Genomic DNA, 57671 nt, shown 5'->3' with positions numbered 1-57671 from the left:
GCTCGTGATAGGAAGCGCCATCCCCTTCTCCTTTATCGGAGTGATCTTAGCATTTGTAAGCCACGGAGAATCTTTCGGATTCTTAGCGATGCTCGGAATTGTGGGACTTGCGGGAGTTGTGGTTAATGATTCCATCGTTCTTGTGGACTTTGCAAACACTCTTCGAAAAGAAAATCCGAATAAGGACATTAAGGAAATCCTAGTAGATACGGGTAATTTAAGACTAAGAGCAGTTACCTTAACTACTGTAACTACAGTTCTTGGACTTTTGCCTACCGCGTACGGAATCGGAGGTTACGATCCATTCCTAGTTCCAATGGCTTTGGCTTTCGGCTGGGGACTTGCTTTCGCAAGTATCATCACATTGATCATGGTTCCCGTCTTTTATCTTCACCTGTATAATTTCCAGAGTTGGTTTTCCAAAAGAATGGAAAATTTAAGAGCCTGGTTGGATCGGATTTTTGCAGGTAAAAAAAGTTCTCAACGGGGAACGGTATATTTCCCAAGCCCGGAATTTGCAAGCGAGCCTGAGAAGATCGTAACGAATACAAGAGGCAAAAGAAAGAAGTAAATTAAAAACGAAAAGTGGCGTTTTAATCCTGCTTTTCGTTCAATACTTCCGGAACGGTTACGAATTTATAACCCTTGTTTAACATCGCCTGGATAAAATCGGGAAGTATATAGATCAATTTTTCGGATTGTCTAGGCGAACCCAAGTGCATCAAAATGATCGCACCGTTCATTCCATTTTTGTCCGAAGTTTCCCAGCGATATAAAAAATCCAACATCTCCTCTTTGGTTTTATAATGAGGATTTTGTACTAGTTTTGTTTTTCCGGTAGCGGTATCTTTTTTAGTAATATATTTTTTATATACGAAGTCGGGAACATCCAAGGAACCTACCGTATTATTACTCCAGAAAATATGATTTTCGTAACCTTGGGTGGCGTATACATCCAAGATGATCTGATCAACCGCACCATACGGTAACCTGTAATACTTGGTAAGTGTAAGTCCGGTAATGGTCCTGAATTTATCCTCTACGGACGTAAGTTCTTCCAAAAGAAGGTTGAAATCAGGGATCTCGTCAGCCACATAGCTTAGTAGTGCTCTTTTTCTAAGAGAGGATTCTTTTAAACTTCTAGGTAAATTAAAATGGCTCCAGGTATGATTTCCGAAGACCACTCTTCCGTCTAAGGCTGCTAATTTTTTCAGATATACTATATTAGTTTTGGAGAATAAAGATCCTCCTTTTTTAGCGGGATTCTCGTTGGAAACGAATAAGGTCACCTTGATCGGGAACCTCATCATAAATTCATAAAGTATTTGCAGATCCTCGCCGGTACCCAAATCGAATGTAAGGGAAATTTCCTTAAAATTCGGATTTCCTCTGCTGATATTTTTTCCCGTCCCGGGTTTCGGAATGACTGCTTGTAAAGAATTCAGGTTTTTATTAACTTCTTCACTTAAATCCCCGTCAGGAACATCGTCCAGAATGGAGGACTTAAAACGAAGCACCTCTTCTTCCCTTTGTTGTTCTTCCAATCGTAAACTTGTAATATCTTCCGAGAGAACGGAGATAACTTCGTTTTGTTTTTGAACCGTGTTTTGGAGAGAATCCAACCTTCTTGCCAAAGCAAAAACGGTGGTGATACTTAAGGTTAGGAAGAAGAATACGGAGGAGCCGATCCGAATTTGACGAAACTTTTTTTCCAGGACTTCCGACTCTACTTCGTTGTCCTGGATCTCTTTGATCGTCTTGGAAAGTACTGTGGATTCTTCTTCGCTGAGCATGTTCTGATTTCGGTCAACTGACCAGACGGATGAATTTTCCTTTTTTGCCTTGGCGAATCAAGTATTCTGCGTTTTTGCTAACGGTAAATTTTTCATCCGAAAGTTTCTCTTCGTCGACATAAATCCCCCCGGACTTGATGAGCCGTCTCGCTTCCGAGGTTGATGGAACAAATCCTAGTTTGGCGAGGACCCAGATCAACTGTGGAGTCTCGGATTCTTGGAAAAATTCGGGACCAAGTTTTGTTTCCGGAATATTTTCCGGGATAGCTCTTGCTTTCGGATTATGGACCTTATTCCATTCTTCGATCGCTTCGGAATTTGCCTCCGGGGAAGAGAACTGGTCCATTATTAATTTTGCAAGTTCCGTTTTGACTTCTTTCGGGTGAAGTTCTCCGGATTGGATCCCTTTTTTACGTTCCGTAACGGATTCTAGAGGAAGATCCGTTAACAATTCGAAATAATTCCACATCAAATCGTCCGAAATGGACATGAGTTTTCCGAACATATCTATCGGTTCCTCAGTAATCCCAACGTAATTACCGAGAGACTTGGACATTTTTTTAACCCCGTCCAGACCGACAAGAAGCGGAAGAGTGATCACACATTGTGCTTCTTTTCCGTATTCTCTTTGTAATTCCCGACCAACAAGCAGATTGAATTTTTGGTCCGTCCCTCCCAATTCCACGTCGGCTTCCATTTCTACGGAGTCGTAACCTTGGACTAAAGGATATAGGAATTCGATAAGAGAGATAGGTTGTCCCCCCTTATACCTTTTGCTAAAATCGTCCCTTTCCAAAATCTGGGCAACGCTGTATTTTGAGGTCAGGACGAGAACATCTTCAAAATTCATCCCGGAACACCAACGGGAATTATAGACAATCTTGGTCTTCTCCTTATCCAAAACCTTAAAAACTTGGCTTTGGTAGGTTTCTGAATTTTTTTGGACTTCTTCTTTAGAGAGTCTTTTTCTGGTTTCGGATTTGCCTGTAGGATCTCCGATCATCGCGGTAAAATCCCCGAGTAGAAAATTCACCTCGTGACCCAGATCCTGGAAATGTTTTAATTTTCTAAGCAAAACGAAATGCCCCAAATGAAGGTCTGGGGCTGTCGGATCGAAACCGGCTTTGATTTTTAAGGACTTTTTTTTGGTAAGTTTGGAGGTAAGTTCCTCCTCGCTAATTAGGTCGACCGTCCCGCGTCGTATCAATTCGATTTGTTTTTTAGGTTCCATTTGGCTCTTTTATTGCAATTTCACCCGGCGAAATCAGCCTGTAAAGCAGGAAGACCTTGTAGATGCAAAAACACGATCGCAAAAGCCGCTTTGAAAAATTAAAGGAAGAACAATTTGACCTCCTGATTTTAGGGGGGGGAGCCACCGGAGCCGGGGCTGCGCTGGATGCAAGCCTTCGAGGACTGAAAGTAGCACTTTTAGAAAAATCGGATTTTTCCGCCGGGACATCTTCGCGTTCCACGAAACTCATTCACGGAGGTGTGCGGTATCTCGCACAATTCCATTTTAAATTGATACATGAGGCACTCACGGAAAGACAAAGACTTTTGGAAAATGCACCTCACCTAGTCAAACCTCTTCCGTTCATTCTTCCCACATACAAACTGTATGAAAAACCGTATTACAGTATCGGAATGACTATGTACGATATCCTGGCTTGGAAAGGAAATCTACCGTCTCACAAAAGAGTTTCGAAAGAAGAAGTAGAAAAAGATTTTCCGGCTCTCCAAACAAAGGGTTTAACCGGAGGGATCTTATACTACGACTCTCAGTTCAACGATGCGAGATTGAACGTAAATCTGGCACGCGCAGCTTCTAAAGAAGGCGCTCTGGTACTCAACCAAACGGAACTTCTATCCTTCCAGAAGAAGGACGGCAAAATTGTGGGAGGAAAAGTAAAAGATCTGATCGGCGGGGAAACCTATAACGTAAAAGCAAAAGTGGTGGTAAACGCAACAGGTCCTTGGGTGGATGATGTGCGCCTAAAGGACGATCCAAGAACCTATCGTGTGCTTTCTCCTAGCCAAGGTATCCATCTGGTTTTCAAAAAAGAAATCATCCCTTGTAATACAGCGCTCATCATTCCTAAAACGAAAGACGGGCGAGTCGTATTTATCATTCCTTGGGAAGACCATGTAATTTTGGGAACCACAGACACACCGATTCATGAAGTTAGCCAAGATCCTCTACCTTTGGAGTCTGAAGTGGAGTTCCTATTGCAGACAGGTTCCGAATATTTAGCCACACCCCTTCAAAGAAAAGATATTATCTCCGCCTTCTCAGGTATCCGACCTCTCATCTCTCCGGAAGGAAACCAAGACACAAAAAGTATTTCCAGAGAAGAAGTGATCCTTGTTTCTCCTTCCGGACTCATCACAATGGGAGGAGGAAAATGGTCTACGTATAGAAAGATGGCCGAGGATCTCATCGATCGAGTTTTGAAAGAAGCTTCCTTAGAAGAATTCGGCTCGAGCAGAACCGCAAAATACGCCTTCCCAGGAAAAGTTGGATATTCCGAAGATCTTTACAAAGAGATCCAAAAAATGTATAAGGTAAGTGAAGTATCCGCTAAACGTCTCCAAAATTTTTATGGCGGAGAAGTGTTCATCATACTCGGTAAAAAGCCGACTCCCCTTTTAAAAGGTGTGGAATATTTCCAAGAAGAAGTGGAGTGGTTCGTAAAAGAAGAATTTGCACTTACAGTGACGGACGTTCTTGCAAGAAGATTCAGAGTCCAGTTCTTAGATCTAAAATTTGCGGCAAAACTCGCAACACCTGTTTCCCAGATCTTGGCGAAACAACTTGGTTGGAAAGAAGCGCAGAGAAAAGAAAAAGAATCAGAGGCAATCGCACTCATTGAGTCTTTGAGATCTACCTACGACGGTAAAGGTAAGTAATAAAGTCTCACGCGAAGGCGCAAAGAAAAGAAGATATCATTTCGCACGGAGCCCACAAAGAACACTGAGTTTCAATTAAAACAAACCCTCAGTGAACTCCGTGCGAAACTATCTTAATCGATATAGTCTCTTAATTTTTTAGAACGAGATGGGTGACGTAGTCTTCGAAGAGCTTTTGCTTCGATCTGACGGATCCTTTCCCTGGTTACCTTGAACTGGTAACCGACCTCTTCCAAGGTTTGAGGATAACCGTCGTCCAGACCGAAACGCATACGGATCACTTTCTGTTCCCTTGCAGGAAGAGTATGAAGGACTTGTCGGATTTGTTCCGCTAAGATACTGGAAGCTGCGGAATTCACCGGAGATTCCACATCTTTGTCCTCGATAAAGTCTCCTAATTCCGAATCTTCTTCGGAACCGACCGGGATCTCGAGAGAGATAGGTTCTCTTGCTACGTTCTTAACCGCTTTTACTTTTTGGACAGGCCAGCCTAAACGTTCCGCAATTTCTTCATTGGACGGATCGCGACCGAATTCCTGCACGAACAAACGAGTCTCACGGATGACTTTATTCACTTGTTCGATCATGTGAACCGGAACACGGATCGTTCTCGCCTGGTCGGAAATCGCACGGGTGATTGCCTGACGGATCCACCAAGTAGCATACGTGGAAAATTTATATCCTTTCTTATACTCGAATTTGTCCACAGCTTTGATGAGACCGATATTTCCCTCTTGGATCAGGTCGAAAAAATGCATTCCTCGGTTTGCATAACGTTTTGCGATGGAAACCACAAGTCTAAGGTTTGCTTTAACGAGTTCTTTTTTGGCCTGAGCGATCTCTCTTTCACCTTTGATGATCTTTTCGCCCCAGTCCTTGATCTCTTGGACGGAAGAACCCGCTTCCTGTTCCATACGGCGAAGTTTACGCTCATTGTTTCGGATATCCTTAATGACCTCGCGAACCTCGTCGATAGAGACTCCCATCATCTTTTCGATATCTTCTAACTTTTCATTTTTCTCGATAAAACGGTTGAACGCTTTGATATCTTTAACGTCGTAACCGTATTGGGCTTTGATCTTTAAGAAATGACGATCTATCTCCTTGATTCGGAAGACCATGGATTTGATCTTTTGGGAAATTTTTTGAATCTCTTTTTGAGAAACTCCAAGTTCCCTAACAGCAGTGTCGATGATACCTTTCGAGATATCGATTTTCTCTTTGAACTCTTTATACTTTTTGGAGTTTTCGGAATATTTGCGGATCCTAGACTGAGCTTCTTGTAAAACTTTTTCCTGTTCTTGGATGACGGAGATGTTTTTGAAGAAAAGTTCTTCCAACTTCTTCGCTTCTTCCGCGTTCATCGCGTACATCTTGTCTACTCGAACAAGATCATATACTTTTGTCTTTTTACTACGGATCTTAGGAAGAAGTTTGATGAAGTTCGCTCTTAAAATAGAAGAACCTAAAATAGTTTCCTCTATGATCTTCTCGCCCTTTTCAATTTTTTTAGCGAGAAATACTTCCGTTTCTCCGGAGATCAAATTTACCTTTCCGATCTCTTTCAAATACAAACGGATCGGATCTTCCGAGCCGCCGGCTGAAGATGCCGTTTCTTTCTTTTTGCGGGCAGGTTTTACCGGAAGAGCTGGATCGTCTTTAGGCAGGATAGAAGAAGCCGGCTCCAAAGATTTTCTAGTATATTCTTCTACGATCTCTATTCCCATCTCGTGAAGAAGCGTGAATACATCGTCAATCTTCTCCGAGTTTAAGATCTTATCCGGAAGAATTTCGTTGATCTCGTCGTAGGAAATTTCGCTATTCGCCTTTCCTATCGCGATGATCTTCTGCACTTCCGGCATGCTTTGTAGATTTTCCATTCTGCGGTCCCCTATCTTACGCCCGAGTTTTCACTACGGATAAATTCCAATAATTTTGCTTTCTCGGTCTTATAATATGCCAGTTTTGTAAAATGTTCGGGATCATCCAAAGGTGAGCCCGAGTCCAACTCTTCCATTCTCTTATCGATCACGAAAAGTTTCTGTTGATTTAATAATCCTTTAAATACCTTCACGGAATCTTCCGGACTCATATCCGCTTCCGATATCAGGAACGGTGCTATAGATTCCTTAAATTCGTTCGGGATCTCGGAAGAAATCACGGAAGCGGGAGAAACTTCTTCTTCGCTTGCGTATCTCGTATATATAAAGTCCCATAAAAACGCACTTTTAGAGTCTAAGAATTCCAGTCCGGATAATTCTTCGGAAAAACGAAATAAATGATTCGCCTTCACAAGTAAGGCAATGATCTCTCTTTCGCATTTTTCGGCGGGGTTCGGGCCTGATACTCGTTTGGCGGATTTATCCTTATTATTATCGGACCCTGGAGAGGCAAACTTGGCTCCTCCACCCTTATAATCCCGTAAAACTGCATCCATGCTGATCCCGAGCCTTCTTGCCCCTAACCCTAAAAAAAACTCCCTATCGGAGTCCCGATTGAATCCTTTCAAAAATTGGTAAAGATTGTCCAATGCCCTTCTTTTCTTTTCCGGAAGAGCGCGGGAATCCGCCTTATCCAAAAGTTCTTCCACTACAAAAGAGGAAGCTGGGATCTGGTTTTCCAATAGTTTATGCAATTCTTGGCGATTCAATTCCTTGGAAATATCGAAAGGATCCTTTCCTTCCGGTAATAATATAACAAAACAATCCAGGCCTTCCTTGAGGCAAAGTTCCGCAGCATGTAACGCACCCTTTCTGCCTGCCGAATCCCCATCCAAAACGAGAAGGAATTTGTCGGAGAACTTTTTCATGGTCCGGATATGATTTTCAGTCACAGCGGTTCCCATACAAGCGACCGTATTTTCTAGCCCCTTATCAACGAGACCGATCACATCCAAATATCCCTCCACTAAAATCGAAGTCCTGGACTTTTGGATGGATTCTTTCGCTTGGTGAAGGTGATAAAACGTTCTTCCTTTATCGAATATGGAAGAAGCAGGACTGTTCACATATTTAGACTCTTTTCCTGGGCCTAAAATTCGTCCGGAAAATGCGATGACTCTCCCGGAAAGATCGAAAACAGGGAACATGATCCGATCTCTAAAAAAATCATAAGGTTCTTTTCCCTTTTCGGATTCGCGGATGAGGCCCACTTCCAAAGCTGCCTTGATCTCTTCTTTTGAATTAAAAACTTTTCCGGTTAAATGATTAAACCCGCCGGGAGCATAACCGAGTTGAAATGATTTTTGGATCTCTTCTCCGAGACCTCTGGAATTTAAATATTCTCTTGCTGCAAGACCTTGAGGTCCCCGCAGATTTTCTTGAAAAAAAAGTAGAGCCTTCTTATTTACTTTATAAAGGAGTTCGGTTCTTTCTACTTCTTCTTTCGCTTTTTCCTGGATCGGGATACCTGCATACTCGGAAAGGATTTCTTTCGCTCTTTGGAAATCCACTCTTTCGTAACTCATCACGAATTGGAATAGATCTCCGGAGGCCTTACATCCGAAACAATGATAGAATTGTTTATCTACGGAAACGTTAAAAGACGGAGATTTTTCTTGGTGGAATGGACAAAGACCCACCATGTTTCTCCCTCTTTTTTGTAAGGGTACAAATCGACTGATATAACTTTCGATGGGAACTTCCCTACGAATACGGTCGATAAATTCCCTTTGGAACTGCAAAGTATACCAGCTTAGGAAAGTTTAGATTTTACGATCGCAGAAACCTTTGATCCGTCTATGTTCGCGCCTTTAAACTCAGCCATTACTTTTCCCATAACCTTTCCTATGTCTTTGGGTCCGGATGCTCCGAGTTCTATAACAAATTTTTCTACGGCGGCGATGATTTGATCTTCGGGTACGTCTGGCGGAAGATATGATTTTAAGATTTCAGCTTCACCCTTTTCTTTTTCTGCAAGATCGGTACGATTCGCTTTTTCGTACATTTGGATTGCATCAGTACGTTTTGCATACCCACGTTTGATCAGGACGATGATCTGCTCATCGCTTAATTCCTGGGCTCCGTTTTTCGTAAGCTCGTATTGAATATCGGCCTTGAGTAGGCGTAAGGTGGAGAGAAGAGGCTCTTGTTTTGCTTTCATAGCCTCTTTCAGGTCGGTATTTATTTTTAATTGCAGGGACATGCCCGTTCCCCTATCTCTTAGGAACCTAAGACCGAGGATTAACCGCGGTCTTTGCGGGAGAAGAGACGTTTTTTCTTTTCTAATTTGCGTTTTGCGGATTCTAAAGCCTTTTTCTTTTTGATACTAGGCTTTTCGTAGAATTCACGTCTTTTGATCTCGCTCATGATTCCGGCGTTAGCACAATCTCTCTTAAAACGTTTGAGAGCGGATTCGATGGACTCGCCTTCCTTTACAATGATTCCTACCATTCGGTGGATTTCTCCTGTTTGGATTGTTTTAGGACCGGATAAACAATATCGCAAAAAAAACGATACCGACCCACTGCAAGAACAGAGGTCCGGAGTCTGAGGACAAAAGTCCCCGTATTTACTAATTTCTGTTGACTAGGTGGGAAGTCAAGGCCATTTGGCCGATTTTCAGGTCCGAAACTTAGAAATCCACGAAATGACCTTATATGGCCAAAATGGAGGTCCAACCGTATCCGTATAAACCAAGTATGACTCCAAGCCCAACTCCATAAATCAAATGGCCGAAAACGTGAGCTGCAGCTACACTGATCCCTGCTTCTCTAAATTGTTCTAATGGGTGATTTCTCGCGACTAATACCACCAAAAGAAATCCTACCAAATATCCATGGAAGAATCCCACTGCCCCTCCTGTTACAATAGAAGCGATTAAAATATGAGGGGCTAGATTGATCAAGAAAGCATAGGGAAATGCAAATATGATCCCGACGAGAATATGAGTCACTATCCCAGGGACTAAGGCCCTATTCATATCCTTTGTGAAAAAACTTCCTACGGCTCGGATCATATCCGCGTTGACGGAGCCTGCATAGTGAATGGACCACATCGAAAGAGACATACAAACGGTTCCGACAAAGCCGGCCAAGAAGATCAATCCTATCGCTTCCATAATTCCTCCCGCTCGAAGGGAAAAATTGTAGTCTATAAAATTAGGTCGGACAAGAACTAAAGAATGATTTACGCTGCAAAAAAATCCGCTTTTTGGATGGAAGAAATCTCGATTTCTGCTTCTATTCCGAAGTCGCCGTTTTTGATCACCACGTCACCGTTCATTTTTCTATTTTTATCCAGCTCGATCACGGTTCCGTCTTTTAGAGTGAGAATGATATCTATTCCGCGGTAGTTGATATAACGTTCCAAGGTATCCTTAAATCGTTTTGCCCTGTCTTTCATCTTCTCCTCCCATACGTTTTCATTTACGGTACAACCGTTCATTTTCTCGATAGAGTTTTTTTAGGAGAGATTTAATTTATTTTCGCATGGAGCCCACAGAGAGCACCGAGTTAGGTACACATTTGATACGTACAATTCTTCGTGAACTCAGTGTTCTCTGTGCGAAACGGTCCTTACGGAAATTTTAGAAATGGGCTTTGAGTAATTTTTCGTAAACAGGTTGGAAGGAATCCAAAGGTTCTGTGAATTCTAAAAATTTAATCTCATAGTCTATGATGAGATGATTCACTTGGAAGATAACTTCGTCGAATCTACTTTTTACGATATCCAATCTACAATCGGGACAAAAGGTTAAGAAAGACCTGGAATTCAGAACGTACAATTTATCATACGGCCGAAGATGGGCTTGGATCACAGATTTTAATTCTTCTAAAATTTCTCCCGATTTTTGTTCTCCCAATAGTTTGAAATACTGGGACAAGTCCTGGAAATAAAAATGGGTCAGCACCATTTCCGTGCTGAGTGAATTTTTAACGTCTCGTAAGAACTGATTCGTAAATTCTTCGAATACATCCGGGATCGGCGGCCTTTGATTCGTTGTTTCCATCTCTTTTAGAAATATCGACCGGATACCCTGCGAAAAACCGATTTTTTCAGGCTTGTCAACCTGCTTAGGAGCGATTTTATATCCGGTATAGCTAAAAAGCAAAAAGGAGAACCCATCGTGAGCGCCCACCCTACCCAATTAATGAGTCTTTCCCAATATTTAATCGAGGAACAACTCAAACTTCCCCAAGCAACAGGGGATTTTACGGCACTCATGAGCCATCTCGTATACGCCGCAAAAATTGTTTCTAGAGAAGTTCGAAAAGCCGGTCTTTTGGAAAATATTCTGGGCTCCACCGACCAAACCAATGTCCAGGGTGAAACAGTCATGAAACTGGACGAATACGCGGACAAGATCTTTACGCATACACTCACTCGTTGCGGGCATTTATGTGTGATGGGAAGCGAAGAACAGGAAGAGATCATCACTATCCCGACGGGATACAAGATCGGAAAATATACGATCGCAATCGATCCCTTGGATGGTTCTTCCAATATTGATGCAAACGTTTCCATTGGTACTATTTTTTCGGTTCATTTGAGAATTTCTCCCCAAGGAACTCCGGGAACTAAGGAAGATCTTTTACAAAAAGGATCTAAACAAAGAGCAGCAGGTTACATCGTTTACGGATCTTCTACCATGCTTGTACTTTGTGTCGGAAAAGGAGTCTCCGGATTTACATTAGATCCATCCTGTGGAGAATTTATTCTTTCTCATCCCGAAATGAAAATGCCCGAATCGGGAGGGATCTATTCCATCAATGAAGGGAACTACGACTACTGGTCGGATGAAGTGAAAAATTATATCCGAAACATCAAGTCCATCGAAGGGGGACGTAAACCTCAATCTTTACGTTATATAGGTTCGCTTGTAGCCGACTTCCATAGAAACTTATTGAAAGGTGGGATCTTCTTATACCCGAACGATACCAAATCTTCCAAATATCCGAAAGGAAAGCTTAGACTTTTATACGAAGTTGCACCCATGGCACTAATCGCCGAACAAGCGGGCGGAATGGCTGTGACAGTGGAAGGTAAAAGGATCCTTGATCTGGAACCGGAAGAACTTCACGAAAGGACAACATTCGTAGTAGGATCAAAAAAAGAAGTGGAACATTTTTTGACCTTTATAAAAAAATAATATATATCTGCGGATCTTCTTATTCTGTCTCCCGGATCGAAGGTCCGCAGCTTCCCGAATTCTTCTTTCCTTAACTCCTCTTTAATCGAATTTTTCATTCAAAAATCCCCCTAAAAATAAGCACTTAAATCCTACTTATATTTTAAACCTTCTCTTACTTTATATCAAGAAGACTTACATATCGTTCTTAATTCTTCTTATATATTATAATTTAATAATAAATAAAAATCTCATGATTTTATTTTAGCGCTTGCTACAAAAATTTGGGCAGATAAATCTGTGGGAGTTTGAAATAGAATACAAGGTATTTTGAAAGAATGAAGATAGTGAAAAATTGGATCAAACCTTCTGTAGCAGTGGCTTTAACTGCCGGTTACTTAGCGAGCTGTTCCCCGAATCAATCTAACTTAAGCGGTTTGTTTGGGTTTTTAGCGGGCTCGGGCTCTTCCAAACAAGTGGAAGAAACCGGTCCAGGAGCACTTAAGATCGCGGATGCAGGCGAATTGTATACGGAACCCTCCTATGGGCAGGCTCTTTCTTCTTCCAGTAGGGAAGCGATTACTCCTTTCCCTGCAGGGATTCCTGTTCCGGAATCAAAGACAGGCCATTACGCTTGCACCACCACAAAGTGGGGAGCCTCCGAGGTGAGAAGCCTTGTGGATCGGGCCATTCTAAATCAAGGCTCCGAAGTGATCTACCCTGGGGCCTTATTACAAGGTAAATTTTTAGAAGCGGGAGGTTATACTCCGGTTACCATCCCAAGATCCGGAGGTAAAATTTTCCTTACCGGTCTGAAACTTAGCCCGAACGCGATCTACTCTAAAGAATTAGCACAAGTAAGTGCTTCTAATATACAACAAGGGATCCAAGATATTCTATCCACGGATGTTGTCGGAACTGCGGCGGACGCTTCCTTCAGTGTAGAGCAGGTGTATAACGAAAATCATTTACTATTCAATCTCGGATTGGACGCACGTTTCTCCGATGTGGGCCTAAAAGTCAGCCTTGGGATCGACAATCTGGGTAAAAAGAATTATATACTGATGAAGTTTACCCAGAAGTTCTACGACGTAAACTTCGAAGATCCTACACTTTCTACTTCCGTATTTAAGGACGGAGCGAATTTCCAAGATCCGGAAGGACAGATCGCTGCAAATAATCCTCCATTATATGTTTCTAAAGTATCTTACGGAAGAGTGGTGTATTTCCTTTTGGAATCCGAATATACCGCACTCCAAGTCAAAACCGCATTGGAAGTCGCTTGGGATCCTGGGATTCTTTCCGCGGTTTCTCCCGTTCCTCCGATCGGTGGAGAAGTTTCCGTCACTCATGAACAGGTCTTAGACAGGACTAGGATCGCGTATTTCGTAAGAGGCGGGAATGCAGGTCTGGCCCTTGCCCCGATCAGCGCGGCTGATTCCGCTACTCCGGGAAGTATGTACCAAGCAATCCGTAATTTCTTAGCGAATCCGGAAGCGGCAAATTATTCCGCTGCAAACCCTGGAGTTCCTATCGCTTATACATTAAACTATCTGAAGGACAGATCTGTTGCTAAAATGAGTTATACAACCGTGTATGACCAACGGGATTGTGAAGCTACTTATTCCGAAAATCCTCAGGTATTCACTGCAAAACTCGGAAAAGTGGATGATAAGGTCCGTTTCCTAATGGATGGGCAGGAGTTCTTCTCCACAAATCCGGAGGCGGATATTTATACGGGACCTGAGATCAATCTGAATAATGCAATGAGTGTCGGTTCAGAACATGAGTTCACAGTGGAATTGTATAACTCGAATTGTTTTGGGACAGCGTTGGATTTCGATCTGAAATTGAATGGAACCGTATTAAGAACACGTAATCTAAATAGAAGTGTAAGCACCTGTGGAAAACAGTTAACTTACAAATATAAATTGAATAAGATTACGGGTGCGTGGTCCGTCATTGAAGAGAACGAAACGGCGGAATTTTAATCACTATTAACCGATCTTTCCGGCTTCTTCTCCCGACGGAGAAGAAGCCTTTTCTTTTTAATGAGAATGGTTTTTGTGAAATTCCCAGGCGCTCGAAACTATATCCTCTATCTTCGCGAATTTAGGATCCCAACCCAAAACCTTTTTAGCTTTCGTATTGTCTGCGATCAATTTTGCAGGATCCCCTTCTCTTCTTGGTCCGATCTTGTACGGGATCTGCATTCCCGAGATCTTTTCCACTGTTTTAATAATTTCCAAAATGGAAAACCCTTGCCCGGTCCCTAAATTGAAAAAGTCGGATAACCCGCCTTTTTTTAGATATTCCAAACCAAGATAATGTGCCTGGGCTAAATCCATTACATGGATATAATCTCGGACCGCCGTTCCGTCCTGTGTATCGTAATCATTTCCGTTCACAGTAAGAGAATCTCTTTTTCCTAATGCTTTTTCAATTACGATCGGAAGAAGATGAGTCTCCGGGTCATGTTCTTCTCCGATATCCAAGTCGGAGCCGGAAGCATTAAAATAGCGAAGAGCAACAAATTTCAGATCGTACGCGCGCGAATAGTCGGCCAAAATTTTTTCGATCATCAACTTGGATTGTCCGTATGGGTTGATCGGATCTTGGGGTGTGGTCTCCAAGATCGGAACTTCTGTCACGGCTCCGTACGTAGCGCATGTAGAAGAAAATATGAAGTATTTGACACCATATTTTTTCATTACTTCCAATAGTTGGAGAGTTCCCACAACATTATTGATATAATATTTTTGAGGATCGGTGACCGATTCTCCCACGTATGCAAGCGCGGCAAAATGAATGACCGCTTCAAACTCGTGTTCCGAAAATACTCGATCCAGGTCGGCCTTTTCTAATAGATCTCCCTTGAAAAACTTTCCCCATTTGACCGCTTTTTCATGACCGTTGGAAAGATTATCGAATACAACCGTGTCCACGCCTAGTTTGTGGAGATATTTATTCATGTGAGAGCCGATATATCCGGCTCCACCGGTGATCAGGATTTTTTTCATAAATCTTTTACATGTATTTCAGATGGATCGAAATTGTAAAAAGGAATTTATACCTGATAATTATCAGCTCTTAAGAACGGATCCGCATCCGTCCAATCATTGACAAGGATTTAAGAAAGTAAGAATATTTCTAGTCGAGATACGATCAATAGGTGTTCCATATGAAATTTATAAATTCAAACTTTTGGGATAGAGCTTTCAGAGTGGTATTGGGTACTTCCTTAATTACCTGGGCTTTTTATATAGAGGATCTGTACAAGCTTGCGATTTTCGCGGTGGGTTTCGTTATACTTGCAACGGGAATTGTCGGTTGGTGTCCAATTTATTCCCTGTTCGGCTGGAATACCAGGACCCATTCCAAAAGATCATAGACTTCTCGTTACTCCACTTTGCTAAGAAAGGTCTTGCCAAAGTGGAGTAGATTATAGCAATTTCTATTCTATGCCCCCAACCCAGGAGATTGTTTATCAAGGTTTAAGTTTTTCGGAAGCCTCCAAACTTCTCCAAAAGTTTGGACCAAATGAGTCCAAGTTAAAAAAAACCTCCTTTTGGAGGATCAGTCTTTCTATTCTTTCCGAACCGATGCTATCCTTACTACTGGCATGCGGTTTTATTTACGCCTTACTCGGGGACTTAGATGAAGCAGCCGCACTCTCTATCGGTGTGATTGCAGTTATTTCTCTAACCATCTACCAGAGGAATAAATCGGAACGGGCCTTGGAATCTCTTAGAAAACTTTCCCCTCAAAAGGCGAAGGTGATAAGAGAGGGGAAAAAAATTGAGATAGATTCGTCCCTAATCGTTCCCGGAGATCTTATATTTTTATCCGAAGGAGATAAAGTTCCGGCCGACGGGTATTTGGTAGATGGATTAAATCTGCATGCCGACGAATCTCTTTTGACCGGAGAATCTGTTCCGGTCTTAAAAGAAGAAACGGATTTCTACAGTCCCGGACCTTTTTCCGAATTCCAAAAATTGTTTTCGGGAACCAAGGTTGTCTCCGGAGAAGGTATCATTAAAGTATTATTTACGGGAGACTCCACATCTCTCGGCTCTATCGGAAAAGAAATGGGTGAAATTTCCGAATCGGAAAGCCCTCTCCAAAAGGAAGCCAAAAGATTTACTACATTCTTTTTTTTAGGAGCTTTGGTATTTTCCGTTTTTCTAATATATGGTCTCGGAATACGGAACGGAAATTGGATGCAGGCCTTTTTAGCGGCGCTTACGTTCTTAATGGCGGTAATGCCGGAAGAAATTCCAGTAGTACTAAGCATATTTTTTTCCTTAGGAGCTTGGAGAATTTCCAAAAGCGGAGTTTTGGCAAGGAACCTGAGCTCTATAGAATCACTTGGGGCGGCGACTGTACTGTGCGTGGATAAAACAGGGACCTTGACCGAAAACCAAATGAAGGTGAAAGGTTTAATTTCTTCCGCTGAAAATAGTTTATTTGAATTTAATACTCCGGAAGTCGAGGAAGAATTTCATCTTCTATTGGAATTCTCCATTCTTGCCTCCAAAAAAGATCCTTTCGACCCTATGGAGAAAGCGATCCAAGAATTAGGGATCAATCTTCTATACGATACCGAACATCTTCATGCAAATTGGACGTTAGAAAAGGAATATCCACTTTCCCCCAAATTACTTGCACTTAGTTACGCCTGGAATTCGGAAGATCCGGGCACATTCGTGATCGGTACGAAAGGAGCACCGGAAGCGATCTTTGATCTTTGCCATTTTTCTATGGAAAGAACAGAACACTGGGAGAAGGTCACGGAAACTTATTCCCTCCAAGGATATAGAGCGATCGGAGTGGCAAGATCGAAAATTTCAAATTCTTCTCTTCCTGAAAACCAACATGATCTGGAATTTGAATTTTTAGGTTTGATCTTACTCGAGGATCCGGTCCGAGAAACTGTCCCTGCTTCAGTCTCAGAATGTATTAAAGCAGGGATAAGGATCATTATTATTACGGGAGATCATGCGGGAACTGCTAAAGCCGTAGCTTCTAAAATTGGATTAGAAGGACATACTGAAAGTATAACCGGAGACGAACTGGAAAAACTCACTGAAGAAGAATTGGATTCTAAATTAGATACCGTTGGGATATTTTCGCGGATCAAACCTGCACAAAAATTAAAGATAGTCAGAGGATTTCAAAAAAAGGGAGAGATCGTCGCAATGACTGGAGATGGAGTAAATGACGCTCTTGCATTGCAAGCGGCTCATATTGGGGTCTCTATGGGAAAAAGGGGAACCGACGTAGCAAGAGAAGCTTCCGATCTGGTACTATTGGATGATAATTTTTCCTCTATTGTGAAATCCGTATTTTTAGGAAGAAGGATCTACGAGAATATACAAAAAAGTATCTCTTATATTCTTTCGGTTCACGTGCCTATCATAGGAATGTCTCTATTACCGGCTTTCACTGGAGATCCGCTTTTCTTTTTTCCGGCACATATTATGGTCTTGGAGTTGATAGTAGATCCAATTTGTTCCATCGTTTTTGAGTCGTTGGAGCTGGAAAAAGGGGATCGTTATTCCAGTCCAAGGAGAAAAAATTCGGATTTACTTACTATTTCCAAATTCTCCCTCTCCTTTTTGCAAGGGATAATGGTCCTAATTTTATTATTAACCTTATATTTCTGGATGAAACAAAAAGGTTATAACGAGAATGAGATCCGATCTTTCGGTTTTATTTTTCTTGTTGTATCTAATTTCAGTCTGATGCTTACGAATTTAACTCATAAAGGAGGATTCATCTCCATTTTGAGATCTTTACATTCTAGCGTATTCTGGGTTTTCTTTTTAGCGGCTTCCGCGTTGATCGCAAGTTTTCAGTTCGAATTTAGCCTTCGGTTATTCGGTTTTCAAAAAATATCTTCCGACTGGGTGCTTCTTTCCATCGTGTTGGGACTTGCCTCCGGATTAATTTGGGAAATTAGAAAGATCCGATTTTTTGCTTGAGAGTTTTCGATGTAGAAGAAGTATATTTGTGTGAATGTTGAGACATTTTTACCGAGTAAAAATTTACAACCGTATATCCGCCAGTACCTGATCATAGGAAGTGATACCGGAATGCGGAATAAAATTTTACCCGGGTCTTCCTTAGTGATCTCCTTCAGGCTTAAGGGTAAAATCAGTCACAAAGAAGGAGATCGAGAGAGTATTCTTCCTAATTCCGGAATTGCGGGACTAAGACGTAATCCTAGGTTGATCGAATATTCCAAAAACACGTCTACTCTACTTGTAATTTTTAAAGAAGGTGGAGCTGTCAATTTTCTCAAAGAACCACTTCACAATTTATTCGAATTGAATCTATCTTTGGATTATTTGATTTCTGCGAAGAAGGTACGGGAAACGGAACAGAGACTTTTTCACACAAAAACGAATCTTGAAAAAATCTCCATAATCGAAAAATTCCTAATTTCTGAATGGGTCGGGTCGAAAGAAGACAAACTAATTCTGGATTCTGTCCATAGGATCAGAAAATCGAATGGAAATCTAAAGATCGCAGATTTGCTAAAAGGAATGCCAATCAGTAGAGATTCGTATGAAAAAAGATTTAGAGAAGTGATCGGGACCAGTCCTAAACAATTATCAAACCTCGTAAGAATGCGAAATATTATAGATTCCTACTCTTCTAAGATCAATTTTACGGATCTCGCTCAGGAATCCGGATATTTTGACCAGGCCCATTTTATTAAGGATTTTAAAACTTTTACTGACGAGACTCCGAAACGGTTTTTTAAACTTTCGACTCCCTACTGGTAAAATTCTGAATTTTTACAATTTTAGATTTCCTGGATGGAGTATTCTTTTTCCAGAAGGAGAATAAGAATGCAAAAAGTCCTGATCGATACGTTTATCGTTCCTAAAAAAGCCGAGGAAGAATTTTTCAGAAGAGTCAAGGTGAATCGAAGCTTGATCAAAAATCTTCCCGGTTTTCTGCAAGATTCGGCTTACATCCGTGAAAAAAGCGCAGATGAGATCCAATTTGTGACTGTAGCCGTTTGGGAAAATGAAGATGCAATTTCCAACGCTAAAAAGGAAGTTTTAGCATCCTACCAAAAAGAAGGATTCGATATGCCGGGAATGCTAGAAAGACTTGGAATTTCTATCGAAAGAGGAATTTTCGAATCGGCGGAAAGTTAGGAACTCACTTGAATGATTACTTTACCGCCTGCATGGCCTTCTTCAACATAACGTACCGCTTCCGGAACTTCGTCCAACGTATATCGTCTATCGATGACGGATTTGATCTTTCCGGATTGCAGAAGTTCTGACAGAAAAATAAGGTCCTTTTGATTCGGCTGAGAAGAAGCAGTCACGATCTTACGATCACTAAAAAGTGAAAGAAACGGTCCCAGAAGTAAAGCTTGGAAGAGTTGAGCCGTCCCTCCTCCAGCCATAACGTATCGCCCTTTGGGAGTTAAACTATTTTTGTATTCGAAAATGGAATGAAACCCATTAACACCAAGTATTAGATCGTATTTTTTTCCGTTCCGAGTGAAATCTTCCTTCGTGTAGTCGATAACGTGATCTGCTCCTAAAGATACAGCGGTATCCTTTTTAGAAGTACTACAAACTGCCGTCACTTCGGCCCCGAAATATTTCGCGAGCTGTATCGCAAAAGTTCCTACTCCTCCGGAAGCACCGTTAATCAGAACTTTTTGTCCGGATTGGACCTTACCGAAATCTCGTATAGAGTGCAAGGCAGTCATTCCAGCCAAAGGTAAAGCCGCTACATCCTCGAAGGACAAGTTAGACGGTTTTAAAACGAACTCATCCTCTTTACTACATTTGTATTCTGCGAACGCGCCGAAGCCGCTTGCAGAAACATCTCCGAATACGTCGTCACCTGGGCGGAATTTCGTAATATTCCTGCCCACTGCCTCGACAGTCCCGGCAACATCTGCACCTAATATGGAGATTTTTTTAGGTTTAAAAAGCCCTGCATATAAGCGTACTAAAAAAGGATCAGCCCTCATCATTCGCCAATCAGCCGCATTTACGGAAGCAGTCCGAACCTTTATTAAGATCTCGTTTTCTTTAGGATTAGGCTTTTCTACTTCTTTAATTTGAAGAACATCCGGGGACCCATAATTTTCATATACGATTGCTTTCATTTTTATACCTAAACTACGTATCTATCTGTACAGTATAAGAAGTTGAAGGGAAAAAATTATCTCTTCTTTACCTCTCCCTTCAGTTCTTCCTTAACCGTGTCTCTGGTGGTATTGGATTTATTTTCCAATTTGATCGTATAGTGGATCTGGTATTTAGTTACCACCGGCTTTTCCTCCGAATGTTCCATAGACCAACGGGTCACATCATTCTGGATGATCTTGGCTAAATTGTTTATTCTCGGAACTCTTGTATTAAAACGGATCGTTTCGACGGCACCCGTGTTTCCGTTCAGGATCACTAATATAATCCCATCGTCGCTGAAATTGATCCTATTATATTTTACTAATTCTTCACTGATGAGTGCATCTCCTCCCTTATCCACTTTTCTGCGGATATATTTGGAACCTCTAATCTGGCGAACCTGGTAAGAGTCGCTTGTAATATACACTCGAAAATATTCCGCACTGTCTTTGGACTGGCTCTGGAAAGAAATAGGATCAGTGGAGGTGATCTTCACTTCTTTACCGTCTTCGTCTATGATCTCCTCGTTTTCTCCGGCTGGATTGGGGAGGATCTCTCCCTTAGGAGTTTCCGGAGTTTGGGTGCTTGGTCCTCCGGCGCTAATGCAGGAAATAAAGTATAAACAAAACAGAACCGCAAAACCGACTAAAAAAATTCGGAAAACCGAAACGCGAAACATTGGCCTCTCCTATACGAGGAAATCTATGATTTTATGCGAATATTCCAACTATACCAAATATTGCAAGAATAGTGTGGCAAGCCCCAAGAAACAAAAGAAGCCGAACACATCCGTGGTAGTTGTTACAAATATGGAAGATGCAATTGCAGGATCGATCCCGACTACTTTTAGTAACATAGGGATACAAGCTCCTACAATGGCTGCTACGATCAGATTTGCGAGCATCGCCAAAAAGATAACAATCGCCAAGGCAAGTTTTCCCGTATAAAAAAATACGGCAAGTCCTGTGATCGAACCGATCGTGAGACCGTTGATTAAACCTATGATCCCTTCTTTTCGAAAACCAACCGTCCAGTTGGATTGGCTCAAATCGCCCGTAGCGATATTTCGTACGACTACAGTAATGGATTGGGTGCCGGCATTTCCCCCCATCCCGGCTACGATCGGCATTAGGCTCGCAAGTAATACAAAGGATTGGATTGTGTCTTCGAAAAGAGCGACTGTAGACGCAGCTACCACGGCGGTTCCTAGATTGATCACAAGCCAGGTCAATCTCCTTCGAATGGAATCCCAGATGGAAGTATTCAACCGTTCTTCCTCTGAAACACCCCCCATCCGCAAAATGTCCTCGGACGCTTCTTCCTGAACGATATCCAAGATATCGTCTACCGTGATCCTGCCTATGATCCTATCCAGATCGTCAACCACTGCCGCGGAAACTAAGTCGTATTTCCTGAATATTCGGGCAACTTCTTCCTGGTCCGTATCATAATGTATGGAGAATACTTCCTCTTTTACAAGCCGACTCACTTTCTGGTTAAGAGGTGCAAGAAATAGGTCCTTGAGTCTGATAAAACCTTTTAAATGATTTTCCGCGTCGGTAACATAAAGAAGGTAGATATCGTCCGTCTCTTTGGCGACCCTTCTTAATTTGATGATCGCTTTTCTGACCGTGTCGGTCTCATACGCGGATGCAAATTCGGTCGTCATCAAACGACCGGCAGTATATTCCCTAAAATTCAGCTGTTTTCGGATCTGAGAAGAATCTTCCCGATCCAAAGAGTTCAGGATTTCCTCGGCTTTTGCCTTGGGGATCTCAGAGATCAGATTTGTAACGTCGTCCGGTTCCAGATTTTCGACGATAGGAGAGATCTCCTTCATATTCAGGCGGGAGATCAGATCTGCCTGCCTATCCTCGTCGAACTCGACTAAAATTTCGGACTGCTGTTCGGAATCACAAAGTTTAAATACGTAGAATGCTTCGTTAATATCCAGCTTTTCCAGGACCTCGGCTATATCCGCCGGGTGATTGGAAGAAGTGAAGTCGAGTAAGAACTTATTGTCCTTTTTTTCTATCTTTTCGAGGAAAAAATCCATCCAGTCTGCGGATTGCGGATTTGCCTTCAGGGAAGAAATTTCCTTCGTGCTATTTGTTTCGTCCATATAGGCAACCTCCCCCTATGACAGAATCCTGATAGAATTCATCGGTTCAATGAATTTCCTGCTTTTTGGTACAAGAGTTTTTCATTTGACTGGGGGCTTGCAGCCTTAGAATAGAACCTAGTTCCCCCTATCCGACTATGAAACCTTCTCTTTTACGACTTACTCCCGTTCTTCTATTCTTATTTTCTTTGCCGCTGTTTTCAGACGCATTTTATTTCCCTTGGGAATACAACAAACTCTTTAATGAGAACGCCACCTTGAGAATTGAGTTGGATTCTCTTAGACTTCGTTATAGAAACGAGACCGAAAACTCTAAAAAGGAAAAACTAAGCCTAGATGCCAGGATCCAAAATTTGGAAGAGCAGCTCGCAGGCGAAAAATCCTTCAGAGAAAGAGACAAAGAAATTTCAGCTGAGCAGATCCGTGCTTTGGAAAACCAGATCGCTCTTCTAAAAGCCAAAAGTGGAAATAAAGAAAAAGAACTGATAGAAGAGAACGAAAAGCAGTCCAAAAAATACCAGGAACTCCTCTCCGAATTAAAGTCCGAACTTGAAAAAGAAAGACTGGGTTGTATCCGGAAAATGGATGAACTCAAAAGAGAATATGAGTCCAAAATTGCAGGTCTGGAAGCAAGGATCAAAGAATTAGAAGATAATCTTTCCAAACTCAAAAATCTAAATGAAGATCAAAAAAGAGAATTAAATCGTTTAGCGGAACAAGCAACCGAACTAGAATCCAAACTATCCGGTGAGATTGCCAAGGGCCAGATCCGAGTAAAACGTTTTCATAATAGACTAGTCATCAATATAGACGATCAGATCTCTTTTGATTCAGGCTCAGCCGAATTGAAAAAACAGATCTTTCCAGCTTTGGACAAGATCAAAGAGATCCTGGTAAAATATCCGGGTAACCTGATCATTGTAGAAGGCCATACGGATAATATTCCGATACGTAATAAAAAATTTAACGATAACTGGCAGTTATCAACGGAAAGAGCGCTTTCCGTAGTTCGATTTTTATTAGAGAGTAAAAATTTAGACGCAAGGAACTTCTCCGTAGCAGGATATGGAGAACACCAACCGATCGTTTCCAATGATACTCCTGAAAACCGTTCCTTGAATAGAAGAGTGGATATCGTTCTAGAACCCCAGAGCGGAAAGAGTCACTAAAATAGGCTTCTATTTCTTGGAAAAAAACAATCCTTCATCTTCTAATTTCGAACCTTTTGGGAGGCAAGCAATCCTTCGTCCCAAAAGAAAGAATACATTACGTAGTTTAGTTTTTGCATTCTTACTTTCCATTGGGATCTTTTCCTGGGAAATATTCGGTTCCGCTCAAAGTAAAAGTCTGGCACTTCTAGCGGATGCTGGTCATGTGATCTCGGATTCATTCGCCTTTTTATTGAGTATATTTGCAGTTTTAGTCTCAGACAAAAAACCGAATGCAAAGATGAACTTCGGATTTTTCAGAGTGGAAGTATTTGCAGCATTTCTAAATTCCATTTTGATCTCAGGAATTTCTATTTTTATCATATACGAAGCTATCCAAAGATTCCGTCATCAGGAAGAAATTGGCACCGAATCCATGCTGATTTTCAGTTTAGGAACCATCGGCCTTAATCTGATCTCTGTTTGGCTATTAAAAAGGATATCCGCAGATAATATCAATTTAAGGACGGCTTACCTTCATGTTTTGAATGATCTATTCGGAACGATTGCTGTTTTAGTAGGAGCAATTTTGATCCGACTCTTTGATTGGACATGGATCGATCCACTGCTCAGTTTGGCGCTTTCTATCTTTATCTTAAGGGCTGCCATTGTCATCTTGAAGGAAAGTCTTTTGATCCTTTTGGAATCTTCTCCCACCTTTGATGAATGGGATCATTTGAAAAAGGATCTGTTGCATATCAAAGGAGTGGATTCTATTCTTTCTGCTCACACCTGGACGTTAACAAAAGGGATCCATGCTTGTGCATTTAGAATACAAATTATAAACGGATCCGATCATAAAAAGATCCTAAAGGAAGCCTACGAACTATTGAGAAGCGAATGGAAGTTCGAACAGATCTATTTGCAATTGGAAGACCCGACTACCACTCATACAATTGATGGGATCATTGCAAAAACCTTACATGATATTAATTCGGAAGAATGGGGACATCACCACCATACTCATGACCATCCGGCTCATCATCATTAAAGATTCCCGAATTTTCTCCAACTTTTAGACTGCTTGAGCCTGTTCTTAATATAAACCGGGCTTCTGGCAGGGTGGATAGTGCAAAAAAGACCCAGGTCAGGATATTCTTTTTTATGATCGAAGTTAGGGATGGATTCCAAAATGGAAATACATTCATCCAAAATCGCTTCGTACCCGTACGGATGATCTTCTTCTATTTTATAATTCGGGTCCTTGTCCTTCTTGTCGGAAATTTCTAGGCATTTTCCGTAGAGAAGTCCGCTTAGGTCCCAGAGTTTCCCTAAAACTGAAAATCTTTCTCTGGATTCGCTTCCCTGACTTAAATCGGAAACAATTTTACGAATCGCACCACAGAATAGAACGGCAGCGGACAACATTTCGGAAAGATGGATATCGGCCCCTAATTTGGTATAATCCTCTATAAAATGATAATGAGACGGTAGTTTGAAATTTTCGCCCGTGATCTTACAATGAGTGGCTTCTCGTGCGACATCTAGATACACTTCCTCGATGTTTAAACCGGGAAAATCTCTGGGGATAAAAAATACTCCGAACCGATTTTTCTCCTCTTCCTTGGCAACGACCAAGTAACCTTCTGCGTCGGCTCCGTTAGTCACGAAACCTTTATGAAAATTTAATTCAATTTCGCCGTTAGGCAGTATTTTTGCCGAAGATTTAAGATTGGTGAGTTTTCCCATCCAGCCTGGTTCGCTCACTCCAAGCCCTATGATCCCAAGACCGTTTACTAATCGATCCTGAAGTTCTAAGGCTAAATTTCTGGCTTTTTCATTGATAGAAGCTCCCTCTTCGGAACCGAGTACGAGTTTCAAGATCTTTCCGGCCACATTGGTTTGGGCCATGAGCCCTACCCCCACCCCGATCCCGTGAGGGAAAGAAGGAAGAAATATTAACTTTTCGTGAAATGCTCTGAATCCGCCGTCTTTTAAGGCATTGAGTAATCCTGCCTTCGCAATAATAGGCAAAACGGATTTATAAACGGATCTAAATTCTCCCGGAGGAAAGGAAGAAAGTTTCTCTCTTAGTTCTTTCATCTTAGGAAAATTTAACCAGCCTTCTTTCCAGAATTTCCTAAAACTTTTTTCAGATATTGTCCGGTGAATGATTCTTTGATCTTTGCGACCTCTGCGGGAGTTCCTTCTGCGATAATTTTGCCGCCTCCATCCCCTCCTTCGGGCCCCAAATCTATGATCCAATCCGCCTGTTTGATCACATCCAGATTATGTTCGATCACGATCATCGAATTTCCGCGATCCACAAGCGTATGTAAAACACTCATCAAATGCCGAACATCTTCGAAATGAAGTCCGGTCGTGGGTTCGTCCAAAATATATAATGTTTTTCCGGTAGGTCTTTTGGATAATTCGGAAGCCAATTTGATCCTTTGTGCTTCACCGCCGGAGAATGTAGTGGCCGGCTGTCCTAGTTTGATATAACCTAATCCAACTTCGTCCAAGGTTTCCAGTTTTCGTTTTAATGCAGGAATATTTTCGAAGAATGGGATCGAATCCTCGACAGTCATCTCCAAGATCTCATAGATATTTTTGCCTTTATAACGAACTTCTAAAGTTTCTTGGTTGTACCGTTTCCCCTTACAAACATCGCAGGTAACGTACACATCCGGAAGGAAATGCATCTCTATTTTTAGGATACCGTCTCCCTCGCAAGTCTCGCATCTTCCCCCGCTCACATTAAAGCTGAATCTTCCCGGAGAATAGCCTCGGAGTTTGGATTCTTCTAACTGAGCAAACATGTCGCGAACCACGGTAAAAAGTCCCGTATAAGTAGCCGGGTTAGATCTAGGAGTTCGTCCGATCGGTGATTGGTCAATATTGATGATCTTATCTATTTCTTCCAATCCAGTGATCTTCTCATGTTTTCCCCAAACGGTTCTCACCTTCATTACTTTATGAGCCGCTGCGTTATATAAGATATCGTTGATCAGAGTGGACTTTCCTGAACCGGATACACCGGTCACCACGATCAATTTTCCAAGAGGGATCTCGACACTTACGTTTTTCAGATTATTTTCTTTTGCGTTTACGATCTTGAGCTTTTTCCCATTCCCCGGTCTCACAGTCTTAGGGATCGGGATAAATTCTTTGCCGGATAAAAACTTACCCGTAAGCGAATTTTTGTTTTTGGCAACTTCTTCCGGAGTTCCGGAACAAACGATTGTTCCACCATGAACCCCCGCGCCAGGTCCCATGTCGATCAACCAGTCCGCCTCTTCCATTGTTTCCTGATCGTGCTCAACGACTAAAACTGTGTTTCCAAGATCTCTCAGTTCTTTGAGAGTATTGACCAATTTTGTATTATCTCTTTGGTGAAGACCGATCGAAGGTTCATCTAAAATATATAATACACCTTGTAGTCTAGATCCGATCTGAGTAGCAAGCCTGATCCTTTGCGCCTCTCCGCCGGAAAGAGTTCCAGCAGCACGTTCCAAACTTAAGTACCCGACCCCCACATCGTTCAAAAAGGTAAGTCTTTGTTGGATTTCCTTCAAGATCGGTCTTGCGATAACTTCTTCGCTTCCCTTAGGCTTCATGGATTTTACGAATTCTAATCCCTTTTCCACACTGAAAGCGGAGAACTTGTCGATGGTCAGACCGTTTACTTCCACATGAAGGCTAACGGGTTTCAAACGTTTTCCTTCACAGGCAGGACAATGATGATTTGTCATATATCCTTCCAACTGCTGGCGTCTTGCTTCCGAACCTTCTTTATATCTTCTTTTTAAGTTCGGGATCACACCTTCGAATTCTCTACTGAATTCGTAATGCGATTTTTCATTTCTAAAATCGTAATCTATTTTGAGATTTTTGTCTCCATACAGAATGGTGTCTCTCACCTTTTTAGGAAGATCCTTCCATGCGGTATTATAATCGAATTTTAATTTTTTAGCCAAAGAATGTACGGTTGTTAAAAACCAGTAACTATTACTTTTTGCTCCTGCCCAGGCTTCTATACAACCTTCTACGAGAGAAAGTTCAGAATCCGTAATTAAAAGATCCTCGTCGAATTCCAAAAGGCTCCCAAGTCCGTCGCAGGTTTCGCAGGCGCCGAACGGTGAGTTGAAGGAAAATAATCTAGGAGAGAGTTCCGGCAAAGATTCTTCCGGGTGATTCGGACAGGAAAGTTTCTGGGAGAATGTATGATCCTTCTTTCCGTCGTCCATGAGAAGGATCCCTTCCGATTGTTTGAGAGCGGTCTCCACCGAATCGGTCAAACGAGAACGGATTCCGTCCTTGATCACAAGACGATCCACTACGATCTCAATCGTTGCCTTAAAACTTTTTTTCAGAACGATCTCTTCGTCCAAAGTTTTGATCTCACCGTTTAATCGTATTCTGTTAAATCCGTCCTTTCTAATCTTCTCCAGAACATCCTTATGCTCCCCCTTCTTGCCGGAAACGATAGGAGCTAAAATCTGGATCTTAGTTCCTTCCGGAAAATTGAGGATCCTTTCGGTGATTTGATCAATGGAGAGAGATTGGATGGGGGTTCCACAAATCGGACAATGGGGTTTTCCTACCCTCGCGTAAAGAAGACGCAGGTAATCGTAGATCTCCGTTACAGTTCCTACAGTGGATCTAGGGTTTCGATGAGTGGTCTTTTGCTCAATAGAAATCGCAGGAGAAAGGCCTTCGATCAGGTCCAGATCCGGTTTTTCCATCTGGCCCAAAAATTGTCTGGCATACGCGGAGAGACTTTCGACATATCTTCTCTGTCCTTCCGCATAGATCGTATCGAATGCAAGAGAAGATTTACCGGAACCGGAAAGTCCGGTGATAACCACGAGTTTGTCCCGCGGAATATCCACATTGATATTTTTAAGATTATGCTCCCGAGCTCCTCGGATGCGGATATGATCCAAACGATTAACCCTCTCTTAGGTTTCAGATAATTTCCGGAAAGCCAGGCTGAAAAGCGGTTTTCCTTCCGTAATTTTACGTTTTCCGGAATAAATGTCCGTTTTACTTTGGTCGCCAAAAGGATTTCCCAATGTTTAGAATTCTATTCTCTCTTGTTTTTTTACCGATCCGGATTTTGTTCCAAGGAATTAGGATCTTATCCTGGACCATTCGCAAGGGAGATCATTTCTATATGGAAATTCCCCCTTCTTTCTCCTTTGATAAAAAATCTTTTTTCGTAAAACTGTTGGTCTCGAAAGAAGAAGCTCCCTTCTTAGTGGATTTTTTATTAGGACTGAAGGCTTTAACTAAGGTCCCGGGTTTAAAAAAAGTTTCTTTCCATATTTCTAATCCCGAATACGGATTTGGAGAAGTTTGGAATATCTGTAAGTCGATCCAAACATTAAACGAAAAAGGAATTGAGACTTCCGGTTTCTGTTTAGGTGGAGGAACAAAAGCATTACTTTTACTCTCTCAATGTAAATACAGATATTCTTCTTCCGCATCCGAATTCTTTCCTATACTTCCTTCCGCAGAACCCTACTTTTTCGGCGGGTCAGCTAAAAAGTTCGGTGTGGCTGTCGAAACGTATGCAAGCGGAGCATTCAAATCATTCGGAGAAACTTTCCAAAGGACATCCTTCTCCGCTCCTGCACGAAAAAATTTAGAAGCTTTACTCGGAGATTATAAAGACCTACTTTCGCAGGAGTTTAAGAAGTCCTCCAATTTAGATCTAAAAGTTTTAGAAGAGCCGATTTTAAGCGCTGAAAAACTTAAAAAAATCGGATTTCTCACTGAATTCGTAGAAGAAGACGATTTTGAAGAAAACTATTTATTCGAGGACTATAAAAAAGAGAAGGAAACGGATAAACCTAAATACAAAAAACTAAGCCCCAAAGGTTTCAGAGTTTACCATAAAAAATCCAATTTCACTTTGATCTCTAAACCGGTTCCGATCGTTGCCGTTCTTCCTGTCCAAGGAAATATTCTACCGGATTTAGGAAGAGAAGAAGATTTCAGTTCCAGGCAAGTCTCCTTCCGATACTATCAGGAAATTATTAAGGACTTAAAGGAAGATCCGAAGATAGCTGCTGTTGTCCTGGAAATGAACTCTCCAGGGGGTAGCGCGCTTGTCTCTGAACTATTATATAGAGAGATCAAAAAACTTTCCGAGAAAAAGCCGGTCATCACATACGTATTGAATGTTGCCGCTTCCGGCGGATATTATCTCTCCTGTGCGACTAAAAAAATCCATGGAACACCTTATTCGATAGTTGGCTCCATAGGTGCAGTGATGATGAGATTCGAATTGAAAAAACTCTACGAAAAATTCGGTGTCCAAAAAGAAAGGATCGGTTTTTACCCTCACAGAGATATTCTATCCGAATACGGCAAACTTTCCCCTAAGTCGGAGCAGTTCTTAAAAAAAGAAGTTTTGAGATCCAGGGATCTATTTTATAACCGAGTGATTGAATCCCGCAAAACAAGCTTTCAGGATTTGGAACAAAAATATGGAGAAGGGAGGATTTTCTCCGGAGAAACTTTCCGTAAGTCCGGTTTCTTAGACTCTTGCGATTCCTTTTTAGATACATTACAAAATCTGAAAGAAGAATTGAAATCCAAAAAGATAGATGTGCGTTATCTGCCGGGAACTTATAACTGGAAGGATTTAGTCCAAGATCTAAAACCGGGAATGCAGCTTTCCAAGTTCTCTTTCTTTTCCAGACTGAACACGGAGAAGAAGCAAAACCCGCTGGAAGTCCTACATCTATCCGAAATCGCTCAACAATTATCTAATATTTAATTTGTTTCGCACGGAGAACACGAAGATCACAGAGTTGCAACCTTTATAAAATTCTCCGTGAACTTAGTGGGCTCTGTGTGAACCTGCGCTACTCTTGTGCCTTCAGAATTCTGTTTAAGAGTGCTTCTTTACCGGAAGAATTTGCAGGCGGAAAACAGTAAATTTTAGAAACTCCAAGACGATCACAATCTCGAAAAAACGAATATAAATTTTTCATATATTCCGAGTTGTTTCGCAGATCCAAAGCGAATTTCCAACCTCTGGTTAATCCGATCCCGATGGCCGCAGATTCTCTGTCAGGAGTTTGATTGTGCGTAAAGATTACCTTGGCTTTGGGTGCATAATGTTTGTATTTTAGTCCGGGACTAGAAGGAGATTCCCCTTCCTTTAACTCGCTGTAGTTTTCTAGATCCGGAACATATTTATGTAATTCTTCCCAGCCAAAATATCCCGGTCGAAGGAGTTTCGGCGGAGAAACGGAAAAATCCACAACTGTCGATTCTAAACCTATTTCGGGTTCCGTACCTTTTAAGATCAGATCTACCTTTCCGTCAAACTCGGAGATCGCATCATCCAATCTTGTGATAGAAGGTTGTCCCGAAAGATTTGCGGAAGGAGCGGACACCGGTCCTCCAAAATAAGAAAGCATTTCCAAAACTTTTGGGTGAGAAGGAACTCTAACCGCAATCGTAGTCAGTCCGGTAGAAAAAACGGACTTATCCTTCTTCTTTAATACCAAACTTAAAGGTCCGGGCATACATTGCCTGATGAGGATTTTTGCAGTTTCCGGAACTTCTCCAATATCGGGAATGAGAGCCGGATTTCCTAAATGAACGATGAGAGGATTATCCGCAGGGCGGTTTTTTATTTTATAAATTTCTAAACAAGCAGGAAGATTTCTTGAGTCTGCACCAAGACCGTATACAGTCTCTGTGGGGAATAAAACGATCCCTCCCTCTTTTAATACTTTTGCGGCAAGGGAAGGATCATCCGTGATGATTGTCGGTTTATTTTTTGACAAGATCCTCTGTATTTTTGGCCTCTTCCTGACTTTCCTCCGGAGGAGTTTGTTTTACGTCAGGATTCGGAACCACAGGTTGTTTCGCCTTTGGAACGGGAGGAAGTTTATTTGTCACAAGTAACTCTAGATAATCATTGATACCCGGATCGTTATCGGACAATAATTGCCAGAAAGAAAATCCGCCTATATCATAAGATCGTAATAAGGTCATTTTCTCTTCGAAAGCTTTTCTGTTCATGAAGAATGCTACTCGGTCACAACCTTCGGATTTGTACCAAATACTTGGATCCTCGTAAGTTTTACCTTCGTGAACCCAGCTAAACTTGGAAAGATTCGTCCAAGAACCGGAGTTTTTATTATCCGCTAAAACTTGGCTGATATTCGTAGGCTGTTTTGTCACACCTAATTGTTGGCGCTTTAAAGCATCCGACCAATAGACGGACTTGATCTTTGCATTACAATTCAGAGCCCAATCGTATCCGTACGTTGGGATTGCCATATACAATTTTTTGGCAGGAACTCTTTCTTTTGCATAAGTGATGATATTTCTGATCCAAACATTCGGAGCTTGAGGTCCAGGTCCCGGGTTTCTATACTTACGAGGATGAAGTTCGTAAGCCATCACCTTTACACGGTCCGCGTGTTTTGCCAAAAAAGCGTAATCGTGGGTCATCGGACCTCTCCAATTCTCGGCAAAGTCCATATTAATTTTTTCTTTTAAACCCTTACATACTTTTAGGCCAGACTTTTTAGCGGCAGTTTTAGGATGAACTGCAACGGAAAGAAGTTTACCACGTTTGTGGATCTCTTTGGAAAGAAGAACGATGAACTCCTCAAACTTCTCTTTTTTTTCGCAGCTCATTCCTTCGTAATCGATATCGATACCGTCGAAACCGTACGTGTCTACTTCGTACAGTATGTTCTGGATATGTTTGTCTCTGATATCGTTACGTCCGTTTAGGCCTATATTCTCGGAGATCTTCTCGTTCTTATTTTCCCAACGGAAGATCGTAGGGATGATCTTAACTTTTGGATTTAGAGATTTGAGTTCCGCAACACGCGCATGTTTTTGAGCGGATCCCCAAAGAGAATATAGATCTCCGTTATTCGTCTCTCTTCCTTTGAATCCATAAATAAACGGATGGATCTCATTGTACAGATGAACAGTACGTTTCATCGCTTCATAGTCGGAAAACCAAGTAGAAGCCCTAAAAGCAGGATCGTCTTCGGATTCAGGCTCAGAAATACTGACTGGGTTAGAAGTTCCATCCGACTCGGAAGAAGGATTGTCGGAGTTCCACCATTTCTTCCAAGATTCCCAGACCCCCTCCGAAGGGGCCAGGTCCGATTTTAGTGTAGTATTTTGGAATGCCACCTGTTCCGTCCCGGATTGGACCGATACAGGTTTAGGATCCGCCTTTAAAGCCTGGAGTCCTAGATAAAAAGAAATTCCGGAAAGTACAAACCAGGTCAGGCTCACTAGGCTTGTTTGCCAGAGAGGTTGTTTTTTAGGTTGGTATGGCACAGGACGGATTAGGTCCTCTGGGGTGTAAGGTTCATCGTTTGGATTCATTTGATCTCTATATATTTATCGAATCGCGGGGGCTAAAAGTAAAGCACCGACTGTCTTCCAATGATTTATAATGAATCAGTCTGTCAAACGTTTGTGGGAATCCCTCCTGTTCTTTGATTGACAGACACCGAAATCGCAAGATTTTTCCACAGATGCAGTTTCACCGACCCTTCAAACTATTTTTCGTTTTAGGTTCCATCTTCATTACCTTCCTTTTGATGGCGGAGGTGACTGGTTCCAAATGGTTTCAAGTTTTGATCGGGAACAAGGCGTTGACCATGACTTTGGGTGTGATTCCCTTCCCCATTACGTTTATCGTAACGGACCTTTTGAATGAGTATTATGGAAGAAGAGGTGTTAGATACCTAACTTTAGTCGGAATGGTAATGATCGTTTTAGCTTTTTTTCTTCTTCAATTAGACATGGCCATTCCGGCAGCAGGGAATTCCCCCGTGGACGACCATTCCTTTCAGGTAGTATTCTTTAATACCGGGCAAGTGATCACAGGTTCGATCGTGGCCTACTTGATCGGCCAGCTTGTAGACATCCAAGTTTTTCATTTGATCCGTAAGAGGACTAAAAACAAATTTCTTTGGCTGAGAGCGACCGGTTCTACCATCTTCTCCCAGCTTTTGGATTCTTATGTCGTGATCTTTGTGGCGTATTGGGGAACGTACGATTTCCAAACTCTAAATTCCATCTCTTATACCAACTTCGGATACAAGATCTTCATAGCGATAGGGATCACACCTTTGATCTACCTCGCCCATTACCTGATCGAAAGGTATTTAGGAGAAGATGCCCATAAAATGGCAGAAGCGGCTCTCAAAGAAGGTAAAGAAGAAGTCCAGCCGTATCCGGGTTGAGTTTTGTTTCACCCCTCAGTGAACTCTGTGTCCTCTGTGCGAAAAACCTTCTTAATATTTTTAGGGTGCACACGGAGATCACCGAGGACACGGAGATTAGCTCATTCGCTTTAGTAATACAACCAGATTCGATTTTCCCAAGGGTCCAAGTAAGATGAGTATTTCTCGGATGTAGATTCCTTCTGAAATCCAGAGTCCAGAAGTTTGGTTTCGAAAGCAGGAACCTTCTCTATTGCAATTTTCCAGACTAGGGTTCCGGGAGAAACAGGACATTCTTCTGTTTCCCTACTAAAGATCACTCTTTGGTTTTCGTTAAAAAGTAGTTCGGAATGACCAGGATTGGACGCCTGGACTTCCCCGCCAAAAAGATCCAAGTAAAGCCTTGCTGCTTCCGCACAATCATCCGCTTGTAAGCTAGCCCCATAGAAACTGAGAAAGTTTTGAGACATGATCTTGAGTCTAATCTCCGAAAGCCAAAAACCGTTTATTATTCGGTTTACGGCCTAATTCAGACTATAATTTTGGAGTTAGGGAAGTTTTCCAAGCATATGAACTCAAATTTGGATTTTGTTCGGATTTTCGATACCACTCTCCGGGACGGAGAACAATGCCCAGGTGCGGCAATGAGCGAGAATGAGAAGATAGAGATCGCACTCCAACTCGCCAAAATGAATGTGGACGTGATCGAAGCAGGCTTCCCGGTTTCTTCCCCGGTCCAATTCCAGGCAGTCCAAAGAATTTCCAGAGAGGTAGAAGGTCCGATTATCGCGGCACTAGCAAGAGCCGTTCGTCCCGACTTAGAGGCAGCTGCCAAAGCAATCATTCCCGCCAAAAAAAGAAGAATTCATACTTTTATCGCATCTTCTCCCATTCACATGAAATTCAAGCTGGGAAAAGATCCTTCCGAGGTTTTGAAAATGGCTGTGGAAGCGGTCAAGATTTGCAGAGATCATGTGGACGATGTGGAATTTTCCCCCGAAGACGCGACTCGTTCCGAGCCTGCGTTTTTAAGAGAACTCTGCGAGGCAGTGATAGAAGCCGGTGCGACTACGATCAATATTCCGGATACCGTAGGATATACAACACCGTATGAATACGGAGAATTATTCAAATTCCTGATCCAAAATGTGAAAGGAAGTGAGAAAGCGATCTTCTCTGCACATTGCCATAACGATTTAGGACTTGCCACTTCCAATAGTCTCGCTGCGATCCAGAATGGAGCAAGGCAAGTAGAATGTACCGTAAACGGGATCGGAGAAAGAGCCGGCAATACCGCTATGGAAGAAGTCGTAATGGCTCTTCGTACGCGGAAGGACAAATTCGGGATCCAAACTAGGATTCAAACAGAAGAGATCGCTAAGGCTTCTTATTTGGTCAAAACGATCACCGGGATGGTGGTTCAGCCGAATAAAGCGATTGTAGGAGCGAACGCATTTGCCCATGAGTCCGGGATCCACCAAGACGGTGTTTTGAAAAATAGAGAAACCTATGAGATCATGACGCCGGAAAGTGTGGGGATCCATTCTAATAGAATGGTACTCGGCAGACATAGTGGAAGAGCCGGTTTCAAAGACAGGATCGTTCGTTTAGGATTTAGTCCTCATCCGGAAGAATTGGAAGCGGCTTACCAAAGATTTTTAGAGATCGCGGACCGCAAAAAGGAAATTTTCGACGAGGATATCCGTGCGTTATTCGCGGACGAATCCAGAAAGTCCTCCAACGACAAATATGTATTAGAAAGTTTTCATGTAACTACGGGAACGAAAAGTACACCTACCGCAAGTATCCGACTGTCTATTGAAGGAAATATAAAAGAAGAATCGGCAACGGGTGATGGTCCTGTGGATTCTATCTTTAAAGCGATCCAGAAGGCAACTATCTCCGATGTGGAACTCATTAAACTCGTGATCTCTCCGGTAACGGAAGGTCAAGACGCTTTGGCAGAAGCTTCCGTTACTTTAGAAAAACATGGAGAAAGAGTCGTAGGAAAAGCAAGCTCTACCGATATTATTGAGGCTTGTTCTCAAGCGTATATCTCCGCGTTAAATCGTTTTTCCATAAATTGAAATCGATTTGCCGAATCATGTTCGGTATCTATTTTCAAATTTCCTAGAAAAACCGTTGCCATTTCCAAATTCAGTTAAAAATCTTTCTTAGTAGAACGACTGTTCTACTCAAATAAAAAGAAAGGCGGACTGTGAATGTCTTCTTTGGATATTTCTCCAATCTTTCGCCCGATCTCCATCGGAGCCGAAACTATACCGAATCGTATTATCATGGGATCCATGCACTTGGGTTTAGAGGGGATGCCCCAAACCGCAGATAGAATGGCTGCCTTCTATGGCAAAAGGTTCGAAGGCGGAGTAGGACTGATCACCACCGGAGGAATTTCGGTGAATGCGGAAGGCAAAGGCTCCAATATATTTTTCGATTTCCAGAAGGAAGAAGATTGTGTAGAGCTTGAAAAAGTCGCTTCCGTTCTAAAACCGATGGGAATTTTCTGCGCTCAGTTATTCCACGCGGGAAGGTACGCTTATCACAGAGAACTCGTGGCTCCTTCTGCGTTACGCGCCCCTATCAATCGTTTCATACCAAAAGAACTTTCTACGGACGATGCATGGAGAACCATCCGCGATTTCGGATCGTCTGCATTACGCGCAAAACAAGTTGGTTTTAGAGCGGTGGAAGTGATGGCTTCCGAAGGATATCTGGTAAACCAATTCTTCTCCGAAGTAACCAACAAAAGAACCGACGAGTTCGGTGGTTCGTCTGAAAACCGCAGAAAATTTGCGATCGAAACAATGAAGGAAGTCCGTAAACAAGTAGGTCCCGGCTATCCGGTCATCGTAAGAATGTCAGGCATCGATCTCATCCCAGGCAATCCTAGTTTTGAAGAAGTGATCGCACTTGCCGCCGAGTTAAAAGAAGCAGGAGCGGACGCGCTCAATATCGGGATCGGTTGGCATGAGTCTCGTATTCCTACCATCTCTCAGCTTGTTCCAAGAGGTGCTTGGGCAAAGATCGCCGGAAAAATAAAAAATGCAGTTCCAGGAATTCCGATCATCGCTTCCAACAGGATCAATATGCCGGAGACGATCATCCAAGTATTGAATGCAGGTGAAGCGGATATTGTGAGTATGGCAAGACCATTCTTAGCGGATGCAGATATCGTAAATAAGATCAAAGAAAACCAAACAGAAAGAGTGAATACTTGTGTTGCTTGTAACCAAGCTTGTTTGGATCATACGTTCAAAGAAGAAATGGTTTCTTGCTTAGTAAACCCTTCTGCAAATAGGGAGCTGGAATGGAAATCTCTTCCTCAGGCAAAAAGACAAAGAGTGGTAGTTGTCGGTTCCGGTCCAGGTGGAATGGAATCCGCAAGAGTGGCGGCATTACGTGGTCATGAGGTCATTCTTTTAGAAGCTTCCGAAAAACTAGGAGGTCAGCTCAATCTTGCGGCTTCGATTCCGGGTAAATTCGAATTTTATGAAACTATCCGCTATTTCAAAAACGAACTTCCTCGTTTAAAAGTGGATATCCGTCTGAGTACAAAAGCGGATCTTAAATTATTGGATGAGTTAAAACCGGATGCGGTAATCTTTGCAACCGGTGTTCTTCCAAGGAATTTAAATCTTCCCGGTTTGGAAAAAAAACCGCATGCAAGTTATGTGGAGTTCTTAAACGGAACATTCAAACCCGGTTCCAAGGTTGCCATCATTGGTGGCGGTGGGATCGGTGTAGACGTAGCTCATAAACTTACCGAAGAGAAGGATCCGGATATTTCCACCTACTTTGATAAGTACAATGTGAACTCTTATACACAGGCTGCGATCCAACCGGAAACCGCTCGCAGAAAAGTTTCCATCTTAAGAAGGAATGGCAAAGTGGGAGCAGGCCTTGGAGCAACTACTTCATGGGCTCTTCTACAGGAATTACAATCCAAGGGAGTGGATTTCCTTTCCTCGCTCACCTATAAGGAAGTAACCGAAAAAGGTCTTGTGATCGAGACCAAAAAAGAAGGAGCCAAAACTTTAGAATGTGATTCCATCATTCTTTGCGCCGGACAAACAAGTGACGCTTCTTTATACGAAACGTTCAGAAAGGAAAGAAATAATATTCCTTCGTACCTGATCGGTGGTGCAAAAGACGCTTCCGGAATAGACGCCAAAAGAGCCATGTTAGAAGGTTATTTAGCGGCCACCAGGATCGGAACGGAACAAAACTAAAAAAGTACGATCAGTACAATCGATTTCATACCGGTCTTCTTGGAGGCAGGTATGAAATCAAAATTAGGCATCTGCGTATTTTCCGTTCTGATCAGTATCGGAACAAACCTATTATTTCATTCTTTGGAATACGGAGAATGGATCCATTCAAGTCTATTCCCATCAAATAAAGGAACGGATCCATGTAAATCTTCCGTTTTTTTGGAATCCGGTTGGCAAGTTGCAGATCTTTCCGGCAAGAAGATCGGTACCTTTTTTTTGCCCGGTAATTTTTCCGGTTTAGGATATTCCGTTCTTCACATTTCCAAAACGATCCATTTCTCCGAAATTCCTAGCTGCGATATCGCTCTACTTCTTGGAAAAACTTCCGAAGGTACAAAAGTTTTTTGGAATGGAATCCTTCTTACCGAAAGAAGCGAGGAAAACAAGCAGTTTAATTTTAGTTATGATAAGAAGAAAATTTACAAGATCCACCAAGCTAAAACGGAAAACAGACTAGAAATTTTAGTTTCGGAATATTTTGAGAACGAACTCGGAATTTTAGAAGTAGTCCCAAATATTGGAAATCTAAAGGTGGTCCTCCGGAAACATTATACATTTCAGATCTACTATCTAATTCTCATCTCTACATTTCTAATACTCGGGATCTATTTGGTATTTCTCTCCATACAGGAAAAAAAACTAGGAACCCATTTCAACTTCGGGATATTTCTGATCCTTTTCTTTCAGTTTTCCTTTTTCGGGTCGGAATGGAAATACGAATTAGATTGGGACTTTCTCGTATGTAAAAAAGTGGAATATATTTCTTTAAGCTTTTTATTTCCTTTTTTTACGTTCTTCTTTTCTGACTTTTGCCGGGGTCGCCATTATCCATTCGAATTTCCATTGGCTTTATGGAGTGTATTTTTATCCTTTTTATTCGGATATTGCTCCAGTCCATTGGAATTAGACCAACTAAATCGTTCCCTCCTCCAACCCTCTTGGATCCTATACATCTGGATCATTTTTAAAAACTTAAGAGCAAGATCCGTACATCAAGATGGTGCCGGATTTTGGGGAGCCGTCTGTATTTTAGTCGTTTCTATTCTTTTGGATATTGCTTCCGCTCGGGCCTGGATCACATTTCCCAGAAGTTCGGAATATTCTATTCTGGGATTTTTATTATTCTGCTCTTTTCGGATTTCCAATAGATTTGTGGAAATGAAAAAGGAACTTCAAAGTTGGAACGTAAAATTACAGGAAGAAGTGAAAGTAAAAACAAAAGAATTACTCGAAAGCCTTACTTATGTGAGTAGCTTGAAGGAAAAACAAGACGGGGACTATTTCCTAATGAGTAGTATCCTACAATCTTGTTTTAAAAGTAAGATCGAGATCTTTGGAGACTTTAAAATCGAAACCTTGGTCTCTCAATTCAAAACATTCGAATTCAAATCTAAACCGGGAGAAATTGGCGGGGACATAGTGTGTCTAGAAGAGATCCGAATCGGAACGAGAACATTCTTAGCTATTCTAAATGCAGATGCTATGGGAAAATCGCTACAAGGAGCAACGGGCGCACTACTCGCCTACTCCATGTTTAAATCTCATATCGAGGTCTCATCATCCGGATATTATACTCCTGAAACTTGGATCGTCTCCTTATATGAAAAGATCCACCGGTTATTTCAAATTTTTGATGGAAACCTATTTGCAACCGGTATCCTGGCACTTTTAGATTCGGAAAATTCGTGTATCTTCTTTCTGAACGCCCAACATCCGCCTTCTATTCTTCTAAGGAACAATATTTCAGGATGTATAGAAAAAGAGACCTCTTACAAAATGGGGATCCCATTCGTAAAAGAGATCCCAAAAGTATATTGTATTTCTTTAAAGGAGAACGATTCTCTCATTTTCGGCTCAGATGGAAGAGAAGATCTGAGACTAAAAACAGGAACAAAAGAAATACGTTCTTTTTCAGAACCGTTCCTACTGGAAGTATCAAAAACAAAAGCGGATCTTTCCCTTTTAAAGACCAAAATGAATGTGTACGGTGATTATATGGATGATCTAAGTTTAGTCCGTATTATTAGAAAAGAAGATCCTAATAAAAAATCCAGAGATATATGGAAAGAGACTTCCAAGAGGAAAAAACTCCAAAAAGGGATCCTTTTATGGAAAAAAGGAGACAAGAAAATCGCTTGTGGTTTATTCGCCGAACTAAGTATAGACGATCCTACCGATACCGATCTGGCTTATATAACGGCTTGGGCGTTTTGGAAAACGGGAAAATTGGAGAAAGCTAAAACATATTCCGAAAAGCTTTTATATAGAGATCCTGAAAACCATCAGAATCTTGTACTATTAGCAAAAATTTATTTTCGACTAGGGATTTCGGATGTTATAATTTTGGACTTACTGGAGAGCTACGGATTGGACGTGCAAAGAATGTTCCGTCCAACAGATAATTCCAGAAAGGTTTCGTAAAACATTCTCTAAATGTTACGAAACATCCGATTTGTTTGTGGCGAAGAAATGCCAAAACTATTCTTTCCCGTTGACTTTTTGTGGGTATGTTTATAAATGGAAACCAAGTTTTCCTCTGGTTTTGGACGAGGAGTTGCCTAAAATGAAAGTATACTCAGCCGACAGAGTTCCAAACTCATCAGATTATAATCTATATGTAACGGAAGGCAATGCCAAAACCAGGCTTAGTTTATTCGAGCCTGATATTCCTGGGTATTTCGAATTAGCTGCAAATGATAAAGTACTAAAGTCTTTGGCATATACAGTTCTTCTAAATTATACTCAGGACAGGGAATTTGCTCTTAGGAATACCAATCGATTTTTGAATTTTCTAAGTGATATCGTTCACCGGGATTCGTGGTTCTTTTTAGCAAATCGTGTAGAACAGTTTATTAAGGATGTGGAGAATTTCGGAGTCGAAATTTCCTACGACTTTTAACCGATCCTCAAAAATCTGATTGTCCTGGGATCTTCCAAGAATATACTAACTTAAATCACGTGCCGGAACTTTCCTCCCTTACCCGTCAAGGGCTTAACCCCGGTTGGAGCAATAAATGAACCCAAGAGTAGTGACTTTTCACTATAAATTAACAGATAAAGAAGGAAACGAGATCGATTCTTCCCAAGGAAGCCATCCTCTTTCTTATCTGGAAGGAACCGGACAGATCATTTCCGGCTTAGAAGATGAAATCAAAAGTATGAATGCAGGAGACAAAAAAGTAATTTCTGTTTCCGCTGATAATGCTTACGGGCAAAAAAATCCGGAATTAGTTTTCGACGTACCGAAAAGTCAATTCCCGGAAGGCGAAGAATTGAGTATTGGAATGATGTTCCAAACCGACGAACCGGATACGGTTTATACGATTACAGATATCAAGGGAGAATCGGTGATTGTGGATGGAAACCATCCTTTAGCCGGCGTGGATCTGATCTTTGATGTTCAGATCATTAATATCAGGACTGCAACCGACGAGGAAGTGAGTCATGGACATGTTCATGGTGAGGGGGGACATCACCACCACTGATCTTCGATGGCTGCCTCCTTAGAGTCACTTAACGAAAAACAAAAGGAAGCTATCGAGACCCTTAACGGCCCGGTTTTAGTAATAGCCGGAGCCGGAACGGGTAAAACAAAAACAATCGTTCACAGACTCTCCCAATTGGTCGAATCCGGCATTCCAGCCGAAAATATCTTACTTCTCACATTCACTCGAAAAGCGGCAAAAGAAATGCTCTCCAGAGCGGTTTCTCTCTTAGACAAACGTTGTGCTAGAGTTCACGGGGGAACCTTCCATTCTTTCGGAAGTCATATCCTCAGAAAATATGCGCCTGTGCTTGGATTTTCCTCTCAGTTTTCCGTTCTGGATGAGTCGGATGTTTCTGATATTTTCCAACTTTTGAGAACGGAAGGAGAATATACAAAACAGAAGTCCAGATTCCCATCGAACGATACTTTAATCTCACTCCATTCTGCCATTATCAATCGCGGAAAAGTTTTGGAAGAACTATTAGAAGCGGAATATCCTAAATTTTTAGACCAAGAATCCGCTATTCGCAAAATTTTCCAGGAGTTCTCAGCCTATAAAAAGCAAAGATCCTTATTCGATTATGATGATCTTTTAATCTACACAAGGGACCTGTTGAATAAAAACGAAACGGTTCGCAAAAAAGTTTCGGAACAATACAAATACATTATGGTGGATGAGTTCCAAGATACGAACCAGATCCAAGCCCATATCGCTTGCCTACTCGCGTTGGATCACGAAAACATTTTGGTAGTAGGAGACGATGCACAAAGTGTATACTCTTTTCGGGGAGCGGATGTTAACGGAATATTCAATTTTCCGAAACTATTCCCAAAGACCAAAACGATCTATCTAGAAAGAAATTATAGAAGCACCCCATCCATTTTAAATCTGGCAAACGTGGTGTTGTCTAATTTTAGGGAAAAATACGAGAAATATCTATATACCAAAAACGAAGACTTTCTAAAGCCCATGCTAGTCGGATTTTCGGACGAATTGGATGAAGCGGAAGGAATTGCCGATCTCATTTTGGAAAGAAGAGAAGATGGGATCCCGCTAAAAGACATGGCGGTTCTTTTTAGATCCGGGTGGAATTCGAACCAATTGGAGTTAGTCTTATCTCAAAGAAATATCCCGTTCTTAAAATTCGGCGGGAAGAAGTTCGTAGAAAGCGCACATGCAAAGGATTATCTTTCTCTTCTAAAAATTAGGGAGAATAAGACGGATTCGGTTTCTTGGCTAAGAGTTTTACTTCTTTTGCCCGGGATCGGCGCCGCAAAAGCCAGATCCATTCTGACGGACCTGGAAAAATCGGGTGGAAATCTGGACCGGATCGTTTCCGAATCGAAAGGCTCCAATGCATCATATCTAAAAGAATTATACAATTTAATCAATGAATCCGAAAAAGATCTAAAAAAACTCTTAGGGAAATTCATAGATTATTATTCTCCTTTACTCGAAAAAAAATATGATGATTTCAAAAGAAGATTAGAAGACCTGAATGCATTTTTAACTCTTTCTCAAAAATATGAGACTCTCCACGAGTTTTTGGTGGATATGAGTTTAGAAGGTCCTAGTCGAAGTCTGGATAAAATTTCTCCGGAAGAAGAGGACGAACGATTGGTATTATCCACAGTCCATTCTTCCAAAGGATTAGAATTCGATACGGTCGTATTATTAAATGTCTCCGAAGGTTCCTTTCCTTCCGGACGAGGAGAAAAAAACTTAGAGGAAGAAAGAAGATTATTTTACGTGGGGATAACCAGAGCCAAGAAAAAATTAGTCCTCACCTACCCTCAGGTCTCTCAACAGAAAAATTCACAATATTTCAATCGGGTTTCCAGATTTATAGAAGAGATCAAGGAACCTGAGAACGTATTAGATAAAAGTTTTATCAGTAAAAAAGAGGAAACGAGCGGCCCTTCTTCCTCTAAAAACGACCAAAAACCAAATGATTCCGATGCCAGAAAAAGAATTAGAGAGTTTTTCGGTTCCTAATCTTATTCCCGACAGGAACTGGGATGAACTTTTGATTTCCAGTTGGGATTCTTTGAAAGTAAGGTCCAGACGTTTCAAAGACAGCAATATCCGATCCGTAGAACTTAAATTTTATCCGTACAAAAACGGAAATCACTCCGTATCCTATCGTAATGGGATCTTAAACGCCAAATTTCATACTTCCTTAATGGATGCCGGAGAAAAAACGATTTTCTCTTTTGTACATTTACTCATTTCCAAATTATTGGGACTCAAACCAAAACAGATCTGGAAGGAAGAAGTTGCGGATTTCTTAAATTCAATCCCCGAATCCGGACCTGGAAAATTCAAAAAATTGAGGGAAAACGGAGTTGTTTACGATCTAAAGATAATTTTGGAGGAAATTTCTTCTTCTTACTTTCCTAAAATGGATACAAAGCTACTTTCAATAGGCTGGGCGGATCGTTTAGGCAAAAGGAGACTGGGTAGTTACGAAAAACGAAATATGAATATAAGGATCAGTCCCATTCTGGACCATAAGGAAGTCCCGATCTTTGTTCTGGAGCATGTAGTACATCACGAAATCCTACATCATATTCTCCCCACTCGGATCAAAAACGGGCAGAACTCCATTCATAGTCCCGAATTTAAACGTAAGGAAAAAGAATACGTTAGATACAGAGAGGCAATAAATTGGTTGAAAACAGAATATCCCAAGTTTCTAATGAAATACCAGAAAGAGATCGGCTTTAGGCTTAAATCAGAATTTTACGGATAAACTTTATGCATCCGAACCATTTCGAAACTGTATATATTCGCAAAAACGTAATAGAAGAAGAACTTTCCAAACTTCTAAAAGAATTTTCAGGGTTAACATACAAGTCCCTTTCCGACTATGATAAGGGAGTTTTTGACGGATATACGCAGGCTGTAACGGAAGTATTAAAAAAAGTCCAAAGTAAAAGATAGTTCGAAGCGCCTAAGTTTTGCGAGGAACTATAGGAAAGATCCGCATTCTCAAAATCCGGGAACAAACGACCTTCTTTTGGATCTTTTTTTATTCCTCAATATAATTGATTCATTCCTTTATATTTTTCTTTCAAATTAATGATTTTCTTTTCTGAAATCTGCCTTAAGACTCGGGTAGAATATTGCGGATTTTCATATTTCTATCGCAGGTTTATTTTTAGGAGCAATCTACATGCCTAATCTATTTCTTTTTTTAGTTTTATTTTTCTTAAGTGTTTCTTCCGTGTTTTCGGAAGAATTAAAACTACAGGAATCCCAGATCAATTTTATAGCAATCCATCCGTTTAAAACCGTTTATGGAAAATGTTCGGGGACTACGATACGTCCTACAACTTTGACCCAAGGGCCTAGTGGTTTACAAATCCCTAAACTTATAAAAATCGAGATACCGCTAAAGGAGATCAAATCCGGAGACTCGGACCGTGACGAGCATATTATCGAATCTTTAGGATATCCGACTATCACAAATATTAGTTTTACAAGCACCTCTATCACTGCGAAAGAAAACGAATGGACGATCACCGGAAACTTGACCGTCAAAGGAAAAACCAAAACCGTTAAATCAGTGGCAACAATTCAAAAAGAAGGACAAGAGACGATTTTTTCCGGAACATTCCAGGTCTTGATGAGCGATTTTGATGTGGAAAGACCCAGTCTATTATTTGCAACCGCAAAGGACGAGGTTACTATTGAATATAAGTTTAAAGTCCGACCTTAATCATTAAAAGTAATAGATGTCGGGCTACAGGAGCAAAGCGACTATAGTCCGACCTTAAAGATAGACTGATTATAAATAACCGAGTCGGGCTACAGGAGCAAAGCGACTATAGTCCGACCTTAAAGATAGACTCATTAATAATAATAGATGTCGGGCTTCAGGAGCAAAGCGACTATAGTCCGACTTTAAAAAATAGACTCATTAATAATAACCGATGTCGGGCTACAGGAGCATAGCGACTATTCAAAACTTTAATTATCTTTTTCCGAGAAGTTCTCGGATCCCTTCTTCTAGTCCGTCTACGCTTAGAAAGAACATGGGGAAAATTTTTTTCAGTTCATAAATTGTTGGTGCATCCCAGTATCGTTTCGGCTCGGGATTCATCCAGATCGTGTTGCTAAAATGCGATTTTATCCTTTTAAAACTGTCTAGTCCCGATTCGGGATGTTCAGGAAGTCTGGTTTCTTGTCTAAATCTGGAATGATAAAAGCCGTAAGCCGGATCCAAGAGTTCGTAGGGAGCCATGTATGCATCTCCCACTATGATGAGCTTTGTATCATCCTTATGTTTTTTAAAAAGATTTTTCAGAGGAATCGGATATCTCAAATCTCCCTTCGGATACACGGAATCGTAAACGGAATTATGAAAATAATAATGTCCGAATTCCTTAAAATGATTCATTTGGTGGGCTGCCGAAAAAAGTTTACTCACTCGTTCCGCATAAGGAGTCATACTCCCGCCTGTATCCATTAAAAGTAGTACTTTGATCCCGTTCTTTCTAGTACGATCGAATACAAGTTCTGGATCTCCCGCATTCTTACAGGTAGCATCCACGGTTTTAGGGAGATGAAATTCAGGAATTCCTTCCTTTCTTAAATTCCGGAGTTTTTTAAGTGCGATCTTGATCTGTCGAACATCCAACTGCTCGTCCGTTCTGTAGTCCTTGTATTTTCTTTCCATCGCCTGGAAAATCGCGGATTTACCCCCACCTTCTCCGCCAATGCGGACCCCGCCAGGGTTTACACCGGAATGACCGAAAGGAGAACTTCCTCCTGTGCCGATCCATTTATTTCCGCCATGATGTTCCCCTTTTTGGTTCCGGAGCCTATCCAAAAACTCTTTCCAGAGTTCTTCCGGAGAGATCATGCCTGGTGGAAGTTTATTCGGATTTTCGAATATATTAGATAGCCAATCCATCATTTCCTTACGGAAAGATTCTTTTAGAACTCCTCTTTCTCCGAAGAGTTCGGTGAATACAAGATCGAACGCGTCGTAGTATTTAACGTCTTTTACGAGACAAAGTCTGGAAACTCTATAGAATTCGTTTAAAGAGAGAAATGTTTTGTTTCGGGTAAGTGCCTCAGTCGCTTTGAGAAAATCCAGGAGTTCCACAGTGGAGATCGGGACTCCTGAAGATTTCAGTCTGTAGAAAAACGGGAAAAACAAAACATTTATCTGAACAATTTCAGATCCTCTTCATTCTTTACAAGAGCGCCTATATAAGGTATCCTTCCGTCTTCCGGAGGTTTTGCACCCATGTGAATTAGAATTTGGATCCAATCCAGTAGTTCGCTTGTGCCAGGCTTTTTTTTCATATCATCCATGGTTCGGATCACATAGAAGGATTCGAGCGCCCTTTTCAAAAGGGAGGATTCGATCTTCGGAAAATGAGACGATACAATATCCGCCATAAAAGCAGGTTCCGGAAAATCGATATAATGAAAGATACATCTTCGCAAGAATGCCGCCGGAAGTTCTTTTTCATTATTGGAAGTGATGAGCGTTAAAGGTCTATGGACCGCTTTGATCTTACGACCCGTTTCTTGGATTACAAACTCCATTCTGTCCAATTCTAAAAGTAGATCGTTCGGGAATTCTATATCCGCCTTATCTATCTCATCGATTAATACTACGGAAGGTTCGTTCGCGGAAAATGCCTCGCCTAAGGCCCCCAATCTTATATAATTTTCGATATTGCGGACCTTCTCCTTGTCTTCCGTAAATCTGGAATCGTTCAACCGAGAAACGGCATCATAAAAATATAAACCTTCTTTGGCAAGCGAGGTGGATTTTACATGCCAAGAATATAATTTTTTTTTGGTTTTGAACGAAAGATAATCCGCTAAAAGGGATTTTCCAGTTCCGGGTTCCCCTTTTAATAATAGGGGTCTTGCTGTGATCTCGGCAACTTGGACCGCTTCCTCTAATTCTCTGGAAAGTAAGTATGTTTCGGGTTTATTTCTTTCTTCCGACATGATTAACCTGCTATGTGAATTTCCGAGATCAAAATATCAGGGATCTTGATAGAAGAGTAACTGTCAGAATATTCGTTTGATATCCCTTGGATCTTATGAAGTAAATCGAAATAATTCGTATTCATCGTGATACGGTCCACTGCATGTTCCGGCTTTCCGTTTTTATAATAGATCCCTTGGATCCCGATGGAAATTTCTCCGGAAACCGCGCTGCAACCTGCTCCACCTTCCAACTTAGTCACTAAAATACAATGAGAATCGGATGCTAATAATTCTTCCCTTGTCTTATTTCCCAAAGGAACGATCATATTGGAAAAAGAAGTGCCAGCTCTTCCTGAATAAGAACGAACACCATGACCCGTAGGAGACACATTGTCCTTTTTGGCGGATTCTAAATTATATAGATACGATTTGAGTACCCCATTTTCCAAAACCTTTGTGCGTGCGGATGTGGGAATTCCTTCCGCATCCACCAAACGGGAACCCGGATAATCGGGAGTATGAGCTTCACAATAAAGACTTAATATAGGAGAAGCAACTTCGCTACCCAGTTTTCCGACCAAACGAGAGGAACCTTTTTGGACCGCGTCCGCAAAATAAGGAGAGGAGAACATCCCGAATATCTGGGGACTGATACGATTTCCTAAAAGGATAGTATACACACCGCTGGAAAGAGGTTTTGCCCCTAAGAGTTCCGTCCCTCTATTTGCTGCTTCCTTTGCGATGTACGATGGATCGAACTTAGAAATATCTCTGCCGGAGCGATAATAACTTCCCATCTTCTTGATATCACCTTCCGCAACTACAAGCCCGGTCCCACAATAGGCCACATTCGATTCTTTTTTAACGAATACACCGTTCGAATTTGCAATCAAACTTTGGGTGGAACTTTTTCCGACACCTACATGCGGAACATTCTCCACTCTTTTATCGGACTCCCAAGAGGCGTGGTCCAAAGCCTGGCCTAATTCTCTCATCCAGGAAAAATCCAATTTTTCTAATTCGGAATTATAATGTTTTAGATCCACTTCCGCCAAAGGTTTTGGTCCCGGCAATTCCATGTCCAGAGGATCCGTGATCTCTGTCTGGTCCATGGCATCTCTTATCATCCGGGAAAGAGCTTCTTTACTAAAACGTTCACTGTAAGAATATCCCGGGCGAGAATTATTGAGAACCCGAATACCTACTCCTCGAGAGCGAGAGGTTTCCGTGGAAACAATCCTTCCTTTGAAAACTTCGATCCCGATATCTTCCGAGTCTGTGGCAATCAGATCGAAGGAATCGATTCCGTATCTTTTTCCTTCCTCCAATACGAATCCGGCTGCTTGTTCCAAATCCATTATCTTCCCCCCACTAGGATCTCATCCACTTTGAGTGAAGGTTGTCCAACGGTAACAGGAATTGATCCGGAAGAAGCACCACAGGTCCCCGCGGCCAATTCCAAGTCTTTTCCTACCATGGAAATTTTAGGAAGAATTTCATGACCTTTTCCGATCAGGGTGGCTCCTCTTACAGGCTCGGAGATCTTTCCATTTCGGATCACATAACCTTCTTCCACCGCAAAATTGAATTCTCCTGTGGCCGGGTTTACGGAACCTCCGCCCATTCTTTTTGCATAAAGTCCGAAATCCACGGAGGCAAACATTTCCTCCAAGGAATCATTTCCTGCTTCGATATACGTGTTTCTCATTCTGGAAACAGGTGCATACTGGTATGATTCTCTTCTACCGCTTGCGGTTCTTGGCGAACCTGTTTCCATGGATCCGATCTTATCTGCTAGATAAGCCTTTAAAATTCCGTTTTCGATCAGAAGTGTTTTTTGTGTAGGCATTCCCTCGTCGTCTACTTTCAAGGAACCATACTGTTCTTCTAACGTACCATCGTCATACGCAGTCAGACAGGATCCTGCGATTTGTTCTCCCAGTTTTCCAACGAAGGGAGAAGATTTTTTCCGTATTGCTTCCGTCTCCAAAGGATGACCGCATGCTTCGTGGAAGATTACTCCACCAAAACCGTTGCCCATTACAACAGGCATTTTTTTACCTTCTATATAACCGGCATCCAACATAAAGAGAGCTCTTTCTCCCGCTTTCCTAGCTAGATCTTCTACAGGTAATCCTTCGAAAAATTCGAATCCCTTAAGAGCCCCCGGAGATTCGCTTGCTACGAATCTTTCTCCCTTATTTTCGGCCGTGACAGAGAGAAAAAATCTACTTCTGACTCTTAGGTCTTCTACCCAAAGCCCTTCCGAGTTAGCAATCAGAACATTCGTAACTATATCGGAAGCGCTCACCCCTACTTGTATGATCTTAGAGGAAACTTTTCTTGCGACTGAATCCGCAGTTTGTAGAAGTTCCAACCTTCTGAAAGGAGGAACCTTTCTTGGATCATGAATATTCTTAGAAAAAGAATATTTGGAAATATCTCCCGGAAGTGTAAATACTCCCGAGCCATCGGTTACTTCTCCGCGAGAATCCGCGAGCAAGTGTATTAAAGAAAGTAAATGTTGTTGGTCATCATTGCTTGTATATGCATACAATACGTCTGTTCCGTACACCAATCGGATCCCGATCCCATAATCGGTTGCGGCAAGTGATTGTTCTATTTTTTGGTCTCTGAGTGCTATGGAAGAATTTCTGGATTCTTCTTCATAAATTTCGACAAAGTCCGCTTTTCTTTTTTTACCGGCGTCGATCAGAGTTTCTATATTGGATTGATTCATAACCTTTTACTTTAGACAGAAATTTTTTGATAATGACGGAAGGAAAAAGGCTCATTCGAATGTAGGGAATGGTATCCCGACCGGAGCCGAAGCCAAACCTTCCAACGCTAATCGGATATACTCCGGTCCTTTGATATCTTCATATCTCGGAACAAGATGAAAATGCATATGTGCCACTTTTTCCGCGATCAAGACGGTATAAATTTTGGGAGGAGAATATTTCTTTTGGATCCAATCGGTCGCAAAAGAAAATGTTTCTCCTAAGTCCTGGAACTCTTTAGAGTCCCAGTCCGAATATTTTTCTCTATGGGAAATCGGTTCGATGTATAGATAGCCCGGGATTTTTTTATCTTCAGGAGCATGTCGGATGATAAAGGAAGAATTTTGGTGAATGAAACCTGGGATCTTTGTCCCACGCAATACGGAACAAATAGGACAATCCGGAGAAACGACCAATGTCCTATGGGCCATTATACCCCACTGCCTTGAGAAAGATAAGATTTGTATTTTTCGTACACTCTAAGGATATAATCCTTATCCGAACAAAAACGAATGATACAACGATAGAAATGATATCTTTCCAAATCCTTTCTTTCCCCATTCTCATCCACCTTATATTCTTTCAATAAGGACTTTAACATTCCCAAAAACATGGACCTTTCCTTTTGATTGTATCCATCTTGGGAATAACGCACACCTTCTAAAATATTCACGAATTTTTCAGCAGATGCTTGGAGCGCATTCGGAGAAGAAAGAAATTCGGATCTTTCCTCCGGAGAAAAAGTGGAAAGATAATCATGGAATAATGTGAGTTGAATCGCCTCTACTAAGGATTGGGTTTTCGCCTTTGTTTCGGTATAAAACGGAGTATGAATGCTGTATTCCACAAAATCCTGCCAGGAAGATTTAGTGGTTTGGATTTTGTGTAGTTCTTGGAGGCTCATATTTTTAAAGCTTTTCAGCTCAGGGTTTTCGATTATGGTTTGAGTATTACAGGATAAAAGCCATCCATGTCAAAGGTTTTCCGATTCTTCTTTTTGCTTTTCTTTCTTCCCTATCCCTTAAGCCTTAGTGCTTCCGAAAAATCCACGGATGAGTTTTGGAATTCATTCTTAATATGGGCCGGACATCCAATTTTAGCCGAAGAAAGGATCATTCGCAATCTAAGTGCCGAATATATAGCCGAATTGAAAAAAGACTCCGAGCAAAGTTTGGATTTGTTTCTCAAAACCGATCTAAAACCGGACAAAAAACAAAAACTTGGATTGGAAAAACTAAAAAAAGATCTAGAAAGCCTAGACAGATTCGAAGGAGTTCAAATCCGATTCCCCGGAAAAGAATGGGAGACCCTATTTTACGATAAGGGAAATTTCCCGGATTCTTATTTTGAATTCGAGACAGGCCAGGTCTCAATTAGATATATTTTCCGAAGTTTACCCTATCGCCCTTTACCTAAATGGGGAGAGTTAAAACTACAAGGAAGCTTTCTACTCTATTCCGAATCGGGGGCACTTTTATTATACAAAACGATCCCTGATTTTCCCATCAAGGATTTGGATATCGGAGAGATGCATACATATTTCGAAGAAGACAAAAAACGCGGTGGAAATGTAAAAAACTTTTCCGAAAACAAAACGGAACTCTTCTATTTCCCCAATCATAATCTTTCAGCATTCTATATATTACTTCTCTCTAAAATACTCCTAGTATTGGCTTCTTTTATTATATTTATATTATATGCCAGAAGGTTCTGGAAATTCCTTTTAGAGCAAACGAGAAGAAGCCATAAGGCGGAAATCACGTTTTTGACCGATAAGGAGAAGAGCGAGAAGGGATTTTTGTCCGATTAAGCCTAGATTTTTCGGGCTAATTTCACTACAACTCCATTTGCTATACATATATTTGTATTTTTTTCACGCCTGACCGAATTTTTTGGGTGACATAAGAGAGATTTTAACGGAAACTTTTCCCAGGGAATCGGAAGGTTTTTTAGATCTGACCTGGAATTTGTCCGGGACTAAGAGTATCCTTCCTATTAGAAAAGATTGGATTCCCATAAAAAAAGTACACGCAGTTTTATCTGAGGGGGAACCGGGTCTTGGCAAGAGAAGGAGCTAAAGAATCCATGAAAAAGCAAAAAGAAGAAGCACAGGGTTTGGACGATTCCAAACGCCAGGCAATTGATCAGGCAATGACCCAAATCGAAAAACAATTCGGTAAGGGCTCTATTATGCGTTTAGGAGCCGCATCCGCAAGCATAGTTGCCCCTGTGATCCCTACCGGGTCCTTAGATTTGGATATCGCCCTAGGTGTGGGTGGATATCCATTAGGAAGGATCGTTGAAATCTATGGTCCAGAGTCTTCCGGTAAAACTACCCTAACCCTTTCTGCAATTGCCGAATGCCAAAAAAGAGGCGGCGTCGCCGCATTTATAGACGCAGAACATGCCCTAGACCCTGCTTATGCAAAAAAACTAGGAGTGAATCTCGAAGAGTTACTTGTTTCTCAACCGGATAACGGAGAAGAAGCATTAGAAATCTGTGAGTCGTTAGTTCGAAGTAACGCGATCGATATCGTGGTACTGGATTCGGTTGCAGCATTGGTTCCAAAGGCAGAGATCGAAGGCGATATGGGAGATTCCCATATGGGTCTGCAAGCAAGACTTATGTCTCAAGCGCTTCGTAAACTGACCGGAACCATTTCTAAGTCCAAAACGGTTGTGGTATTCATCAACCAGATCCGTATGAAGATCGGAGTTATGTTCGGTTCTCCTGAAACTACCACCGGTGGAAACGCATTAAAGTTTTATAGTACGATCCGTTTGGATATTCGTAAGATTGAAACCTTAAAAGAGAAGGAAGAAGCCACAGGAAACAGGGTACGTGTAAAAGTTGTAAAAAACAAAATGGCACCTCCTTTCCGTCAGGCGGAATTCGACATAATCTTTAACACCGGAATTAGTCGAGAAAGTTCTCTCGTTGACTTGGGCGTAAAACACGACATTATTAGCAAATCCGGGGCCTGGTATTCCTATAATACGGAAAAGATAGGCCAAGGAAAAGAAGCTGCTAAAGAATATCTAAAATCGAATCCTGAAATCGCCTTCCAAATAGAAAATATGGTAAGAGATCTGAACGGATTACCTCCTTTAGCACCTGACGGAAAATTACCACCTGCTCAACCGTCAGAAGAAGTCCAAAAAGCAGCAGGCTAATTACTACTGGCTTTCTTTTTAGAAACCATTGACCGCCGGATGAAACCTCATCCGGCGTTTTTTTATTCCAAGCCTAGTCCCGATTTTTAGGATTGTTTCAAACGTTAGTCAAAAGGAAAACTCATGTCAGAGATCAGCATCATCGGAGCAGGCGGATTTACGGGAAAAGAATTATTAGGACTACTCGCCTGCCATCCAAAATACAAAGCGGTGCATGTGACTAGTGATAAACTTGCAGGCAAATCTCTTTCAGAAGTTTTTCCGGATCTAATTGCTCCAAAAGATCTCATTTTTAAAAAACATGAGGATGAGGTTCCGAAAGGTTCGCTAGTAGTTCTTGCAGTTCCTAACGATGCTTCCTTAGAGCTTACTCCCAAATTCCTGGACAAAGGCCATAAAGTAATCGATCTTTCCGGAGTATACCGGCTTCATAACCAAGAAAAATTCGAAACGAACTATAAGTTAAAACATACGAGTTTTTCTCTCACTGCCAAAGCGGTTTTCGGAATTCCGGAGATATTTAGAGAGAGACTAAAAGGTGCGGACTTCGTTTCCAATCCTGGCTGTTTCTCCACTTCCGTAATCTTAGCATTGTATTTTTTGGGTAAGCTTAGAAAAGAGCTCAAACCGAGGATTGTCGCTGATTGTAAATCGGGGATCAGCGGCGCCGGAGGAAGAGTAGAAGACGGAGGATTTTCCTTCAATGGTGTATACGAAAACTTCAGGGCTTACAAAATTTTAACCCACCAGCATGAACCGGAAATCCAAGAGTATTGTTTTACCGGATCCGGACTCTTAGAACCCGAAATTTTATTCGTGCCTCATTTACTTCCTGTGTATCGAGGAATTCTATCCACGATCTATCTAGAGGCTAATTCGGAAAATCTGCCTTTTTTAGAGACTCTTGCGGAAAATTCTAAATCGGAGCCTTTTATCCGGATCAGAAAAACTCCGGAAGAGATTGATCTCGCAAAAGTGCAACATACCAATTTCCTGGATATAAGCCTGAGGCAAAGAGGAAAGAATGTCACAATCGTTTCGGCCTTAGACAACCTAATGAAGGGAGCGGCGAGCCAAGCGTTACAAAATATAAATTTAATGTTGAACGAGCCGGAAGCTCTGGGTTTACTTCCCTAATTCTCAATGGAAAAAAGAAGTATCTATCATCTTGTCAGAGACTCTTGTATCCATTACAAGGATAGACCCTTCCAATGGATCTGGGATGAAAAAGTAAAAAGTTTCTCCGGAATCTCTTATTCGGAATGGTTTTTGAATCTAGAAAATCTTTCGGGGTTTTTCAGACAAAAAAATCTAGGCAAAGGGGATAAGGTAGGCTTATTTTGCGATAACCGAACAGAATGGGCATTATGCTCCTTCTCCGTAATGTGTTCCGGCGGCGCGGATGTCCCCAGAGGATGTGACGCAAGCGAGGAAGAGATATTTTACATCCTCGATCATACCGAATCTAAGATCACGTTCATAGAAAAAGAACAAACCTTAGTTAAACTTGGAAAAATCCTAAACAGATTAAAACATCTTGAAACCGTAATTCTTATCGAAACCGAGGAAAATTTTGCTTCATTGCCAAAATTGAAATCAGCCTATCCTAAAATCGAATTTATAGATTTGGAAACGGCGATCGCTCAGGGAAGAACCTGGGTCGAAAAAAAAGGAAAGTCACTTCTTCATTCAATCGGGGAATCCTTAAGCGAGAACGATATTGCCACGATTATCTATACTTCCGGAACCACAGGAGTTCCAAAGGGTGTGGTCTTAAAACACAGGTCTTTTACCTGGACGATTGACCAGCTGCAACAATTCGTGCCTGCAAATTATTCGGATCGAGTGGTAGTGTTCCTTCCACCATGGCATATCGCGGAAAGAATATTAGAAACCGCACTTCTTTCTTGGGGGGCCTCCCTCGCCTGCTCTAATGTTTCTCAACTAACCAGAGATTTCGAGATCATCAAACCTACGGTTCTTGTTTCAGTTCCTAGAGTCTGGGAGGCTTTATACCGGAGGATCTGGGACAAGGTTTCCAAATCCTCTCCTATAAAACTAACCATTTTTAAACTAGCAGTTCGGATCGCTGAGACCTATAATTCTCTTTTGGATACTATCACCGGTAATTATTCGGAAACGGAAGAGGAGAATAAAGAAGAGAAGTTAACCGACACATTGGTTGCTACCCTCCTTCTTCCTATCTTTTATTCCCTGAATCTTGTAGCTCAAAAAGTTCTCGCACCGGTCCGAGCCCTATTCGGCGGACAATTGAGATACGCATTCTGCGGAGCCGGAGCAATGCCTCCTAAGATCCAATTTTTCTTTCGCTCCATGGGAATTCCGATTATAGAAACTTATGGGATGACTGAGACTACCGGTATGGGAGCCTTAGGAAGTTTCCCAATCCCAAAAACCGGCTCGATTGGACCCGTATTTCCAGGTGCACATATCAAATTAGTCAATGAACAAAACGTAGTGGTTTCCACACCGGGAGACAAAGGGATCGCTTGGCATAAGGGTCCTCATGTGACCGCAGGCTACTACAAAAATATGGAACTGACCCAATCCAATTTTTCGGATGGATGGTTTAACTCGGGTGACTTATTTGTTTGGACCAAAACCGGCGAATTAAAATTTGCTGGGAGAGCAAAAGACACAATCGTTCTTTCGTCAGGAGAGAATGTGGAACCGGAACCTATCGAAGGAAAAATTTTAGAAACCGGTTGGGCCCTGACTGCAGTTGTTCTTGGCCAAGACCAAAAGTTTTTGGCGGTTTTACTTGTGCCTGATTTTTCTAAACTCAGGGATCATTTTTCCGACCAAGGAATCCTTCTGCCGAATGATAATTCGACACTCGTGAAAGACCAGAGGGTGATTAAGTTTTACAAGGAACTGATCAAAAAGACGATCTCCGAAAAGAACGGATTTAAAAATTTCGAAAAAATAGTCGAGTTTCGCCTTTTAGACAAGGAGTTCGAAAAAGGAAAAGAACTGACCGAAACCATGAAAGTGAAAAGAAATAAGGTTGCAGAACTCTATGCAGATCTGATAAAAACGATCTTTCTTTAACCAGATGAGCGACCTTAAAATCCAGGACATCCTTTTCTGCGCGGCTTTCGCAGGAGAAATAGACAAATTAAAATCGGATCCTCGGATCCACACCTTCGAGGCAGGCATTGGAGAATTGGAAGCCGCCATTAATCTCCAGAAATATCTCTCGGATCCTTCTAACTGGAAACCTAAAGCGATTTTCGGGATAGGATCCGCAGGAGTTTATACCTGGATCCCACGAAAAGATTGGGAAGGTAAATTCGGAATTTCAAAAGTATTCGCAAACTATCAGATCGCCTTCCTTGATAAAAAGATCAGACTTCCTGAAAGTATGACTTTTAAATACGAGTTCCCCGACCTAAAATTCCCGTTCGATGGTAACGATTTTGTAGAATCCGCTACCAACGGAACCGGTTCCGTTACTTTGGAAGATTTGAGTCCTCGCGCTATGGAGAGGATCAAGGTAGAAGGTTTAGGTTTCGAGAATATGGAAGCTTTCGGTCTGGCAAAAGTTTGCAATCTTTTTAATATTCCTTTCGGGACCGTATTTGCACTTACGAATAAAGTTGGCCCAAAAGGAAGCGAAGAATGGAAACTTTCCTGGAGAAAACATTCCGATAAGCTCCAGGAAAAGATACTTAGCTATCTCTGACTATTTTTCTGAAGGGAAGAATAGTTTACGAATATCCCCGATTGCTGCTTCCGTTTCCAATTCCCCCTTCTTTATAATTTCCTTGTATTTTCCGAAATCTGTAAAAGCGAATTCTTCTATATGTAAATTGATAAAAAGATCCATCTTTTCCTTTCTCAATTTAGTGATCTCTCTTCCTTCTAGTGTGATGGCTCTGGCCATGATCTTCAGGATCGGAGGATACGTAATATCTTCCCAAAGATTTTTGAAGAAGGATTTTCCGGTTACCTTTCTATCCTCCAAAAGTCGAACAATGCCCTCGTCTCTAAGTGGGGAAACATTCACGGATAGGATGACATCGGCTCCTTTTTTTCGGATCAGGTTTTCGGGAACATTATTAATCACGCCTCCGTCTATCAAAAGATGATCTCCTTTGAATACAGGAGGAAACATCCCGGGCAAACTCATTGCAGCCGCAAGCGCTTCCCAGATGGGTCCTTGGTCCATAACATATTCTTGTCCGCTATGAAGATCCACTGCGGAGGTCGCAAACGGGATCTTTAGATCTTCTATCAATTGGGTTCCGAATGCATCCTTTAACATTCGAAGCATTCTTTTTCCTTTAAAGAATGAGATAAGCGGTATAGTAGGATCGAAAGGTTTTTCTATTCCGCCGAAAAACTTCCCGATCATTTTGAAGATGGAGTCGGTGCTTTCTCCCCTCGCATAAAGCGCTCCGATCACAGCACCGAAAGAAGAACCGCTCACAAAATCGAAACGGATCCCCTCTCTCTCCAAAACTTTCAAAAGACCTACATGAGCAAGGGCTCTCGCACCTCCTCCGCCCAATGCAAGCCCGCGG

52 protein-coding genes (2 of these 52 only partly in view) are annotated in these 57671 nt (G+C 41.7%); 26 read left to right on the top strand and 26 right to left on the bottom strand.

Annotated features, from left to right (window positions below):
- A protein-coding gene (locus AB3N61_RS08600; RefSeq protein WP_367897344.1) for an efflux RND transporter permease subunit crosses the window boundary here: on the top strand, positions 1-571 show its 3' end. 2807 nt of this gene lie to the left of the window's left edge; only the last 571 of its 3378 coding nucleotides appear in the window; its start codon lies beyond the left edge, outside the window; its stop codon occupies positions 569-571.
- 22 nt (positions 572-593) lie between these two features.
- Here the strand turns inward: AB3N61_RS08600 and AB3N61_RS08595 are convergent, their stop codons facing one another.
- Both AB3N61_RS08595 and tyrS read right to left on the bottom strand, forming a co-directional pair.
- Positions 594-1793: a polysaccharide deacetylase family protein gene (locus tag AB3N61_RS08595; RefSeq protein WP_020768028.1), complete on the bottom strand. Its 1200-nt coding sequence runs from the start codon at positions 1791-1793 to the stop codon at positions 594-596.
- A 13-nt stretch (positions 1794-1806) separates the two neighbouring features.
- Positions 1807-3024, bottom strand: a complete 1218-nt coding sequence (tyrS, locus tag AB3N61_RS08590) for a tyrosine--tRNA ligase (protein ID WP_367897343.1) — start codon at positions 3022-3024, stop codon at positions 1807-1809.
- A 62-nt stretch (positions 3025-3086) separates the two neighbouring features.
- On the opposite strand from tyrS, the gene AB3N61_RS08585 reads away from it, so the two are divergent.
- A complete protein-coding gene (locus tag AB3N61_RS08585; RefSeq protein WP_367897342.1) occupies positions 3087-4700 on the top strand; it encodes a glycerol-3-phosphate dehydrogenase/oxidase in 1614 nt (537 codons plus the stop codon).
- Positions 4701-4813: 113 nt separating this feature from the next.
- Here AB3N61_RS08585 and rpoD read toward each other — a convergent pair whose 3' ends face one another.
- The 7 genes from rpoD to AB3N61_RS08550 all read right to left on the bottom strand — a co-directional run bounded on the left by rpoD (position 4814) and on the right by AB3N61_RS08550 (position 10649).
- Positions 4814-6580, bottom strand: coding sequence for an RNA polymerase sigma factor RpoD (rpoD, locus tag AB3N61_RS08580; protein ID WP_257588038.1), 1767 nt, complete (start codon positions 6578-6580; stop codon positions 4814-4816).
- 11 nt (positions 6581-6591) lie between these two features.
- On the bottom strand, positions 6592-8382 hold the full coding sequence (gene dnaG / locus AB3N61_RS08575) for a DNA primase (RefSeq protein ID WP_367897341.1): 1791 nt from the start codon (positions 8380-8382) through the stop codon (positions 6592-6594).
- 11 nt (positions 8383-8393) lie between these two features.
- Complete coding sequence (locus tag AB3N61_RS08570; RefSeq protein WP_367897340.1) at positions 8394-8843, bottom strand: GatB/YqeY domain-containing protein; 450 nt, start codon at positions 8841-8843, stop codon at positions 8394-8396.
- 38 nt (positions 8844-8881) lie between these two features.
- Positions 8882-9091 (bottom strand): 30S ribosomal protein S21, encoded by a 210-nt coding sequence (rpsU, locus tag AB3N61_RS08565; protein ID WP_008591132.1) that lies wholly within the window; start codon positions 9089-9091, stop codon positions 8882-8884.
- A 202-nt stretch (positions 9092-9293) separates the two neighbouring features.
- On the bottom strand, positions 9294-9758 hold the full coding sequence (locus AB3N61_RS08560; RefSeq protein ID WP_367897339.1) for a hypothetical protein: 465 nt from the start codon (positions 9756-9758) through the stop codon (positions 9294-9296).
- A gap of 68 nt (positions 9759-9826) precedes the next feature.
- Positions 9827-10084: a hypothetical protein gene (locus tag AB3N61_RS08555; protein WP_020768026.1), complete on the bottom strand. Its 258-nt coding sequence runs from the start codon at positions 10082-10084 to the stop codon at positions 9827-9829.
- A gap of 142 nt (positions 10085-10226) precedes the next feature.
- On the bottom strand, positions 10227-10649 hold the full coding sequence (locus tag AB3N61_RS08550; RefSeq protein WP_036088840.1) for a hypothetical protein: 423 nt from the start codon (positions 10647-10649) through the stop codon (positions 10227-10229).
- A 117-nt stretch (positions 10650-10766) separates the two neighbouring features.
- Between AB3N61_RS08550 and fbp the strand changes: the two genes are divergently transcribed.
- Positions 10767-11789, top strand: a complete 1023-nt coding sequence (fbp, locus tag AB3N61_RS08545; RefSeq protein ID WP_367897338.1) for a class 1 fructose-bisphosphatase — start codon at positions 10767-10769, stop codon at positions 11787-11789.
- Between the two features lie 317 nt (positions 11790-12106).
- Positions 12107-13759, top strand: a complete 1653-nt coding sequence (locus tag AB3N61_RS08540) for a thiol-activated cytolysin family protein (RefSeq protein ID WP_367897337.1) — start codon at positions 12107-12109, stop codon at positions 13757-13759.
- 57 nt (positions 13760-13816) lie between these two features.
- Here the strand turns inward: AB3N61_RS08540 and galE are convergent, their stop codons facing one another.
- The gene (galE, locus tag AB3N61_RS08535; RefSeq protein WP_367897336.1) at positions 13817-14788 is read right to left on the bottom strand and encodes a UDP-glucose 4-epimerase GalE; all 972 of its coding nucleotides are present in this window, start codon (positions 14786-14788) and stop codon (positions 13817-13819) included.
- 161 nt (positions 14789-14949) lie between these two features.
- Between galE and AB3N61_RS08530 the strand changes: the two genes are divergently transcribed.
- The 4 genes from AB3N61_RS08530 (at position 14950) to AB3N61_RS08515 (ending at position 18940) form a co-directional block, all read left to right on the top strand.
- A complete protein-coding gene (locus tag AB3N61_RS08530) occupies positions 14950-15159 on the top strand; it encodes a DUF2892 domain-containing protein (RefSeq protein ID WP_020768359.1) in 210 nt (69 codons plus the stop codon).
- A gap of 70 nt (positions 15160-15229) precedes the next feature.
- Positions 15230-17752, top strand: a complete 2523-nt coding sequence (locus AB3N61_RS08525; protein WP_020768344.1) for a cation-translocating P-type ATPase — start codon at positions 15230-15232, stop codon at positions 17750-17752.
- A 30-nt stretch (positions 17753-17782) separates the two neighbouring features.
- Positions 17783-18559, top strand: coding sequence for a helix-turn-helix domain-containing protein (locus AB3N61_RS08520; protein WP_367897335.1), 777 nt, complete (start codon positions 17783-17785; stop codon positions 18557-18559).
- Positions 18560-18625: 66 nt separating this feature from the next.
- A complete protein-coding gene (locus AB3N61_RS08515) occupies positions 18626-18940 on the top strand; it encodes an antibiotic biosynthesis monooxygenase family protein (RefSeq protein ID WP_367897334.1) in 315 nt (104 codons plus the stop codon).
- Here the strand turns inward: AB3N61_RS08515 and AB3N61_RS08510 are convergent.
- From AB3N61_RS08510 to mgtE, 3 genes are read right to left on the bottom strand one after another with little or no spacing between them, the layout of a single operon-like run.
- Positions 18937-19914 (bottom strand): NAD(P)-dependent alcohol dehydrogenase, encoded by a 978-nt coding sequence (locus tag AB3N61_RS08510; RefSeq protein ID WP_367897333.1) that lies wholly within the window; start codon positions 19912-19914, stop codon positions 18937-18939. The two genes, AB3N61_RS08515 and AB3N61_RS08510, sit on opposite strands and share 4 nt — an antisense overlap.
- Positions 19915-19970: 56 nt before the next feature.
- Positions 19971-20615 carry an LA_2219 family laminin/E-cadherin/plasminogen-binding protein gene (locus AB3N61_RS08505; protein WP_367897332.1) on the bottom strand — a complete coding sequence of 215 codons (645 nt, stop codon included), beginning with the start codon at positions 20613-20615 and terminating at the stop codon, positions 19971-19973.
- 48 nt (positions 20616-20663) lie between these two features.
- On the bottom strand, positions 20664-22058 hold the full coding sequence (gene mgtE, locus AB3N61_RS08500; RefSeq protein WP_367897331.1) for a magnesium transporter: 1395 nt from the start codon (positions 22056-22058) through the stop codon (positions 20664-20666).
- A gap of 137 nt (positions 22059-22195) precedes the next feature.
- Here mgtE and AB3N61_RS08495 point away from each other — a divergent pair, with 137 nt between their 5' ends.
- Together AB3N61_RS08495 and AB3N61_RS08490 are read left to right on the top strand one after the other, a co-directional pair.
- Positions 22196-23227 (top strand): flagellar motor protein MotB, encoded by a 1032-nt coding sequence (locus AB3N61_RS08495; RefSeq protein WP_020768011.1) that lies wholly within the window; start codon positions 22196-22198, stop codon positions 23225-23227.
- Positions 23228-23243: 16 nt separating this feature from the next.
- Positions 23244-24257 carry a cation diffusion facilitator family transporter gene (locus tag AB3N61_RS08490; RefSeq protein ID WP_367897330.1) on the top strand — a complete coding sequence of 338 codons (1014 nt, stop codon included), beginning with the start codon at positions 23244-23246 and terminating at the stop codon, positions 24255-24257.
- On the opposite strand, the gene AB3N61_RS08485 is transcribed toward AB3N61_RS08490, so the two are convergent.
- Both AB3N61_RS08485 and uvrA read right to left on the bottom strand, forming a co-directional pair.
- On the bottom strand, positions 24254-25309 hold the full coding sequence (locus AB3N61_RS08485; RefSeq protein WP_367897329.1) for an acyl-CoA dehydrogenase family protein: 1056 nt from the start codon (positions 25307-25309) through the stop codon (positions 24254-24256). The two genes, AB3N61_RS08490 and AB3N61_RS08485, sit on opposite strands and share 4 nt — an antisense overlap.
- A gap of 11 nt (positions 25310-25320) precedes the next feature.
- Positions 25321-28155 carry an excinuclease ABC subunit UvrA gene (gene uvrA, locus AB3N61_RS08480; protein ID WP_367897328.1) on the bottom strand — a complete coding sequence of 945 codons (2835 nt, stop codon included), beginning with the start codon at positions 28153-28155 and terminating at the stop codon, positions 25321-25323.
- A 128-nt stretch (positions 28156-28283) separates the two neighbouring features.
- Between uvrA and AB3N61_RS08475 the strand changes: the two genes are divergently transcribed.
- The gene (locus tag AB3N61_RS08475; protein WP_367897327.1) at positions 28284-29996 is read left to right on the top strand and encodes a S49 family peptidase; all 1713 of its coding nucleotides are present in this window, start codon (positions 28284-28286) and stop codon (positions 29994-29996) included.
- Between the two features lie 88 nt (positions 29997-30084).
- On the opposite strand, the gene AB3N61_RS08470 is transcribed toward AB3N61_RS08475, so the two are convergent.
- Both AB3N61_RS08470 and AB3N61_RS08465 read right to left on the bottom strand, forming a co-directional pair.
- Entirely contained in the window at positions 30085-31017 is a 933-nt protein-coding gene (locus tag AB3N61_RS08470) for an L-threonylcarbamoyladenylate synthase (protein ID WP_367897326.1), read from the bottom strand.
- Positions 31004-32590 (bottom strand): glycosyl hydrolase family 18 protein, encoded by a 1587-nt coding sequence (locus tag AB3N61_RS08465; protein WP_367897325.1) that lies wholly within the window; start codon positions 32588-32590, stop codon positions 31004-31006. Before AB3N61_RS08465 ends, AB3N61_RS08470 begins: the two co-directional genes overlap by 14 nt.
- A 152-nt stretch (positions 32591-32742) precedes the next feature.
- On the opposite strand from AB3N61_RS08465, the gene AB3N61_RS08460 reads away from it, so the two are divergent.
- Positions 32743-33456, top strand: a complete 714-nt coding sequence (locus tag AB3N61_RS08460) for a queuosine precursor transporter (RefSeq protein WP_020768437.1) — start codon at positions 32743-32745, stop codon at positions 33454-33456.
- A gap of 110 nt (positions 33457-33566) precedes the next feature.
- Here AB3N61_RS08460 and AB3N61_RS08455 read toward each other — a convergent pair whose 3' ends face one another.
- Entirely contained in the window at positions 33567-33905 is a 339-nt protein-coding gene (locus tag AB3N61_RS08455) for a hypothetical protein (RefSeq protein WP_367897324.1), read from the bottom strand.
- A gap of 99 nt (positions 33906-34004) precedes the next feature.
- Here AB3N61_RS08455 and AB3N61_RS08450 point away from each other — a divergent pair, with 99 nt between their 5' ends.
- The 9 genes from AB3N61_RS08450 to AB3N61_RS08410 all read left to right on the top strand — a co-directional run bounded on the left by AB3N61_RS08450 (position 34005) and on the right by AB3N61_RS08410 (position 44933).
- Positions 34005-35522 carry a 2-isopropylmalate synthase gene (locus AB3N61_RS08450; protein WP_367897323.1) on the top strand — a complete coding sequence of 506 codons (1518 nt, stop codon included), beginning with the start codon at positions 34005-34007 and terminating at the stop codon, positions 35520-35522.
- A gap of 144 nt (positions 35523-35666) precedes the next feature.
- Positions 35667-37682 carry an FAD-dependent oxidoreductase gene (locus AB3N61_RS08445; protein WP_367899073.1) on the top strand — a complete coding sequence of 672 codons (2016 nt, stop codon included), beginning with the start codon at positions 35667-35669 and terminating at the stop codon, positions 37680-37682.
- A 51-nt stretch (positions 37683-37733) separates the two neighbouring features.
- Positions 37734-40145: a SpoIIE family protein phosphatase gene (locus AB3N61_RS08440; protein ID WP_367899033.1), complete on the top strand. Its 2412-nt coding sequence runs from the start codon at positions 37734-37736 to the stop codon at positions 40143-40145.
- A gap of 142 nt (positions 40146-40287) precedes the next feature.
- On the top strand, positions 40288-40623 hold the full coding sequence (locus AB3N61_RS08435; RefSeq protein WP_020768422.1) for an LIC14007 family protein: 336 nt from the start codon (positions 40288-40290) through the stop codon (positions 40621-40623).
- A gap of 115 nt (positions 40624-40738) precedes the next feature.
- Positions 40739-41209: an FKBP-type peptidyl-prolyl cis-trans isomerase gene (locus tag AB3N61_RS08430; RefSeq protein WP_020768513.1), complete on the top strand. Its 471-nt coding sequence runs from the start codon at positions 40739-40741 to the stop codon at positions 41207-41209.
- 6 nt (positions 41210-41215) lie between these two features.
- Positions 41216-43207: an ATP-dependent helicase gene (locus AB3N61_RS08425; protein WP_367899032.1), complete on the top strand. Its 1992-nt coding sequence runs from the start codon at positions 41216-41218 to the stop codon at positions 43205-43207.
- Positions 43161-43964, top strand: a complete 804-nt coding sequence (locus tag AB3N61_RS08420; RefSeq protein ID WP_020768208.1) for a SprT-like domain-containing protein — start codon at positions 43161-43163, stop codon at positions 43962-43964. Before AB3N61_RS08425 ends, AB3N61_RS08420 begins: the two co-directional genes overlap by 47 nt.
- Positions 43965-43969: 5 nt before the next feature.
- Entirely contained in the window at positions 43970-44155 is a 186-nt protein-coding gene (locus tag AB3N61_RS08415) for a hypothetical protein (RefSeq protein ID WP_020768520.1), read from the top strand.
- Positions 44156-44387: 232 nt separating this feature from the next.
- A complete protein-coding gene (locus AB3N61_RS08410) occupies positions 44388-44933 on the top strand; it encodes a YceI family protein (protein WP_367899031.1) in 546 nt (181 codons plus the stop codon).
- Positions 44934-45188: 255 nt separating this feature from the next.
- Here the strand turns inward: AB3N61_RS08410 and AB3N61_RS08405 are convergent, their stop codons facing one another.
- From AB3N61_RS08405 to AB3N61_RS08380, 6 genes are read right to left on the bottom strand one after another with little or no spacing between them, the layout of a single operon-like run.
- Entirely contained in the window at positions 45189-46379 is a 1191-nt protein-coding gene (locus AB3N61_RS08405; protein ID WP_367899030.1) for a VWA containing CoxE family protein, read from the bottom strand.
- Between the two features lie 5 nt (positions 46380-46384).
- Positions 46385-47188: an AAA family ATPase gene (locus AB3N61_RS08400; RefSeq protein WP_020768455.1), complete on the bottom strand. Its 804-nt coding sequence runs from the start codon at positions 47186-47188 to the stop codon at positions 46385-46387.
- 2 nt (positions 47189-47190) lie between these two features.
- The gene (locus tag AB3N61_RS08395) at positions 47191-48528 is read right to left on the bottom strand and encodes a TldD/PmbA family protein (protein ID WP_367899029.1); all 1338 of its coding nucleotides are present in this window, start codon (positions 48526-48528) and stop codon (positions 47191-47193) included.
- Positions 48528-49910, bottom strand: a complete 1383-nt coding sequence (locus AB3N61_RS08390; protein ID WP_367899028.1) for a TldD/PmbA family protein — start codon at positions 49908-49910, stop codon at positions 48528-48530. The genes AB3N61_RS08395 and AB3N61_RS08390 overlap by 1 nt, the downstream gene beginning before the upstream one ends.
- 51 nt (positions 49911-49961) lie before the next feature.
- A complete protein-coding gene (locus tag AB3N61_RS08385; protein WP_020768204.1) occupies positions 49962-50381 on the bottom strand; it encodes an HIT family protein in 420 nt (139 codons plus the stop codon).
- Positions 50381-50854 carry a hypothetical protein gene (locus AB3N61_RS08380; RefSeq protein ID WP_020768166.1) on the bottom strand — a complete coding sequence of 158 codons (474 nt, stop codon included), beginning with the start codon at positions 50852-50854 and terminating at the stop codon, positions 50381-50383. The genes AB3N61_RS08385 and AB3N61_RS08380 overlap by 1 nt, the downstream gene beginning before the upstream one ends.
- Positions 50855-50920: 66 nt before the next feature.
- On the opposite strand from AB3N61_RS08380, the gene AB3N61_RS08375 reads away from it, so the two are divergent.
- Positions 50921-51760: a hypothetical protein gene (locus AB3N61_RS08375; RefSeq protein ID WP_367899027.1), complete on the top strand. Its 840-nt coding sequence runs from the start codon at positions 50921-50923 to the stop codon at positions 51758-51760.
- A 63-nt stretch (positions 51761-51823) separates the two neighbouring features.
- On the opposite strand, the gene AB3N61_RS08370 is transcribed toward AB3N61_RS08375, so the two are convergent.
- On the bottom strand, positions 51824-51967 hold the full coding sequence (locus AB3N61_RS08370; protein ID WP_367899026.1) for a hypothetical protein: 144 nt from the start codon (positions 51965-51967) through the stop codon (positions 51824-51826).
- Positions 51968-52035: 68 nt separating this feature from the next.
- Here AB3N61_RS08370 and recA point away from each other — a divergent pair, with 68 nt between their 5' ends.
- The 4 genes from recA to AB3N61_RS08350 all read left to right on the top strand — a co-directional run bounded on the left by recA (position 52036) and on the right by AB3N61_RS08350 (position 56830).
- Positions 52036-53124, top strand: coding sequence for a recombinase RecA (gene recA, locus AB3N61_RS08365; RefSeq protein ID WP_036088836.1), 1089 nt, complete (start codon positions 52036-52038; stop codon positions 53122-53124).
- A gap of 123 nt (positions 53125-53247) precedes the next feature.
- A complete protein-coding gene (argC, locus tag AB3N61_RS08360; protein ID WP_367899025.1) occupies positions 53248-54261 on the top strand; it encodes an N-acetyl-gamma-glutamyl-phosphate reductase in 1014 nt (337 codons plus the stop codon).
- A 6-nt stretch (positions 54262-54267) separates the two neighbouring features.
- On the top strand, positions 54268-56196 hold the full coding sequence (locus AB3N61_RS08355; protein WP_367899024.1) for an AMP-dependent synthetase/ligase: 1929 nt from the start codon (positions 54268-54270) through the stop codon (positions 56194-56196).
- A 4-nt stretch (positions 56197-56200) separates the two neighbouring features.
- On the top strand, positions 56201-56830 hold the full coding sequence (locus AB3N61_RS08350) for a phosphorylase (RefSeq protein ID WP_020768129.1): 630 nt from the start codon (positions 56201-56203) through the stop codon (positions 56828-56830).
- Here the strand turns inward: AB3N61_RS08350 and AB3N61_RS08345 are convergent, their stop codons facing one another.
- Positions 56831-57671, bottom strand: the final stretch of a protein-coding gene (locus AB3N61_RS08345) for a patatin-like phospholipase family protein (protein WP_020768479.1). It continues 914 nt past the right edge of the window; 841 of the gene's 1755 nt are visible here — the last part of the coding sequence; its start codon lies beyond the right edge, outside the window; the stop codon is at positions 56831-56833.

Origin of the sequence: Leptospira sp. WS58.C1 (genome assembly GCF_040833995.1) — a bacterium.
GTDB classification, from domain to species: Bacteria; Spirochaetota; Leptospiria; order Leptospirales; family Leptospiraceae; genus Leptospira_B; species Leptospira_B cinconiae.
Note: the sequence above shows the minus strand (reverse complement) of the source record. Positions and strands in the feature narration are given on the sequence as shown.

What these genes read in the sequence shown, in the direction of transcription:
- AB3N61_RS08380 (WP_020768166.1), bottom strand. Translation starts at nt 50,854, where the DNA reads ATGAGCCTCCAAGAACTACACAAAATCCAAACCACTAAATCTTCCTGG.
- AB3N61_RS08495 (WP_020768011.1), top strand. Translation starts at nt 22,196, where the DNA reads ATGAAACCTTCTCTTTTACGACTTACTCCCGTTCTTCTATTCTTATTT.
- AB3N61_RS08595 (WP_020768028.1), bottom strand. Translation starts at nt 1,793, where the DNA reads ATGCTCAGCGAAGAAGAATCCACAGTACTTTCCAAGACGATCAAAGAG.
- mgtE (WP_367897331.1), bottom strand. Translation starts at nt 22,058, where the DNA reads ATGGACGAAACAAATAGCACGAAGGAAATTTCTTCCCTGAAGGCAAAT.
- AB3N61_RS08400 (WP_020768455.1), bottom strand. Translation starts at nt 47,188, where the DNA reads ATGTCGGAAGAAAGAAATAAACCCGAAACATACTTACTTTCCAGAGAA.
- argC (WP_367899025.1), top strand. Translation starts at nt 53,248, where the DNA reads ATGTCAGAGATCAGCATCATCGGAGCAGGCGGATTTACGGGAAAAGAA.
- tyrS (WP_367897343.1), bottom strand. Translation starts at nt 3,024, where the DNA reads ATGGAACCTAAAAAACAAATCGAATTGATACGACGCGGGACGGTCGAC.
- AB3N61_RS08585 (WP_367897342.1), top strand. Translation starts at nt 3,087, where the DNA reads ATGCAAAAACACGATCGCAAAAGCCGCTTTGAAAAATTAAAGGAAGAA.
- AB3N61_RS08485 (WP_367897329.1), bottom strand. Translation starts at nt 25,309, where the DNA reads ATGAAAGAACTAAGAGAGAAACTTTCTTCCTTTCCTCCGGGAGAATTT.
- rpoD (WP_257588038.1), bottom strand. Translation starts at nt 6,580, where the DNA reads ATGGAAAATCTACAAAGCATGCCGGAAGTGCAGAAGATCATCGCGATA.
- AB3N61_RS08355 (WP_367899024.1), top strand. Translation starts at nt 54,268, where the DNA reads ATGGAAAAAAGAAGTATCTATCATCTTGTCAGAGACTCTTGTATCCAT.
- AB3N61_RS08390 (WP_367899028.1), bottom strand. Translation starts at nt 49,910, where the DNA reads ATGAATCAATCCAATATAGAAACTCTGATCGACGCCGGTAAAAAAAGA.
- AB3N61_RS08555 (WP_020768026.1), bottom strand. Translation starts at nt 10,084, where the DNA reads ATGAACGGTTGTACCGTAAATGAAAACGTATGGGAGGAGAAGATGAAA.
- AB3N61_RS08550 (WP_036088840.1), bottom strand. Translation starts at nt 10,649, where the DNA reads ATGGAAACAACGAATCAAAGGCCGCCGATCCCGGATGTATTCGAAGAA.
- AB3N61_RS08560 (WP_367897339.1), bottom strand. Translation starts at nt 9,758, where the DNA reads ATGGAAGCGATAGGATTGATCTTCTTGGCCGGCTTTGTCGGAACCGTT.
- AB3N61_RS08415 (WP_020768520.1), top strand. Translation starts at nt 43,970, where the DNA reads ATGCATCCGAACCATTTCGAAACTGTATATATTCGCAAAAACGTAATA.
- AB3N61_RS08370 (WP_367899026.1), bottom strand. Translation starts at nt 51,967, where the DNA reads ATGGGAATCCAATCTTTTCTAATAGGAAGGATACTCTTAGTCCCGGAC.
- AB3N61_RS08410 (WP_367899031.1), top strand. Translation starts at nt 44,388, where the DNA reads ATGCCTAATCTATTTCTTTTTTTAGTTTTATTTTTCTTAAGTGTTTCT.
- AB3N61_RS08465 (WP_367897325.1), bottom strand. Translation starts at nt 32,590, where the DNA reads ATGAATCCAAACGATGAACCTTACACCCCAGAGGACCTAATCCGTCCT.
- AB3N61_RS08425 (WP_367899032.1), top strand. Translation starts at nt 41,216, where the DNA reads ATGGCTGCCTCCTTAGAGTCACTTAACGAAAAACAAAAGGAAGCTATC.
- AB3N61_RS08460 (WP_020768437.1), top strand. Translation starts at nt 32,743, where the DNA reads ATGCAGTTTCACCGACCCTTCAAACTATTTTTCGTTTTAGGTTCCATC.
- AB3N61_RS08375 (WP_367899027.1), top strand. Translation starts at nt 50,921, where the DNA reads ATGTCAAAGGTTTTCCGATTCTTCTTTTTGCTTTTCTTTCTTCCCTAT.
- rpsU (WP_008591132.1), bottom strand. Translation starts at nt 9,091, where the DNA reads ATGGTAGGAATCATTGTAAAGGAAGGCGAGTCCATCGAATCCGCTCTC.
- AB3N61_RS08435 (WP_020768422.1), top strand. Translation starts at nt 40,288, where the DNA reads ATGAAAGTATACTCAGCCGACAGAGTTCCAAACTCATCAGATTATAAT.
- AB3N61_RS08540 (WP_367897337.1), top strand. Translation starts at nt 12,107, where the DNA reads ATGAAGATAGTGAAAAATTGGATCAAACCTTCTGTAGCAGTGGCTTTA.
- AB3N61_RS08505 (WP_367897332.1), bottom strand. Translation starts at nt 20,615, where the DNA reads ATGTTTCGCGTTTCGGTTTTCCGAATTTTTTTAGTCGGTTTTGCGGTT.
- recA (WP_036088836.1), top strand. Translation starts at nt 52,036, where the DNA reads ATGAAAAAGCAAAAAGAAGAAGCACAGGGTTTGGACGATTCCAAACGC.
- AB3N61_RS08450 (WP_367897323.1), top strand. Translation starts at nt 34,005, where the DNA reads ATGAACTCAAATTTGGATTTTGTTCGGATTTTCGATACCACTCTCCGG.
- AB3N61_RS08530 (WP_020768359.1), top strand. Translation starts at nt 14,950, where the DNA reads ATGAAATTTATAAATTCAAACTTTTGGGATAGAGCTTTCAGAGTGGTA.
- AB3N61_RS08420 (WP_020768208.1), top strand. Translation starts at nt 43,161, where the DNA reads ATGATTCCGATGCCAGAAAAAGAATTAGAGAGTTTTTCGGTTCCTAAT.
- AB3N61_RS08430 (WP_020768513.1), top strand. Translation starts at nt 40,739, where the DNA reads ATGAACCCAAGAGTAGTGACTTTTCACTATAAATTAACAGATAAAGAA.
- AB3N61_RS08570 (WP_367897340.1), bottom strand. Translation starts at nt 8,843, where the DNA reads ATGTCCCTGCAATTAAAAATAAATACCGACCTGAAAGAGGCTATGAAA.
- AB3N61_RS08525 (WP_020768344.1), top strand. Translation starts at nt 15,230, where the DNA reads ATGCCCCCAACCCAGGAGATTGTTTATCAAGGTTTAAGTTTTTCGGAA.
- AB3N61_RS08475 (WP_367897327.1), top strand. Translation starts at nt 28,284, where the DNA reads ATGTTTAGAATTCTATTCTCTCTTGTTTTTTTACCGATCCGGATTTTG.
- galE (WP_367897336.1), bottom strand. Translation starts at nt 14,788, where the DNA reads ATGAAAAAAATCCTGATCACCGGTGGAGCCGGATATATCGGCTCTCAC.
- AB3N61_RS08515 (WP_367897334.1), top strand. Translation starts at nt 18,626, where the DNA reads ATGCAAAAAGTCCTGATCGATACGTTTATCGTTCCTAAAAAAGCCGAG.
- AB3N61_RS08395 (WP_367899029.1), bottom strand. Translation starts at nt 48,528, where the DNA reads ATGGATTTGGAACAAGCAGCCGGATTCGTATTGGAGGAAGGAAAAAGA.
- AB3N61_RS08510 (WP_367897333.1), bottom strand. Translation starts at nt 19,914, where the DNA reads ATGAAAGCAATCGTATATGAAAATTATGGGTCCCCGGATGTTCTTCAA.
- AB3N61_RS08440 (WP_367899033.1), top strand. Translation starts at nt 37,734, where the DNA reads ATGAAATCAAAATTAGGCATCTGCGTATTTTCCGTTCTGATCAGTATC.
- AB3N61_RS08385 (WP_020768204.1), bottom strand. Translation starts at nt 50,381, where the DNA reads ATGGCCCATAGGACATTGGTCGTTTCTCCGGATTGTCCTATTTGTTCC.
- AB3N61_RS08350 (WP_020768129.1), top strand. Translation starts at nt 56,201, where the DNA reads ATGAGCGACCTTAAAATCCAGGACATCCTTTTCTGCGCGGCTTTCGCA.
- AB3N61_RS08455 (WP_367897324.1), bottom strand. Translation starts at nt 33,905, where the DNA reads ATGTCTCAAAACTTTCTCAGTTTCTATGGGGCTAGCTTACAAGCGGAT.